At 31.0% G+C, this 54,589-nt stretch carries 87 protein-coding genes and 1 pseudogene (1 of these 88 cut by a window edge); 86 read left to right on the forward strand and 2 right to left on the reverse strand.

Features of this window, described 5'->3' with window-relative positions; translation table 11 throughout:
- Positions 1-10 precede the first annotated feature (10 nt).
- Entirely contained in the window at positions 11-172 is a 162-nt protein-coding gene (locus CWO92_RS26770; RefSeq protein ID WP_496197112.1) for a hypothetical protein, read from the forward strand.
- 321 nt (positions 173-493) lie between these two features.
- Here CWO92_RS26770 and CWO92_RS18210 read toward each other — a convergent pair whose 3' ends face one another.
- Positions 494-703, reverse strand: coding sequence for a helix-turn-helix domain-containing protein (locus tag CWO92_RS18210; RefSeq protein WP_101355641.1), 210 nt, complete (start codon positions 701-703; stop codon positions 494-496).
- A 226-nt stretch (positions 704-929) separates the two neighbouring features.
- Between CWO92_RS18210 and CWO92_RS18215 the strand changes: the two genes are divergently transcribed.
- From CWO92_RS18215 to CWO92_RS18315, 25 genes are all read left to right on the forward strand, one after another.
- The gene (locus CWO92_RS18215; protein WP_101355642.1) at positions 930-1,130 is read left to right on the forward strand and encodes a hypothetical protein; all 201 of its coding nucleotides are present in this window, start codon (positions 930-932) and stop codon (positions 1,128-1,130) included.
- A 268-nt stretch (positions 1,131-1,398) separates the two neighbouring features.
- Entirely contained in the window at positions 1,399-1,701 is a 303-nt protein-coding gene (locus tag CWO92_RS18220) for a hypothetical protein (RefSeq protein ID WP_101355643.1), read from the forward strand.
- A gap of 29 nt (positions 1,702-1,730) precedes the next feature.
- Positions 1,731-1,928, forward strand: coding sequence for a hypothetical protein (locus CWO92_RS18225; protein WP_101355644.1), 198 nt, complete (start codon positions 1,731-1,733; stop codon positions 1,926-1,928).
- Positions 1,929-1,989: 61 nt separating this feature from the next.
- Positions 1,990-2,184: a hypothetical protein gene (locus CWO92_RS18230; protein WP_101355645.1), complete on the forward strand. Its 195-nt coding sequence runs from the start codon at positions 1,990-1,992 to the stop codon at positions 2,182-2,184.
- A 56-nt stretch (positions 2,185-2,240) separates the two neighbouring features.
- Entirely contained in the window at positions 2,241-2,453 is a 213-nt protein-coding gene (locus CWO92_RS18235) for a hypothetical protein (RefSeq protein ID WP_101355646.1), read from the forward strand.
- A 37-nt stretch (positions 2,454-2,490) separates the two neighbouring features.
- On the forward strand, positions 2,491-2,643 hold the full coding sequence (locus tag CWO92_RS25525) for a hypothetical protein (protein ID WP_165786710.1): 153 nt from the start codon (positions 2,491-2,493) through the stop codon (positions 2,641-2,643).
- Positions 2,644-2,701: 58 nt separating this feature from the next.
- Positions 2,702-3,613 (forward strand): hypothetical protein, encoded by a 912-nt coding sequence (locus CWO92_RS18240; protein WP_101355647.1) that lies wholly within the window; start codon positions 2,702-2,704, stop codon positions 3,611-3,613.
- Positions 3,603-3,872 carry a hypothetical protein gene (locus CWO92_RS18245; protein WP_101355648.1) on the forward strand — a complete coding sequence of 90 codons (270 nt, stop codon included), beginning with the start codon at positions 3,603-3,605 and terminating at the stop codon, positions 3,870-3,872. The genes CWO92_RS18240 and CWO92_RS18245 overlap by 11 nt, the downstream gene beginning before the upstream one ends.
- Positions 3,873-4,068: 196 nt before the next feature.
- Positions 4,069-4,311 (forward strand): hypothetical protein, encoded by a 243-nt coding sequence (locus CWO92_RS18250; RefSeq protein WP_101355649.1) that lies wholly within the window; start codon positions 4,069-4,071, stop codon positions 4,309-4,311.
- 40 nt (positions 4,312-4,351) lie between these two features.
- Entirely contained in the window at positions 4,352-4,819 is a 468-nt protein-coding gene (locus CWO92_RS18255; RefSeq protein ID WP_207767812.1) for a hypothetical protein, read from the forward strand.
- Between the two features lie 326 nt (positions 4,820-5,145).
- Positions 5,146-5,295 carry a hypothetical protein gene (locus CWO92_RS25530; RefSeq protein ID WP_165786711.1) on the forward strand — a complete coding sequence of 50 codons (150 nt, stop codon included), beginning with the start codon at positions 5,146-5,148 and terminating at the stop codon, positions 5,293-5,295.
- Between the two features lie 44 nt (positions 5,296-5,339).
- Positions 5,340-5,531, forward strand: coding sequence for a hypothetical protein (locus CWO92_RS18260; RefSeq protein ID WP_101355650.1), 192 nt, complete (start codon positions 5,340-5,342; stop codon positions 5,529-5,531).
- A gap of 33 nt (positions 5,532-5,564) precedes the next feature.
- Positions 5,565-5,828 (forward strand): hypothetical protein, encoded by a 264-nt coding sequence (locus CWO92_RS18265; RefSeq protein ID WP_133120580.1) that lies wholly within the window; start codon positions 5,565-5,567, stop codon positions 5,826-5,828.
- Positions 5,829-5,924: 96 nt separating this feature from the next.
- Complete coding sequence (locus CWO92_RS18270; protein WP_235851636.1) at positions 5,925-6,125, forward strand: hypothetical protein; 201 nt, start codon at positions 5,925-5,927, stop codon at positions 6,123-6,125.
- A 56-nt stretch (positions 6,126-6,181) separates the two neighbouring features.
- Positions 6,182-6,547 carry a hypothetical protein gene (locus tag CWO92_RS18275; RefSeq protein ID WP_235851637.1) on the forward strand — a complete coding sequence of 122 codons (366 nt, stop codon included), beginning with the start codon at positions 6,182-6,184 and terminating at the stop codon, positions 6,545-6,547.
- 32 nt (positions 6,548-6,579) lie between these two features.
- On the forward strand, positions 6,580-6,741 hold the full coding sequence (locus tag CWO92_RS25535) for a hypothetical protein (RefSeq protein WP_165786712.1): 162 nt from the start codon (positions 6,580-6,582) through the stop codon (positions 6,739-6,741).
- A gap of 140 nt (positions 6,742-6,881) precedes the next feature.
- Complete coding sequence (locus tag CWO92_RS18280) at positions 6,882-7,259, forward strand: DUF7448 domain-containing protein (protein WP_101355652.1); 378 nt, start codon at positions 6,882-6,884, stop codon at positions 7,257-7,259.
- Positions 7,260-7,318: 59 nt separating this feature from the next.
- Positions 7,319-7,570, forward strand: coding sequence for a hypothetical protein (locus CWO92_RS18285; RefSeq protein ID WP_101355653.1), 252 nt, complete (start codon positions 7,319-7,321; stop codon positions 7,568-7,570).
- A 44-nt stretch (positions 7,571-7,614) separates the two neighbouring features.
- Positions 7,615-7,827, forward strand: coding sequence for a sporulation protein Cse60 (locus CWO92_RS18290; RefSeq protein WP_101355654.1), 213 nt, complete (start codon positions 7,615-7,617; stop codon positions 7,825-7,827).
- Between the two features lie 28 nt (positions 7,828-7,855).
- Positions 7,856-8,533 carry a hypothetical protein gene (locus CWO92_RS18295; protein ID WP_101355655.1) on the forward strand — a complete coding sequence of 226 codons (678 nt, stop codon included), beginning with the start codon at positions 7,856-7,858 and terminating at the stop codon, positions 8,531-8,533.
- Between the two features lies 1 nt (position 8,534).
- A complete protein-coding gene (locus tag CWO92_RS25540; protein WP_165786713.1) occupies positions 8,535-8,705 on the forward strand; it encodes a hypothetical protein in 171 nt (56 codons plus the stop codon).
- 12 nt (positions 8,706-8,717) lie between these two features.
- Complete coding sequence (locus tag CWO92_RS18300) at positions 8,718-9,041, forward strand: hypothetical protein (RefSeq protein ID WP_101355656.1); 324 nt, start codon at positions 8,718-8,720, stop codon at positions 9,039-9,041.
- A 34-nt stretch (positions 9,042-9,075) separates the two neighbouring features.
- A complete protein-coding gene (locus tag CWO92_RS18305; protein ID WP_101355657.1) occupies positions 9,076-9,405 on the forward strand; it encodes a hypothetical protein in 330 nt (109 codons plus the stop codon).
- A gap of 43 nt (positions 9,406-9,448) precedes the next feature.
- Positions 9,449-9,721: a hypothetical protein gene (locus CWO92_RS18310; protein ID WP_101355658.1), complete on the forward strand. Its 273-nt coding sequence runs from the start codon at positions 9,449-9,451 to the stop codon at positions 9,719-9,721.
- Positions 9,722-9,770: 49 nt separating this feature from the next.
- Positions 9,771-10,970 carry a DNA-methyltransferase gene (locus CWO92_RS18315; RefSeq protein WP_101355659.1) on the forward strand — a complete coding sequence of 400 codons (1,200 nt, stop codon included), beginning with the start codon at positions 9,771-9,773 and terminating at the stop codon, positions 10,968-10,970.
- Positions 10,971-11,039: 69 nt separating this feature from the next.
- Here CWO92_RS18315 and CWO92_RS18320 read toward each other — a convergent pair whose 3' ends face one another.
- Positions 11,040-11,354: a hypothetical protein gene (locus tag CWO92_RS18320; RefSeq protein ID WP_207767813.1), complete on the reverse strand. Its 315-nt coding sequence runs from the start codon at positions 11,352-11,354 to the stop codon at positions 11,040-11,042.
- Between the two features lie 189 nt (positions 11,355-11,543).
- Between CWO92_RS18320 and CWO92_RS18325 the strand changes: the two genes are divergently transcribed.
- The 60 genes and pseudogenes from CWO92_RS18325 to CWO92_RS18605 form a co-directional block, all read left to right on the forward strand.
- Positions 11,544-11,861 (forward strand): YorE family phage-derived protein, encoded by a 318-nt coding sequence (locus tag CWO92_RS18325; RefSeq protein WP_101355660.1) that lies wholly within the window; start codon positions 11,544-11,546, stop codon positions 11,859-11,861.
- A 214-nt stretch (positions 11,862-12,075) separates the two neighbouring features.
- Positions 12,076-13,110: a YorF family protein gene (locus CWO92_RS18330; RefSeq protein WP_101355661.1), complete on the forward strand. Its 1,035-nt coding sequence runs from the start codon at positions 12,076-12,078 to the stop codon at positions 13,108-13,110.
- A gap of 60 nt (positions 13,111-13,170) precedes the next feature.
- Positions 13,171-14,313 carry a hypothetical protein gene (locus CWO92_RS18335; RefSeq protein ID WP_101355662.1) on the forward strand — a complete coding sequence of 381 codons (1,143 nt, stop codon included), beginning with the start codon at positions 13,171-13,173 and terminating at the stop codon, positions 14,311-14,313.
- A 62-nt stretch (positions 14,314-14,375) separates the two neighbouring features.
- Positions 14,376-15,041, forward strand: a complete 666-nt coding sequence (locus CWO92_RS18340; protein WP_101355663.1) for a YorH family phage-derived protein — start codon at positions 14,376-14,378, stop codon at positions 15,039-15,041.
- Positions 15,042-15,053: 12 nt separating this feature from the next.
- Positions 15,054-16,484 (forward strand): replicative DNA helicase, encoded by a 1,431-nt coding sequence (locus CWO92_RS18345; protein ID WP_101355664.1) that lies wholly within the window; start codon positions 15,054-15,056, stop codon positions 16,482-16,484.
- Between the two features lie 15 nt (positions 16,485-16,499).
- Positions 16,500-17,543 carry a toprim domain-containing protein gene (locus CWO92_RS18350; RefSeq protein WP_101355665.1) on the forward strand — a complete coding sequence of 348 codons (1,044 nt, stop codon included), beginning with the start codon at positions 16,500-16,502 and terminating at the stop codon, positions 17,541-17,543.
- A gap of 4 nt (positions 17,544-17,547) precedes the next feature.
- A complete protein-coding gene (locus CWO92_RS18355) occupies positions 17,548-19,230 on the forward strand; it encodes a DHH family phosphoesterase (RefSeq protein WP_101355666.1) in 1,683 nt (560 codons plus the stop codon).
- A gap of 23 nt (positions 19,231-19,253) precedes the next feature.
- Positions 19,254-22,301 (forward strand): PHP domain-containing protein, encoded by a 3,048-nt coding sequence (locus CWO92_RS18360; protein WP_101355667.1) that lies wholly within the window; start codon positions 19,254-19,256, stop codon positions 22,299-22,301.
- A 145-nt stretch (positions 22,302-22,446) separates the two neighbouring features.
- Entirely contained in the window at positions 22,447-23,094 is a 648-nt protein-coding gene (locus CWO92_RS18365; protein WP_101355668.1) for a 3D domain-containing protein, read from the forward strand.
- Positions 23,091-23,792 carry a hypothetical protein gene (locus tag CWO92_RS18370; protein ID WP_101355669.1) on the forward strand — a complete coding sequence of 234 codons (702 nt, stop codon included), beginning with the start codon at positions 23,091-23,093 and terminating at the stop codon, positions 23,790-23,792. The genes CWO92_RS18365 and CWO92_RS18370 overlap by 4 nt, the downstream gene beginning before the upstream one ends.
- 42 nt (positions 23,793-23,834) lie before the next feature.
- Positions 23,835-24,080 (forward strand): hypothetical protein, encoded by a 246-nt coding sequence (locus tag CWO92_RS18375; protein ID WP_101355670.1) that lies wholly within the window; start codon positions 23,835-23,837, stop codon positions 24,078-24,080.
- A gap of 44 nt (positions 24,081-24,124) precedes the next feature.
- Positions 24,125-24,406 (forward strand): hypothetical protein, encoded by a 282-nt coding sequence (locus tag CWO92_RS18380; RefSeq protein WP_101355671.1) that lies wholly within the window; start codon positions 24,125-24,127, stop codon positions 24,404-24,406.
- 32 nt (positions 24,407-24,438) lie between these two features.
- Positions 24,439-25,020 (forward strand): hypothetical protein, encoded by a 582-nt coding sequence (locus tag CWO92_RS26130; protein WP_101355672.1) that lies wholly within the window; start codon positions 24,439-24,441, stop codon positions 25,018-25,020.
- A gap of 59 nt (positions 25,021-25,079) precedes the next feature.
- A complete protein-coding gene (locus CWO92_RS18390; protein WP_101355673.1) occupies positions 25,080-25,316 on the forward strand; it encodes a hypothetical protein in 237 nt (78 codons plus the stop codon).
- A 37-nt stretch (positions 25,317-25,353) separates the two neighbouring features.
- Complete coding sequence (locus CWO92_RS18395; RefSeq protein ID WP_101355674.1) at positions 25,354-25,650, forward strand: hypothetical protein; 297 nt, start codon at positions 25,354-25,356, stop codon at positions 25,648-25,650.
- A gap of 35 nt (positions 25,651-25,685) precedes the next feature.
- Positions 25,686-25,883 (forward strand): hypothetical protein, encoded by a 198-nt coding sequence (locus CWO92_RS18400; RefSeq protein ID WP_101355675.1) that lies wholly within the window; start codon positions 25,686-25,688, stop codon positions 25,881-25,883.
- 47 nt (positions 25,884-25,930) lie between these two features.
- Entirely contained in the window at positions 25,931-26,413 is a 483-nt protein-coding gene (locus CWO92_RS18405; protein WP_101355676.1) for a hypothetical protein, read from the forward strand.
- A gap of 60 nt (positions 26,414-26,473) precedes the next feature.
- Positions 26,474-27,457 (forward strand): DNA (cytosine-5-)-methyltransferase, encoded by a 984-nt coding sequence (dcm, locus tag CWO92_RS18410; protein WP_101355677.1) that lies wholly within the window; start codon positions 26,474-26,476, stop codon positions 27,455-27,457.
- 42 nt (positions 27,458-27,499) lie between these two features.
- Positions 27,500-27,739 (forward strand): hypothetical protein, encoded by a 240-nt coding sequence (locus tag CWO92_RS18415; protein ID WP_101355678.1) that lies wholly within the window; start codon positions 27,500-27,502, stop codon positions 27,737-27,739.
- A gap of 66 nt (positions 27,740-27,805) precedes the next feature.
- On the forward strand, positions 27,806-29,254 hold the full coding sequence (gene dcm, locus CWO92_RS18420) for a DNA (cytosine-5-)-methyltransferase (RefSeq protein WP_165786714.1): 1,449 nt from the start codon (positions 27,806-27,808) through the stop codon (positions 29,252-29,254).
- 132 nt (positions 29,255-29,386) lie between these two features.
- Positions 29,387-29,551, forward strand: a complete 165-nt coding sequence (locus CWO92_RS25545) for a hypothetical protein (protein ID WP_165786715.1) — start codon at positions 29,387-29,389, stop codon at positions 29,549-29,551.
- Between the two features lie 30 nt (positions 29,552-29,581).
- Positions 29,582-30,223: a DNA cytosine methyltransferase gene (locus tag CWO92_RS18425; RefSeq protein ID WP_101355680.1), complete on the forward strand. Its 642-nt coding sequence runs from the start codon at positions 29,582-29,584 to the stop codon at positions 30,221-30,223.
- Positions 30,224-30,226: 3 nt separating this feature from the next.
- Complete coding sequence (locus CWO92_RS18430; RefSeq protein WP_133120581.1) at positions 30,227-30,418, forward strand: hypothetical protein; 192 nt, start codon at positions 30,227-30,229, stop codon at positions 30,416-30,418.
- Positions 30,419-30,473: 55 nt separating this feature from the next.
- Positions 30,474-30,788 (forward strand): hypothetical protein, encoded by a 315-nt coding sequence (locus CWO92_RS18435; protein ID WP_133120582.1) that lies wholly within the window; start codon positions 30,474-30,476, stop codon positions 30,786-30,788.
- 1 nt (position 30,789) lies between these two features.
- Positions 30,790-30,972, forward strand: a complete 183-nt coding sequence (locus CWO92_RS18440; protein ID WP_101355683.1) for a hypothetical protein — start codon at positions 30,790-30,792, stop codon at positions 30,970-30,972.
- 4 nt (positions 30,973-30,976) lie between these two features.
- Positions 30,977-31,171: a hypothetical protein gene (locus CWO92_RS18445; protein WP_207767814.1), complete on the forward strand. Its 195-nt coding sequence runs from the start codon at positions 30,977-30,979 to the stop codon at positions 31,169-31,171.
- 67 nt (positions 31,172-31,238) lie between these two features.
- Entirely contained in the window at positions 31,239-31,433 is a 195-nt protein-coding gene (locus tag CWO92_RS26605; RefSeq protein WP_101355685.1) for a DUF3789 domain-containing protein, read from the forward strand.
- The gene (locus tag CWO92_RS25550; RefSeq protein WP_165786717.1) at positions 31,396-31,542 is read left to right on the forward strand and encodes a hypothetical protein; all 147 of its coding nucleotides are present in this window, start codon (positions 31,396-31,398) and stop codon (positions 31,540-31,542) included. Before CWO92_RS26605 ends, CWO92_RS25550 begins: the two co-directional genes overlap by 38 nt.
- 27 nt (positions 31,543-31,569) lie before the next feature.
- Positions 31,570-31,941 (forward strand): YhjD family protein, encoded by a 372-nt coding sequence (locus CWO92_RS18455; RefSeq protein WP_101355686.1) that lies wholly within the window; start codon positions 31,570-31,572, stop codon positions 31,939-31,941.
- A gap of 81 nt (positions 31,942-32,022) precedes the next feature.
- Positions 32,023-32,757, forward strand: a complete 735-nt coding sequence (locus tag CWO92_RS18460; RefSeq protein ID WP_101355687.1) for a DNA-methyltransferase — start codon at positions 32,023-32,025, stop codon at positions 32,755-32,757.
- A gap of 121 nt (positions 32,758-32,878) precedes the next feature.
- On the forward strand, positions 32,879-33,004 hold the full coding sequence (locus CWO92_RS26355) for a hypothetical protein (RefSeq protein ID WP_268877605.1): 126 nt from the start codon (positions 32,879-32,881) through the stop codon (positions 33,002-33,004).
- A gap of 21 nt (positions 33,005-33,025) precedes the next feature.
- Positions 33,026-33,340, forward strand: coding sequence for a hypothetical protein (locus CWO92_RS18465; protein WP_101355688.1), 315 nt, complete (start codon positions 33,026-33,028; stop codon positions 33,338-33,340).
- Between the two features lie 60 nt (positions 33,341-33,400).
- Positions 33,401-35,710, forward strand: coding sequence for a ribonucleoside-diphosphate reductase subunit alpha (locus tag CWO92_RS18470; protein ID WP_101355689.1), 2,310 nt, complete (start codon positions 33,401-33,403; stop codon positions 35,708-35,710).
- Entirely contained in the window at positions 35,700-36,146 is a 447-nt protein-coding gene (locus CWO92_RS18475; RefSeq protein WP_165786718.1) for a flavodoxin domain-containing protein, read from the forward strand. Before CWO92_RS18470 ends, CWO92_RS18475 begins: the two co-directional genes overlap by 11 nt.
- Positions 36,133-37,176, forward strand: a complete 1,044-nt coding sequence (locus CWO92_RS18480; protein WP_101355691.1) for a ribonucleotide-diphosphate reductase subunit beta — start codon at positions 36,133-36,135, stop codon at positions 37,174-37,176. Before CWO92_RS18475 ends, CWO92_RS18480 begins: the two co-directional genes overlap by 14 nt.
- Positions 37,173-37,907: a hypothetical protein gene (locus CWO92_RS18485; RefSeq protein WP_101355692.1), complete on the forward strand. Its 735-nt coding sequence runs from the start codon at positions 37,173-37,175 to the stop codon at positions 37,905-37,907. The genes CWO92_RS18480 and CWO92_RS18485 overlap by 4 nt, the downstream gene beginning before the upstream one ends.
- Positions 37,894-38,133, forward strand: a complete 240-nt coding sequence (locus CWO92_RS18490) for a thioredoxin family protein (RefSeq protein WP_101355693.1) — start codon at positions 37,894-37,896, stop codon at positions 38,131-38,133. The genes CWO92_RS18485 and CWO92_RS18490 overlap by 14 nt, the downstream gene beginning before the upstream one ends.
- 66 nt (positions 38,134-38,199) lie before the next feature.
- Positions 38,200-38,718: a pyrophosphohydrolase domain-containing protein gene (locus CWO92_RS18495; protein ID WP_207767815.1), complete on the forward strand. Its 519-nt coding sequence runs from the start codon at positions 38,200-38,202 to the stop codon at positions 38,716-38,718.
- 38 nt (positions 38,719-38,756) lie between these two features.
- Positions 38,757-38,984, forward strand: coding sequence for a hypothetical protein (locus tag CWO92_RS18500; protein WP_101355694.1), 228 nt, complete (start codon positions 38,757-38,759; stop codon positions 38,982-38,984).
- Between the two features lie 46 nt (positions 38,985-39,030).
- Positions 39,031-39,393, forward strand: coding sequence for a hypothetical protein (locus CWO92_RS18505; RefSeq protein WP_101355695.1), 363 nt, complete (start codon positions 39,031-39,033; stop codon positions 39,391-39,393).
- Between the two features lie 102 nt (positions 39,394-39,495).
- Positions 39,496-40,086, forward strand: coding sequence for a sigma-70 family RNA polymerase sigma factor (locus CWO92_RS18510; protein WP_165786719.1), 591 nt, complete (start codon positions 39,496-39,498; stop codon positions 40,084-40,086).
- Positions 40,083-40,931, forward strand: a complete 849-nt coding sequence (locus CWO92_RS18515; RefSeq protein ID WP_101355697.1) for a thymidylate synthase — start codon at positions 40,083-40,085, stop codon at positions 40,929-40,931. The genes CWO92_RS18510 and CWO92_RS18515 overlap by 4 nt, the downstream gene beginning before the upstream one ends.
- A gap of 3 nt (positions 40,932-40,934) precedes the next feature.
- A complete protein-coding gene (locus CWO92_RS18520; RefSeq protein WP_101355698.1) occupies positions 40,935-41,438 on the forward strand; it encodes a dihydrofolate reductase in 504 nt (167 codons plus the stop codon).
- 47 nt (positions 41,439-41,485) lie between these two features.
- The gene (locus CWO92_RS18525) at positions 41,486-41,665 is read left to right on the forward strand and encodes a hypothetical protein (protein WP_101355699.1); all 180 of its coding nucleotides are present in this window, start codon (positions 41,486-41,488) and stop codon (positions 41,663-41,665) included.
- Between the two features lie 28 nt (positions 41,666-41,693).
- Entirely contained in the window at positions 41,694-41,939 is a 246-nt protein-coding gene (locus CWO92_RS18530) for a hypothetical protein (protein ID WP_101355700.1), read from the forward strand.
- Positions 41,940-42,436: 497 nt separating this feature from the next.
- Positions 42,437-42,613, forward strand: coding sequence for a hypothetical protein (locus tag CWO92_RS25555; RefSeq protein ID WP_165786720.1), 177 nt, complete (start codon positions 42,437-42,439; stop codon positions 42,611-42,613).
- Positions 42,594-42,941: an HNH endonuclease gene (locus CWO92_RS25560; protein ID WP_207767816.1), complete on the forward strand. Its 348-nt coding sequence runs from the start codon at positions 42,594-42,596 to the stop codon at positions 42,939-42,941. The genes CWO92_RS25555 and CWO92_RS25560 overlap by 20 nt, the downstream gene beginning before the upstream one ends.
- Before the next feature lie 100 nt (positions 42,942-43,041).
- Positions 43,042-44,772: a zinc-ribbon domain-containing protein gene (locus CWO92_RS18545; protein WP_101355703.1), complete on the forward strand. Its 1,731-nt coding sequence runs from the start codon at positions 43,042-43,044 to the stop codon at positions 44,770-44,772.
- Between the two features lie 55 nt (positions 44,773-44,827).
- Positions 44,828-45,046 (forward strand): hypothetical protein, encoded by a 219-nt coding sequence (locus CWO92_RS18550; RefSeq protein ID WP_101355704.1) that lies wholly within the window; start codon positions 44,828-44,830, stop codon positions 45,044-45,046.
- Between the two features lie 27 nt (positions 45,047-45,073).
- Positions 45,074-45,643 (forward strand): hypothetical protein, encoded by a 570-nt coding sequence (locus CWO92_RS18555; RefSeq protein ID WP_101355705.1) that lies wholly within the window; start codon positions 45,074-45,076, stop codon positions 45,641-45,643.
- Positions 45,644-45,671: 28 nt separating this feature from the next.
- The gene (locus CWO92_RS18560) at positions 45,672-46,241 is read left to right on the forward strand and encodes an HNH endonuclease (protein ID WP_101355706.1); all 570 of its coding nucleotides are present in this window, start codon (positions 45,672-45,674) and stop codon (positions 46,239-46,241) included.
- A 50-nt stretch (positions 46,242-46,291) separates the two neighbouring features.
- Positions 46,292-46,474 carry a hypothetical protein gene (locus tag CWO92_RS18565; protein ID WP_101355707.1) on the forward strand — a complete coding sequence of 61 codons (183 nt, stop codon included), beginning with the start codon at positions 46,292-46,294 and terminating at the stop codon, positions 46,472-46,474.
- A gap of 40 nt (positions 46,475-46,514) precedes the next feature.
- A pseudogene (gene spoVFB / locus CWO92_RS18570) lies at positions 46,515-46,796 on the forward strand (dipicolinate synthase subunit B); the annotation flags it as partial.
- Positions 46,797-47,031: 235 nt separating this feature from the next.
- Positions 47,032-48,078, forward strand: coding sequence for an aspartate-semialdehyde dehydrogenase (gene asd, locus CWO92_RS18575; protein ID WP_101355708.1), 1,047 nt, complete (start codon positions 47,032-47,034; stop codon positions 48,076-48,078).
- Positions 48,079-48,159: 81 nt separating this feature from the next.
- Positions 48,160-49,395, forward strand: a complete 1,236-nt coding sequence (gene dapG, locus CWO92_RS18580) for an aspartate kinase (protein WP_101355709.1) — start codon at positions 48,160-48,162, stop codon at positions 49,393-49,395.
- A 69-nt stretch (positions 49,396-49,464) separates the two neighbouring features.
- Positions 49,465-50,343, forward strand: a complete 879-nt coding sequence (dapA, locus tag CWO92_RS18585; RefSeq protein ID WP_101355710.1) for a 4-hydroxy-tetrahydrodipicolinate synthase — start codon at positions 49,465-49,467, stop codon at positions 50,341-50,343.
- 153 nt (positions 50,344-50,496) lie between these two features.
- Complete coding sequence (locus CWO92_RS18590) at positions 50,497-51,033, forward strand: glycerol-3-phosphate acyltransferase (RefSeq protein WP_101355711.1); 537 nt, start codon at positions 50,497-50,499, stop codon at positions 51,031-51,033.
- Between the two features lie 24 nt (positions 51,034-51,057).
- On the forward strand, positions 51,058-52,647 hold the full coding sequence (locus CWO92_RS18595) for an aminotransferase class V-fold PLP-dependent enzyme (RefSeq protein ID WP_158175354.1): 1,590 nt from the start codon (positions 51,058-51,060) through the stop codon (positions 52,645-52,647).
- Between the two features lie 102 nt (positions 52,648-52,749).
- Positions 52,750-54,420: a ribonuclease J gene (locus CWO92_RS18600; protein WP_101355713.1), complete on the forward strand. Its 1,671-nt coding sequence runs from the start codon at positions 52,750-52,752 to the stop codon at positions 54,418-54,420.
- A 131-nt stretch (positions 54,421-54,551) separates the two neighbouring features.
- Positions 54,552-54,589, forward strand: the 5' end (the start) of a protein-coding gene (locus tag CWO92_RS18605; RefSeq protein WP_101355756.1) for a ClpP family protease. It continues 697 nt past the right edge of the window; 38 of the gene's 735 nt are visible here — the first part of the coding sequence; its start codon is at positions 54,552-54,554; its stop codon lies beyond the right edge, outside the window.

The following is a 54,589-nucleotide window of genomic DNA, read 5'->3' on the forward strand; positions in this document are numbered from 1 at the left end:
AAGTGAATTAATTGGTGATAAAGAGGAATTAACACAAGAAGACTTTGAAGTTATAGGTGAAAAATTTAGCTTGAGTAAAGTAATCAATAATGGATATGAATATTATAATACAACCTATTTAAGAGGATATATAAATAAAGATAATATTGATAAATTATATGGAAGTAATTAAACAATAATACAAAATGACTTGAGCCGAAAAAGGCTTGAGCATTACATACAATATAAAAATAAATCAACATGTGAAATAATCCGATTGTATATATAGTAATAATTGGAACGTTGTGGACAATGAATTTCTAAAAATATACATAAATTCCATCATTTTCGACAAGGTTTCAATCAATTCGACAAAAATAGACAATGACAAACGACAATTACATAATTTACAATTATATTACGCTACTTGAAATGATTTCAATATTTCATTAAGACAACGAAAACGTTGTTTGTGGGGTAGTGAATAAGGAGAAATTATCCCTTATCACCGTGTCTACACTTTCCAATCATACAAATCATCAATGTGACATCTAAGCGCATTAGCAATAATTCGAGCATTTTTAAGTGACATTGTTCGCTTATTGTTAATATACTCGCTAAGTTGGTTCCTGTGTATCCCTGTTACAGCTTCAAGATCAACTTGTGTCCATTTACGCTTTTTCAATAACATTGGAAGTAGACACTTTCCGATGGACTGGCTCATCAGAAAGTCCCCCTATGGCATGTCAATTTTACTATTAACTTTGTTTTATTTTAGCAAGTTTTACCAAGGCAAAGCAAGAAATATTTTGTAGTTGCTTGTAAATGTAGGAAATTAGATGTATAATAAAAACACTGATAGGAACAGTTGTTCGTATTTTAAGGAGGTGACTAAGAAAATATCGAACAAGTTAATTCAATATTTAATAATTTTTAGGGGGAGCGATTATATGAAACAATTCTTAGGCACTTTAAAACTAGCAATTTCAAAAGTAATGAATCTGCAATTTAATGACTTTGTGGCAAAGTTTGATAGCATGAATGTTAAGAGTTGTAAGCTTCAAGTAGAATTAATGGATGGTAGTTTACATATGATTGATGTGGATGATCATTTCTTTAAGTGGGAAGAGGAAGAGGATATTGGAAAGTAATAAAGCACCATTCAGATAGGGACTGAATGATGCTCGCTGTCTTTACAGATGTAAAACTTAGAAGTGTCTTACAATTATTAGTTTAACATATGAAACAAATAAAAATCAAATAGAGATAATAGATTATTAGGAAAATTGACTGTCATCATTGTAAAAAATTACAACTCAATGGTGACTTTTTTATTAGAAAAATTCGAAATTTATTCTTGACTTACAAATAAAATTAAATTATCATTATTTATATAGAATCGAATAAAGGGGTTTGGATATGGATGAAATAAAGATTAATAGCATAATAGTTGAAAAGTTGTTGCAGTGGGAACAGGTAAGCTCATATCTTTATAAAACAGAAGAGGGTTATTTTTGTGGAGTATTCAATCCATTTCAGAACGCTGGCGATTTAAAAAAGGTCTTAGTTTTGCTAAAGAATCATAAAATGTTAGTGAACATTCAATTAAACATTTTCAACTTATGGTCATGTGAGATTAATAATGGTGGAAAAGTTGAAGTATATACCGATGAAAAATTAGAAAATGCCATTCTAAATTGCGTTTATAATGTAATTAAATAAATAATTACGTTTGAAAGGTTGTGGTATAGGTGGATTTGATTCAGTCGAAAATTCAAAAGATGATCAACAGTGGTCAAAGAGCCTTAGAGAATCTAAATGAGGGAAATAAGAGGTTAAGTTTAGGGGACTTAGATTACGTTCACGATTATTTAATTGCAGCTAAATGCTTACTTATTGAAGAAATAAAGGAGGATGAGGAAAGTGAAAAGAATCAAGAAAATGATTAAGCGATTATTACATAATGATCTGATGAATTTGGCTTATTAAAAAACAAAAGGAGAGATTTGAATGAGAATAACACAAGAACATTTGGATTTACGCATTTGTGATGTAGAGGTGAATGCTACGAATACAGAGACTTACAGGGAGTTTATACAGGGTAGTGAAGAAGAGTTTGAGTTAATTCCTAAGAATTTGGATGACATGACTGAAAAGCAATTAAATGAGTATATAGGCTTCTTAGATTATTTGTGGGAAAAGTGAGTTACAATATAAGATTCATTTGAATGTAAATTATTTATCTGAAAGGAGGAACGACCATGTGGATTGGAAACCTACATTTAAACATTGTTCGTGGCGATTATAAGTTTTACGAATGGGAGGATGACGGATGGAAAAAGTTTCGTGAAAAAGAGCATGAGTTAAGAATGAATGGTTGGAGAAAGTGTAACCAAGATGATGACTACTTGAATAGATATTTTACATACAAGAGGAAACGAAAAAAAGTGACATTAACTATGTGTTGTTGTTAATAAAAAGATTGATTTATTACAAAAAGGAGGTAAATTAATGTCATTTAATCCACTGAAAGTCTATACAAATAAATGCGATCTTGATTGGACAAAAGGAACATTGCGAATAGTTGAAGATGGAGGACTAACAATATTTCTAATGGAGGAAGAAAATGGGGAGTACTTAGTGCTAAATATCATTAAAGACTAAATCACATTCAAACATACAATTTATTAGAAAAATAAATTAATAAAAAGGAGAGATATAAATGTATAAATCAAATGATTCAACTTTAAAATTGGTAGCGATTAAGACTAAAAGTAAAATATTAATCTCAGATAATATCAACGGTGAAAACTACTTCCATACGAGATTAGATAACTATTTTTATGATGGAGAAAAACCTACTAAAACCTACCATAAAGATTGGTTTGAATTTAAACAAATGCCAACTAAAATTGAAAAACAATTACCAGCAAAAAGAATTAATGAAAGATATGAACTCAAAGAGGGGTTCAGTGAAACTGAATTAACACCTAAAGTTATTAATAAATCATACATAGATGAAGATAGTGATTTTTATGAAGTAAAAGGATTATACGATTTCAAATATGAAACACAGGAAGCTGGTTTTGAAGAAATTCCTTTTGAAATTACAATCGCTGAAGAAATTGATGGCGAGTTTGAAATTGTAAAAATGGAACATGAACCTAAATATAGTTTATTGGACAGAATTACAACTCATCCTGTTTTACTCCAAACAAAGCCTTGTTATCTAACAAAAGAAGAATCATACAGAATTATTCGTAATCATGTAAAGTCAAATATTAATTCTAAATATGCAAGAGTAACGAGTGACTATGACTTTTATTTCACTGTTGAGAAGGTAATAGAACTGTATGAACCACATTCGTATGAAGTTAATGTAAATGCTGCTTACTCTAGACGTAAACCAAAATATGAAAAAAGATACCAAAGAAATAGAACTCAAAAAATCTATGAGGTAGCACCAAAGCCATACAATAGCTATCCAGTTGTCGAACCGTTTACAGGGAAGGATTACACAGATTTGAAAAATAATATCGATACTTTTTTACATAATTTAATGGAAATGATCAATGAACCTGTAGTTGAATGTAAGCATTGTAAAGGAAGAGGGGTTGTTTTAAATGAAAATTAATTTAGATAAAAAATTTATGATAAACGAATTGGATTTACCTTACACAGCAATATTTGATGAAATTACAGATACTTCTCGTTGGAGTATTCATCATAGAATAATTTTTCCATATCAAGGGAAATTTTATGAAGCTTATTACAGAGAAGGTGCTACAGAGATGCAAGATGAAAGTCCGTGGGAGTATGATGAAACCGTTGAATGTACAGAGGTTGAGTTAAAAGAAGTAAAGGTCAAGAAATGGGTAATAAAAGAAGATTAAATTAATAATGAAATGCGAATTTGATATTGATTTTTACTAATAAAGAGGTGAGTAAATGACATTTTGGGACTTTGCGGATAAGAATTCAAACATGTTTTTCTTATTGCTATTCGTGTTTGGTATTTTAGGATTTCTTGCAGTTACTACATTTTTTATATATCGGAAATAAAAGTTCGATTTCATTAGGAGGGATAATATGAAAGTTTATTTGGTTGATGTTGATAATGGGGAGTCATATGAGGATCATAGACATTGGATTGAAAAAGTATTTACTTCATATAGGGGAGCATCCCAATATCTAATAAATGAAGGGTATGAAGTTTATTATCATTATGATTATTCTAATGAAATAGATGTAGATTTTTACTGGCAAGAAAACGATGCATATATGGCAAATTGTAGTTATGCAAGTATAATCGAAAAAGACTTAGAGGAATAATCATTTAAAATTTAGATTTTAACTTAAAAAGGAGAATTAAATGAATACATATTATGCCGGAATTGGTTCTAGAGAAACACCTAAAGATGTATTGGAATATTTCACGAAGATAGCTGCTTACTTCTCTTTAAAAGGATTAACGTTACGATCTGGTGGAGCCGATGGTGCTGACAAATCTTTTGAAAACGGATGTGATCGAGTTAATGGAACTAAAGAAATATACTTACCGTGGAGAGGTTTTGAAAAGTCCAACTCAAAATTAGTTGTATCAAATATTGAAGCTTTTGAGATTGCAGAAAAATTTCATCCAAATTGGAATCGTCTTTCAGATGGTGCGAAAAAACTACAAGCAAGAAACAGTCATCAAGTTTTGGGATATGATCTTGAATCACCTTCTAACTTTATTATCTGTTGGACTAAGAATGGTAAGGGACAGGGAGGAACTGGTCAAGCATTAAGAATTGCAAAAAAGCTACAATATTCCAGTATTCGATGCAGGAAGGTTTAGTTGTATTGAAGATATTAAAGTTAATCTTCGAGAATTCTTATTAGATTACAATATACTATCTGAACAAGATTTAAGTAATAAAAAAAAATTAAAAGTGCAATTTCATGAGAAATGGGGTGAATAAATTGTTTGCAGGTAAAACTATTAAATCTATTAAAAATACAGACTGGAATGAAACAGTAATAGAATTTACGGATGGTATGTTGTTGTCTATAAACACTGATTATTATGGGGGAATTCGAAACAAGTTACTATGTTTACGATGAAAAAGCAGCTCGGTGGAATGAGGTAAATAAGAACAACTTATAATATAAGGAGTAAAAATAATGAGTTTCTCTGAAAAGGAAATAGATACCCTACACAATACGACTATTTTTGAATTAGCAATGCGATTAGAAGATGATCTAGCTCACAGTTGCAGATTAGATGGAAGTATAACTGTCTATGAGTATATAAAGAATTATCTGCATGATTAGTATAAGGATAAAAGCGTGATTTTAAATTAAGGGAGGTAAAAATTATGAGTCAAGTTATTTTATGGGTTGATCAAACCTCGTTTAAAAGGCTAGTGAGAGGAGAAGAGTTTGCAGCACGGCATGACCAAAGTACGATGGAAAATATACAAATTATTGTTCCAACATCTGCAGTCTCAACTTTTGAGGAAAAAGAGGATGGAATCCAATTTAACATTTTTAAGAAAGAATTATGGTGATCAAAGAGTTATTTTAATAGAAAAGGAGATTAATTGATGAATGAATTCTTAATCAGATTGAGGAAAAGTGTATTTACAACACTAACTTTAATAATTACTACGGTATTTATGCTAATTATAGCATTGGTAATTATTGGTGTAATATTATTCTTACCAGTTTGGGTACTCTCATTTTTGATAGGGGATAATGCATACTATTGGATCATTTTAGCATTAATTACATTTCCAATTATTGCTGAATGGAATACAATCATTAAGTGGTTGAAATGGCAATTTATTGAGCCATTTAAAAAGTAATACCATAAAAGCAAGGTTTTAATGGAAAATAATTCTTGACTTAATAATAAAATTAAATTACTATAAAAGTACAATAATTGAAGGAGGGGAAAAGTTATGAATATGAGTAACGAAGAAAAAGAAATATTACGGCAACAAGCAATTGAGTCTAATGAGAGGAGAATATCTCATTTAGAAACATTTTTAGAAGGACTCCCACTTGATACAGATATAAATAAAACTGTGGCACTGGAATTAGGGACAGCTATCATGTTTATAGAACAAGATACAGAAAAACTTAAACAGTATATCTTTTAGTTTAATAAAATGATCATTCAGATAAGAACCATGATGCGAAGTAAAGGAGTGAGAATATGGAGCAATTAAAAATCAAAATCTATCAATGTGGTAAAACAGGTGAATTATTTGCGAGTACAGAGAGTTGGCACAAATGTGATTGCGAAAAGAAACTTATTGCTGAAACTCACGAAGGTCATACTCTAACTTGGTCAAATGGTCAAGAATGGGGAGAAATAGAACATCCCCACTTAGGTAAAGTTATGACTTATTGGCAAAAAGGGACTCCATGTTACGACACATATACCGCACCAATAGTTGACGGAGATGGGTGTTTAATAGTATTTCGATTTGACCATGACGAGGGTTACTGGGTAGATGAATCTGTGATTAATATGGGTTACTACAACGGAATTGATACCGCATCATTCGGTGGTTACTAAAAGCCGTAGTACGAAGAGAAAGGAGATTGAAAATGGCGAAGTATTGGGAATGCAAGTATTGTGATAATTCGTTTCCACCACGAAATTTTGATGGAGATATGGTTTGTAGTAAATGTGGAGCTGAATGGGAAGATGCAAAGGTTTTAGTAGAATATGACGATGACGAATTTGAGGATTTTGAAGACGAGTATTAATGTCGCATTTCAAAGATGATGTTTATTAAAAGTTTGTGAATTTGATAGTGAAGCAAACCTTATTAAATCAACATTTAAAAATTAAATTCACAAACTTAATTAAGATAAAAACAGACTTTTATTATAAGGAGGAATTTTAAATGAATTACGGTGATTTGAAGGATTTGAATAAACATTTACTTTATAAACGCATTGTTGAATGGAACGAAGACAAACTTGTACTAGATGATGGTACAATTGTCACACTTGAGGAAAGTGAACAAGATTGCTGTGCAAGTGCAAGCGGTAAATTCAGTAATGTTAAATTAGATGCTGTAATTACAAATGTAGAAGTTGGTGAGCAGATCAATATTCCAAATGATGATACGACTATAAATGAAGTTAAAGTTACTTTATTCCACAATCAAAATCCGATTGCTTTGGCAGAAATGCCAGCAGTTGCAGGTAACGGAGGCTATTACTATTCAGTAGGTTCATTTGTTGTGAACGGCATACATTTTCCGATTGTAGAAGCTTAATATTTATGAAATATGTAATAAATTTATCTTTATATTGTAATTTGGATGGGAGGGTTCGTATGAACAGAGAACGATGGGTACTAAAAACTAATCATAATAGATATGTCAGTATTCCTTATATACTGAGTGGTGGATTTAGAAGTTATCTCGATGATAAACCAGTTTGGAATAAGACAAGAACTTTCCATTCACAAGAGGAAGCAGAAGAATACTTGGAAAAATATTTGTCACCATCCACTCCATATTATGTGGATAGATATTCCTTTAAGGATGGAGAAAAGTTAGAAACAGTTGAGAAGGTTTTTGTGTAATTAAAATAAATGAATGTTTTTATTAGGAAAGAAGGGATTATTTTATGTTAAAAACCAAATTAATTTATGCTTCAACTGAAAATTATGGTAAACCTAACTCAGTGTATAGAGACATAGATTTCAATATTAATAAGTTTATTGATGAAGAAAATATTGATGAGAGTAATTTAATTGATATTAAATATTCCCTAATTGGTTATTTTCATAACGAAGAAGGACAACTTGAAGGATCGGCTTTGATTGTTTATAGGAAATAAATTGATAATAAAAAAGGAGAATGATATTATGCTATTTAATCGAAATGAACCTGTATTTGGAAAACCAATTGAACAACCTTCACAAGAACTAGTAAAAAATACTTTGGGATTACATAATGCTTCACTTGAAGATGCTTTGAAATATGGTGGTGATTTAACTAGAGCTGCGATTGGATCAATGAATTTAACAATGAAAAAGAAATACATAATTGTAGATACAAAAATTCATATGCTAATACCGGGAATGTGTCCTGCTATTCCGGGATGGCATACAGATGGAGTACCTAGAGGGGCAAACTTAGATCCTACAGCAAAACAAGCGCCGAATATTCATGCACAAGAAGAAATGGATAGTCCAATATTTCATTTATTAGTAACAGGAACATCATGTTTAACTAAATTTATTAAAGATAGAAATATTGATTTAGCAGTACCTGATGAACCTGATACAAAATTATATAAAATGGTTTCTTCACAAGTTAATCAAAAAGTATTAAATGGTGAATTAGAAACATACGAAGCACCTTCTTGTGTTCCTGTAATGTGGGATTGGTGGGAAGTTCACACTGGCATTCCAGCTAAGCATCATGAATGGAGATTCTTAATAAGAGTTACTGAATCTGATATTCAACAACCGAAAACTGATCTGAGAGACATTATTCGAACTCAACAACAAGGTTATATGCCTATGGAATTTGGATGGTAATATGACAAGGATTAAGGATCTTTACAAGAAACACTTAAACGGTCATAAATTTAAAGAATTAAATGAACATGGATTGGATTTAAATATCAAACATCCGTCTGAACTAATCGGAAACAATCCAATTATGCAGCAAATGGCAAGTAAACATTCGAAGTATCTTAATAAGAATTAAGGAGGAAGCCAAATGTTAATTGAACTAAAAGACGGTGGAATTACAGAAATCTACACAGATAGAGAATCATATGGTGGTTGTGATACTTGTGACTGGGGAAGTCAATACATAAATGAATTTAGAGTTGAAATGACTACAGGAAATATTAAAGTAGAGATTGATCAAATGTATGACTATGCTGTTTCCGAGGATTATTTGATGAAATTATTTTTCACGAATATAGATTTAATTAAATCATTTACAGAAACGGAGTTTTTCAATTGGATTGAATCACAATTAACAAAAGACTTTAATGAACAAGTGGAGAAACTAAAAATTGAATTTGTGAGCAAATAAATGTGACATTTTAATAGAATAGGATGAGATAAAAATGAAGACAATTAAGGAATTTGAATATAATGGTTATCAAGTTGTTATCAAGGCAAATTTCTCATGGAACGGATGGCATGCCGTAAACTGTGTAGATTTTACAACTTTTATATTGAAAGATGAGAAGGTATTAAAAGAATACGTGGATTCGGCTTATGAGGACAAACCATATCGAATATTATTCTGGACTGTAAAGCCAAAAAGAAATTTAAGAGAATTAGCTGAAATAGTATTAAATGATTCGATTAACTATGCAAAGAAATGGATTAATAGGCGTTCATATGAAAGTAAGATGACAAATGGATTATTGGAGAGCTTGGATTCACTTTAAAACGACAAGTTAAATTAAATAAATATAAAAGGAGTTATAAAAAATGACTTATTCAAAACCGAGTTTATTAGATTTTGTAAATAATAGTGGAAAATATCTTGCATTAATGAATGATAGAGGAAATGAAGTTACTCGATATCTTACTTTCTTTATTGTGAGTGATAAAAATAAGGCTACTGAAGAAATAGAAAGCATAATCAATGATTTAGGACAATGTTCTAAGACCATCTACAATTATGACAGAGTTGATTATTTTATTGAAGGATTAGGGTGGTTTTATTTAGTTGATTATACAAACGGAGTTATCGAATGTTAATGAAATGTTGTTTTTATATTAAATAAATTAATGGTTTAGGAGGAATCTAATGTTAAAAATTAATAACGTATATCAGGGTGACTCATTAGAACTACTCAAACAATTAGATGATAATTCTATAGATTCAATTGTAACTGATCCACCATATGAATTAGGATTCATGGGTAAGTCGTGGGATAAAACAGGAATTGCTTATAATATTGACTTATGGAAAGAGTGCCTAAGAGCATTAAAACCTGGCGGTCATCTATTAGCATTTGGAGGAACACGTACATATCACAGAATGGCCTGTGCAATTGAAGATGCTGGATTTGAAATTAGGGATCAAATTCAATGGATTTATGGGAGTGGGTTTCCTAAGTCATATAATATAAGCAAAGGTATTGATAAAAAATTTGGTGCTGAAAGAGAGATAGTTGGGAAAAGGGTTCATCCAACATTAAAAAATGAACCGAATGTTAAGTCGAAAGCTTATCATGTTGAAACTTTAAATAGTAATAAAAATATGGAGTCATGGGACATTACGGCACCATCAACAGATTTAGCAAAACATTGGGATGGATGGGGAACTGCTCTAAAGCCTGCTAATGAACCAATTGTTATGGCAAGGAAACCTTTGAGTGAAAAATCTATTGTTGACAATGTTCTTAGATGGAAAACTGGTGGTATCAATATTGATGATTCTAGGATTGAAGGTACATATGATAATTCAGGAAGATCAAACAGAACAGTAGATTATGTTGATGACACACAAGTTGCTAATAAAAAAGCCGGAATGAAGACAAGAGCTGATGCAAATGAACTAGGAAGATTTCCTGCTAATATTATTTTTGATGAGGAAGCTGCTTCTATTCTTGATGAGCAGAGTGGAACTTTAAAAAGTGGCTTCATGAAAGCTGGTCATCCATATGGAAAAGGTGATGGTCAAAATGTTTACGGAAAATTAACAGGGTTTACAAAAAAAGATACGCATGGGGATTCTGGTGGGGCTTCGAGATTCTTTTATTGTGCAAAAGCAGCAAAAAAGGAAAAAGGAAAATTTAATAATCATCCAACAGTTAAACCGATGAAATTAATGGAGTATTTAGTTAGATTAATAACTCCAGAGAATGGAATAGTACTAGACCCTTTTGCTGGAAGTGGTACAACTTTATTAGCTTGTATTAATATGCAAAAGAATTACATAGGATTTGAATTAAGTCAAGAGTACGTTGATATTATAAATCAGAGAATACATAATTTAGCATAATTATTAATTAAATACATAATAAAATGATGATTTCATTAAAAAAGAAAAGAGATGAAATGAATTCATCTCCTATAAATCTAATTTTCTAACAATATATTCTTCAGTAGCTTGATCTATCATGTCTTGCCAAGTATTGAATTCAGTGTTGGATTTAACATAAATGTCCCATTCATCATCGGGAATTGCTTTAAAGTCTTCAGAGGTTTCTACGGTGAATTTTGATTTGTCTAACATTTCGTCAAAAGAAGTGTGTGTTTTCATGAATGAATCTGTAAAAAGTTCAGCGAAGGATACTGATGTTGTTTGTTCAAGTTCTTTAGCATTTCTTTCTAATTGTTTAAGTTGTTTTTGAAGCTTATCAAAGCCTTTAATTTTAATACCCATATTATCACCTCCTTATTGAGGTTAGATAAGGACAATGATCACACAAGTTCTAATGTTCTTGCGAGGTGGAAAGAGTTAGCTGCATATATTGAAAATAAATAATAAAAATAAATTAACAAATACAGTTGACAATATATAATTAAATTGCTAATATTAATAATGTACCCAATAACGAAAGGAAGTGAAAATATGAAACTATTAAGATTAAAACCAGAAGTTTACGAGTATTATAGGACAAAGGTTAAAGGCAACAAAGATATCTCATATGATCAAGCTTGTAAGAAATTAACTAGAAATGTTCAATGTGCAACAGAACTTGAGCCAAGAAATGACTTCGAAAAGGAAATAGGAAATAAAGCTTATCTCTATGGTAACCTGTTTATAGTAGTTAGAAAAGGTAGAGTTGTATATTTGAAGAATCATAGTAAATTAAAAAGTAAGCATGGTTGGTATTTTGATGCTAAGAAGTACATAACATTATCAAACGAGTTAGGAATTGTTAGTTAAATAATAAAATTAAATTATATATTGAAAGGTGGTGAGGTCGAATTGTTAACTACACGACAGACTCTAATTGGGAGAAGTCCACCAAAATAAACACGCTCAATCTCACTCGTACTCTCTCATGCTCACTCGCATGAAGTTGAAATTCACATAAAAGAGATTTTTTATCGTAATACATAAAAAAATTGATAAGGAATAAGAGGAGGAAATTATTAATATGGCTAAAACAAAACATGGCTTACCACAAACAAGAGGATTTTTTCAAATCAAAGGATTAGCTACTGGACTACAAAGAGATGGTGCTTTAAAAACTCATACATATGATAGTGGAAGTACAAAAAAAACTTTAAACTTTGGTTTAAAAACTAATGAGGATTCAACTGTATATGTTCAAGTAGAAGGATATAAAAATAAGGATGTTTATCTATTTAAACAATCAGAAACAAAAGGTCAAGCAGGTGAACAAAAAGTAGTACCTTGGGATAAAAAATATGACTATGAAGATCAAGGTTTTAATGTTATTGGGGTTAAGGTTGGTCTTGAAAAAGATGAGAACGGAAAAAATATTATTAATAATCTGATCGATTTTGATGCTGCGGAAGAAATAAGTAATGCTTTGAAAGATGATACTTCAATATTTGTAAGAGGAGATTTAGATTATTCTTCATTTACCAATGATCAGGGAGAAGTAAAGCGAAGTAAGAAATTTCTAGTGAAGAATCTTTATTTAGCTAAAGATATTGATTTTGAAGCTGAAGACTATAAAGAAATATCAGACTTTAAACAAAAAATTATTTTTACAGGAATTCAAAAATCTGATGATAAAGGTGAAACAAAGTTTGTTGTAGAAGCTAAAATTGTTACAAGGAATTCCATTGAAGATACTGAGTTCATTGTTTATAACACTGCACTTGCAAATCAATTTAGAAAATCACTCAAACCATTTACCGCAATCGATATTTGGGGAAATATTGTTAATAAAGTTGATGCTGATGATGTACAGGAATCAAAGGCTGTTTGGGGAGAAACTGATTCATTTAAACGTGTAAATAATAACTATATTAGAGAGTTAGTTATTACTGGAGCAGATCCAGAATCAATTGATACTGAAACGTTTACTGAGGAAAATATACAAAATGCAATCCAAAAATTAAAATCAGAAGGACAAGTTAATAAGACTAAGAAAGAAGAAGGTTCATGGGGTGATGCAACAGAAAGCGTAGAAATTAGTGATGATGATCTTCCATGGTAATATAAAAATAAATTAATGTAAATTATAAAAAACTTATAATGTAATAGGAGTGATTACATAGTGGCAGTAGCAAAAAGAGGTAGTGCAGTTAAAAAAGGTTTAAAATTCTTTGTATTTGGTGAAGCAGGGACTTGGAAATCTTCATTTTCACTAGATTTCATGAAGATGAAAAATGAGGATGGTCGTCCACTACGAGTATTGTATATTGATTGTGAAACTGGTAGCGTTGATAACTATTTAGAAGATTTAGAGGATCAAGGTATTGATCTTAACAATTTACTTCTGGTTTATACAACAACGTATGCTGAAGTTGAAGAGTGGGCAACAAAGGCAATGAATGAGGAAGAATTGATGATTGAGAATGAAGATGGAGATTTAGAAGTTGTTTTAGATGCAGATGGTAACCCATTTGTTGCTGATGTAATTATTGTTGATGGTATTACTGTAATCAGTGATAATGTGAAATTTGCTGCAATCAATGTCTCTGAGAAACGTGCAAAATTAAAAGCAAAGTCTCAGGAAAAAACAGCTACAGAACAATTTGTTGCAGAAGCTACCGCAGGTCTTGAGTTTAAAGATCACGATAAGATTAAAATGAAGGGTAAAAATCTTTTACGTAGTTTGATTACTGGAACTGATAAATATGTTGTTGTAACTTCTAGAGAAAAAACGAAAAAAGTAATGTCTAATGTTGATGGAAAAATGCAACTAGTTGAGGTTGGTAAAATTCCTGATACATGGGATGGTGCAGAATATGAATTCTATACGGTTCTGAGACATTTTGAAGATGAAGATGGGACAATTAAAGCTCAAATTATGAGAAAAGATCGTACAAAAGTGTTTCAACAAAATGAAATTATTGATGAACCAACACCTTTATATTGGCAAGAGGTCATTACTAAGAATAAAGGGAAAGCATCAAATGTATTGAAAGATCGATATGAAGATTCGATTAGTAAAGATGAAGAGGTAATTGCTAAAGGTATTACAAAAAACCAAGATACAACACCTATAGAGGTAAATACTGAGCCACAAACAGTAGAGGATTATAGAAAAGAAATTCAAAAGGCGATAGATTCATTGTCACCATCTAAAAAGAAGGCATTAAGACCAAAATTATCAAAAGCTGGACTTGATTTAGACTTTAATGCAATTGAAAAAATAGAAGACCTTAAGAAATTTTTATCATTAGCAACTGAATAATTAATTAAATAGGAGAGAGTGATATATTATTCTCTCCTATTGTTTTAATAGGGGTGAAGAATATGTTATTGAAATGTAATTATTGTGATCCAAAAATATCGAAGGAAATGAAAGCAAATGGAATAAAACCAATAAAGACAATTAATACATCTAGTGATCAATATATTAAAGATGAAAAAGGAAAGTATTATCATGTTGAATGTTATGTTCAGCACCTAATAAAAAAGAAATATACAGAAGAAGAGGCGCGTAAAAAATTAGAAGAAAGGATGGAAATAACAAAAAATGAAATTCAAGAAACGTTAGACAGAGATGAGTTTTTTCAATGGATTAAAAACTACTATGATAGTTCCTTGCCATCATATTTCTGTATGAAGGTATCTGAGATTGTTAAAGGTACGCATGATCAAGTAAATGAACCAATTTCGTATGTAACGTTATTAGATATTTATAGAACAATGGCTGTCTATCTACATAAAAATGCAATGAAGAAAAATTTTAAAAAAACAGGACAAAGAATGAATTATGATTTAGCTGTAGTCATTGGAAATTACGGAGACTATAAGAAATATAAAGAAAGAGAAAGACAATCTAATTTATCAAAAATCGATATTGAATCTAAAATACATGAATCAAAAAATTACTCCAATATTATTAAGAAAGTAAATAAAAAAGATAAGAATGATGAATTTGACTTATTAGATGTAATGGATGAATTATTGCTATAAGGTGGGGTTACATTGGCAGAAGATATTAGAGATAACTTTGACTTGGCAACAGAAGCGTTATTAGTTGGGGCTATTTATTCAAAACCAATATTGTACGTTGATTATTCTGAGTTAATTAAATCAAAATATGATTTTTATGATGAAGATGTAAGATTCTTATATGATATGTTTGCTCTTTACTATCAAACATTTTCACAGGAAATAAACGAATCAAAGATTACTATTTTTATGCAACAAGAACAAGAAAGATTTAAGCAATTTAAGTCAATTGGTGGATGGAAAACAATAGAACGAAGTATGGAATTATCAGATCCAAGTGATATAAAAAAGTATTTTGATATCGTTAAGAAATATTCATTGGTAAGAGAATTTGAACGAAAAGGATTCCCAATTCAGAAGGTATTACAACATCCTAAGTTCACTCAAATGAAAGCAGAAGATATTGTAAGATCAATGAGATTTAATGTTGATAATATCAATACAGTTATCGGTGGAGGAAAAAGTTCTGTAATCTTGGGAAAGAAATTTTCTAATAAATTAACACAATGGCGTGAATCTCCTGATATGGGAGCAACTATTCCGTTTGACATGTGGAATAAATATTTTCGTGGGCTAAGAAAGAAAAAAGTATTAGTTGATGGAATGCTTTCTAACGAAGGAAAAAGTAGAAGGATGGCTAAAGTTGTAAACTTTATGGGTGTTCTTAATCAAATTCCAATTTTGGTATTAGTAAATGAACAGGATGAAGATGAATGGTATGCAATGCAAGCAAGTACAATTTGCAATAATTACGAGTTTAATTTCTTAAATAAAGAAAAAAAGTCTGGATTAATTGATATTAGAGAAGCTGATATTTTAATGGGTAATTACCAATCAGAAGAAGACTTCAGGTTTATTTCAGAAACAGTCGGTGATTGGATAGCTGCAAGATCAAAGATATTTTTCTTGGAATTAAATAAATACTCTGATGAAGACTTAGAACGTGAAATAAAGAAGCATGTTCTTGGTTTAGGTGTTCAATACGTTTTTTATGATACTTTAAAAGGTTATAAAACAGACCAGTGGGAAACAGTCAAACAAACAACAACCCATATTAAAAATATCTGTAATGAAATGAATATAGGGGCATATGTCACTATTCAGCTTACAGATGAAACACATTTCATTGATATTTTTGATCTAACATCAAATAATATTGCAAATGCAAAGCAGCTTTATCATGTAGTAGATCATATGGTACTAGAAAAAAGATTAGCTCCAAAAGATTACGGAAAATACATGATTAAGAATGAATGGGGAGAATATCCTTTAGATATTAATAAAACATATTACGGACAAAAGATTGCTAAAAACCGTGGAGAGGGAAAGGGAAGTGTTTTAGTAACGGAAGTAGATTTAGATCGGAATAAATGGATAGAAAAAGGCTTTTTAATTAAATCTTAGGCTAGGTGGTTTTAATTGGATGCATTAGATTTAAAGGAAAGAATTATAAACGATGATAAAATTATTGATGTCTTAGAAGCGCTTGGAATGCACCATATTAATCCTAATAATTCAAAATACATAACTTGTGGAATGCCGGATGGAGATAGAATAAACTCTACTGTAATTTATACAGATAATCTTCATGTAGATGCTTATACGAGAAACATTATCGATCCTTATGGTGGAAGCGACATAATATCGTTAGTGTCTTTTATTAATGGGACTTATATTACTGAAAGTATTAAGTGGTTGTGTGATGTATGTGAATATGATTATTATGGTCAAGAAATAAAGAAATCTAAATTTGCTGAGTGGATTAGAGATATGTGGAAAGTATCTCAGGAAAGTAAAGATGAAGATAGTGAGAAATTAAAACCTCTTGATGAAAGGATATTAAATTACTATGGTAATTATGTAAATGATTTATTTGAAAAGGATGGAATTAGTTATGAAACACAAATCGAATTCGAATTAGGTTATGACCTTTTTTACCATATGGTAACTATACCAATTAGAGATGAGTTAAACTTTTTAGTTGGTGTTAAAGGCAGGTTATTTAAGGAAAAAGTAAATGATGACGAAAATAAATATCTTTATTTACATTCATGTGCTAAATCAAAAGTTCTATTTGGATTAAATAAAACCAAGCAATACATAAAAGAGAGACAAGAAGTAATTGTTGTGGAAAGTGAAAAGGCAGTAATGCAACTTTGGACATTAGGTATAAAAAATGCTGTTGCAATTGGCGGACATATTTTATCGCCTACTCAAGTAAAAAAACTGACTTATTTAAATGTGCCAATTGTAATAGCTTATGATCAAGGTGCTGAAATCGGTAAAGATGGAAAAGTTGATAAAACTTTTTATCCAAATGAGTTTAATAAATTTCTAGAGAATCAAACCGTATATTGTCTTTATGATAAAGCTGGAAAAATTCTTAATGAAAAAGAAAGTCCAAGTGATAATCCTTTAAAATGGGAAGCACTTTATAAAAATAAATTTAAGGTGAGAGGTTGATTTAATGTTCAAATATCGCCTAATTGGAGATAATGACTACATATTTGATGTTAAAGGAACAATTGCAAAAAATCGTGGAATTACTGATATTGATGAATACTTGAATTTAGATCATTCAGTAGAGATTCCTTGGCGAAAACTAATTAATGTTGAGAAAGCAATAAATTGTATTGGAAGACATATTGAAGAGAAATCAAAAATTTACATTGTAATTGATGCTGATACAGATGGTTATACAAGTGGAAGCATAATTTATCAATATATCAAATTGCAAGACAATGAGATTGATATTCAATGGCATGTTCACAAAGAAAAGAAACATGGAATAAAAGATGTTGTTATACCGGAAGATGTGGATTTAGTGATTATACCGGATTCTTCTAGTGATGAACATGATATACATAAAGAATTAAGTGAAAGAGGAATTGAAGTTGTTGTTATAGATCATCACGAAATTGAATTAGGTGAAAGTCCATATGCAATTGTAGTAAATCCTCAACTTGGAGGTGGAAACAATCTCTCCCTAAGTGCTGCAGGTGTAGTTTATAAAGTTTGCAAAGGATTAGATGTGTATTTTTGGACTAATTATGCAGATTATTTTTTAGATTTAGTTGCCCTAGGGAATATAGCCGATTCTATGTCTATGAAAGAAAAAGAAACGAGATATTATGTAAATAGAGGTTTAAATGAAATTAATAATGATTTTTTTAGGGCATTAATCAAACAACAAGAATATTCATTGAATGGAAAAATAAATCCGACTTCTGTTGGATTTTATATTTCACCGTTGATTAATGCAGTAACCAGAATTGGTAGTTTACAAGACAGAATTGATATGTTTAAAGCATTTATTGGCACTAAGGAACGTGTTCCTTATAAACCAAGAGGGTCAGATGAAATATTAGTACCATTAGTTGATGATATGGCAAGACGATGTTACAACGCAAAAAATAAACAAAACAGAATGAGAGATAAAATTGCTGTAGAAATAGTAGAAAAAGTTACAAATGAAGAACTTTATAAAAATAAGGTTATTATTGTTCATGGAATTGAAATGGAAAATGGTTTAACTGGCTTAATAGCTAATCATATTTCATCAAAATTTAAAAGACCATCATTAATTCTTAGTGGCAAGAATGAAAAAGGAAATCTAAAAGGCAGTGCCAGAGGATATGATCAAAGTGGATTTAAGGAATTGAAAGATATTGTGTTACAAACAGGATTATTTGAAATGGCAAAAGGACATTCATCTGCATTTGGACTAGAGATAAAGGAGGAAAATATACAAGCAGCAAATAAAGCTTTAAATGAATTATTGAAAGACGTTTCTTTTGAAGATATCTATGAAATTGACTTTGAAATCCCATATACATCTTTAAACAAAAGCATTTTAAAAGAAATTTGTGAGTTAGAAGGTTTATGGGGAAAAGGATTAGAGGAAACTTTAATATTAGTGAAAAATATTGAGATAGATAAAGTTGAATTACATTTAATAGGGAAAAAAGAGGATACGATTTCAATTAAACATAATGAAATTGAGTTTATTATGTTTAGACAATCTAGTGATATCTTTCAACAAATGCAAAATGCTGAAACAATAGAATTAGTAGGGAAAGCAAAAGTTAATGAATATAAAGGTAATGTGAATTATCAAATATACATAGACGATTTTAATATATTAAATTAAATGGATAATAAGGATGTGAGTAAATGAGATATAATAATTACCACAAACATACACACTACAGTAACATTATTACACCAGACTGTATAGTGAAACCAGTTGATTATGCTAAACGCGCTATTGAATTAGGACATACTTCAATATGTACAACTGAACATGGATATGCTGGAAATGTATTTGAATATTATGATGTAGCTAAAGAATATGGTTTAAAGTTTGTCTTTGGGATCGAATATTATTATGTTGATGATCGTTTTGAAAAGGATAAATCAAATTCTCATTTAATGATCTTAGCAAGAAATCAAAATGGTATGAAACAAATGCAACGTATTATGTCTGAAGCAAATAAAACAGGGTATTATTATAAACCTAGGATAGACAGAGAATTATTATTTCAACTAAATCCCAATGATGTTGTTGTTACCTCGACCTGTGTAATTAGTTACGTTAATAAACATGATGAATATGAAGATAATTTCATTAAGCCACTACATCATTATTTTGGTGATAATTTTTACTTAGAATTACATGATAATACTCACCCAATGCAAGTTGAATACAATAAGAAAATTCTTGCTTTACATCAGAAATATGATATTCCTTTCATTCATGCAACTGATTCACATTACATCTATCCAGAGCAAGATAAAGACAGAACAGAATTTTTAAATGGAAAAAATATTTACTATCCAGAGGAAGAAGGATTTATTTTAGATTATCCTGACTCAGACACGATTTTTCAAAGATATGAAGAACAAGGAGTATTTACAAGGGGTCAAGTTGAATCTGCTCTTAGAAATACATTGATTATTGATGATTTCGAGGATATTAAAATGGATAAAGAAATAAAAATGCCATCTATATATCCAAAGTTAACTCATGAAGAGAAGGTAGAAAAACTAAAAAAAATAATAAAGAACGAATGGGAAAAAGATAAAAAAGAAATCCCTAAAGAAAAGCATCACAAATATTTAGATGCTATAACTTTTGAAACAAACATAATTGAAGAAACAAAAATGGAGGATTATTTCTTATTAAACTATGAAATTATTAAAAAAGCTAAAGAAAAGGGTGGGGTATTAACTCGAACAGGGAGAGGTTCTGCTCCGTCATTTTACATAAACAAATTATTGGGATTTACTGAGATTGACAGATTAGATGCTCCTGTAACACTTTATCCAACTAGATTTATGAGTAAATCTAGGATATTGGAAACAAAGAGTTTACCGGATATCGATTTTAATACTGCCGATCCAGTTCCATTCATCGAGGCTGCTAAAGAAACTATTGGTGAGGATAATATTTACTATATGGTTGCATATGGAAAGATGAAAGAGAGTGCAGCTTTTAGAAATCTATGTAGAGCAAGAGATTTAAAAATGCAGGAATATAATGATGTGGCAAAAGATTTAGATCGATATAAAGATGATGTAAAGTGGAAAGATTTAATTAAGGAATCTGAAAAATTCATTGATGTTATAGATTCTATTTCCCCTCATCCTTGTGCATTTTTGTTATTGGATAAACCTATTTCAGAAGAAATTGGAGTAATAAAAGTTGGAGATGAATTATGTGCATTAATTGATTCTGGAACATCAGATTATTGGAAGTTCCTTAAAAATGACTTCTTAACAGTAACTGTGTGGGGGATTATTTCTGATGTTTACAACATGATTGAACAACCAATCAATAATATACGTGAATTAAATAAACTTACAGTAGATGATCAAAAGATATGGGATTTATATGCAGATGGTATTACTGCAACATTGAATCAAACCGGAACAGATTCAGCTACGCCTCAAGTTATGAGGTATAAACCTAATTCAGTAAGGGAATTATCAGCATTTGTAGCTGGTATACGTCCTTCATTTGAAAGTATGAAACATTTATTGTTAGACAGACAACCATTTTCATATGGAATTCCTGAATTTGATGAGATTCTAAGGGAATCAGACAATTTTGTATTGTACCAAGAAAACATCATGGCTACACTTGTTTACGCAGGTTTTCCAGAGGATGAAACTTATGGACTTTTAAAGGCTATCGCCAAAAAGAAACCGGGAATAATTGAACCGATTTATGAAAGGTTTGTTAATGGATTTATTGAGAAAACAGGTAGCCCAGATAATGCTGAAAAAGTATGGAAAATCATTGAGGATGCTGTAAGATATGGATTTAATTCAAGTCACTCATTATCGGTTGCTTACGATTCATTATATGGAGCATATTTAAAGGCAAATTTCCCACTTGAGTATTACGCAGTCATACTAAATAAATATGAAGGCGATACAGATATGACTGATAAAATTTACAAAGAATTAAGGTATTTTAATATAGGAGTAATACCAGCAGAATTCGGTAAAGCGAGATCAAAATATTCTGTTGATAAGAACAAGAATCAGATTGTAAAAGGGTTATCATCAATAAAATTTTTAAATGATCAAGTATCTGAAATGTTGTATGTAATGTCACAAGAAAATACTTATGATGATTTTCTGTCATTGTTAATTGATATTGAGGAAAATACATCAGTAAATTCAAGACAAATGGAAATTTTAATTAAACTAGATTATTTTAAGGCATTTGGCAAAAGCAAATACTTAAATGAAATCTATATGAAATTTAAAGAAAGATATAAGAAAACACATAAAGATAAAACAAAGAATGAAAGATTAAAAGAAATCAAAGAGTATATTTCAACTTTGGAAAATGAAGATATCCCAATCCAAGAGAAAATACTTTTTGAGAAGGAAGTATTAGGATATGGTCAAACCACCTTTCCGAAAGTAAGTAAAGCATATGCAATGGTAGTAGATTTAGATACAAAATACTCACCAAAAATAACTCTATATATTATGAACAACGGGGTAGAGGTTCAACTAAAAGTAAGTAAAGCGAATTTCTATGATCAAAATGGAGACTATATGATAAATAAAGGAGATATAATTAAGGTCTTAAAAGTCAACAAAAGACCAAAAAGTCAAAAGATTGATGGGAAATGGGTTCCTACAGATATAATGGAAGATTGGTTGTATTCATGGGAGATGTCGAGAAAATATAAAGTAAGTTAAATCTAAGCTTTTATCATGTTATAAATATAAATTAAATTAATGTATTGATAATTTAATAGTTACATATTATAATTAAATTAATATAAAACGAAAGAAGGTGATAACTCCTTGAAAACATGATCTTTGATATTTTAAGGAGGAAAGTATGAAACAAAATACAGCTAGAAACTTGGTGATTGCAGGCACAGTTTTATTTGCTTCAACAGTATCAATTATTTATAGCGACATCAATAGGGAGAGAATCAAGTATAAGAATGAATTGGAATCACAAGTAAAGTTAAATGATGCATTGATGCGAAGTTATAAAAAGCAAAGCAATCTATTGAAAGACAAAGAAAACGACATTAAGGAATTAAATAAACAATTTCAATCAAAAGATAAGACAATTAAATTACAATCCAATGAAATACACAGATTAAAGAAACAGTTAGAGAAAGCGAAAAAACGAAACGAACTTCCCACGAAAAAGTTAAAAATGGAAGTGACCAGCTACATAGCACACTGTAAAGAGGGATGCACCGGAATAACTAGGAGTGGTTACAACGTCTCTAATACTATTTATTACAAAGGTTATCGAGTCGTGGCAGCAGATTTGAATGTTTTACCTTTATATTCAATCATACAAATAAAAACAAAACATGAAACATTCAAAGCTGTTGTCATTGATTCAGGAGGCGCAATTGTGGGTAACAAATTAGATCTGCTATCAAAAGATACGCAAACAGCAATTAACTTTGGAAGACAGATTGCTGAGGTAACAATATTGAGAATGGGAAAGGAGGGAAATAAATGAAAAATAAGTTTAAAGAAGAGGATATTGTACTCATTAATTCAAAAGCAATAGACCTGAAATCTTTAAACGGCATAAAGGCAAAAATAACAGAAGTCTTACCATCTAGTGTAAACAATGATTATGAAATTTGTTATTTGGACAATGGAAAAGAATCTAAATTAAGGGTTCGAGAAAATGAAATCCAAGATATTAAAGATAAAAGATTACTGCAGCTAGAAGTTGGTCAAGAAGTAATATATGAACCACTGGACATTAAGGTAGAGATATCACAAATTGACTTGATACATAGCTTTGTTGCGATTAAGTTCTCTGATGGAGGTGTACAAGTGGTGGAATCTGAAAAGATTAAATTAATAGAAAAGGATAGTGATAGTATGGTAGAAAAATTAGGGTACTTTAGTGAAAAAGGTTTAGAACTAGGGAAGTTAGTTGATTTGAAACAAGAGTCATATGGAGACAGTGTTTCAAAAACAAGTAAGCTAGTTAAGATCTTTTTAGAGGATTATAAGAAAGATGATGGTACATACGTACTCACTGAGGAATTAATTGATCACATACTACTACAAGTAAGAATTATTGATAAGCAAAATCGAATCTTTAGTAATCCAAAAGCAGATAAGATGGGAGAATCTCCATATAAGGATATTTCAGGGTATGGGTTATTGGGTGAAAGAATGCAAGGAACAATACATAATTAAATTGATAAAAAGCTTATTTAATCGTTAAAGGAGAGGAAAATCATGAATAAAAAATTATACAATTTCATTGAATTATTATCATCCAGAGAGTTCAAAGCAGGTGTAGTTGCAGAAACAGTTAACCTTGGGGTATTAAATTATAAACTTTGGTTTAATCCAAAAACATTCGTATTGGAATATAAGGATTACCCACAAGAGTCTGTTCAGATAATTTGTTCCGGACATAAGGATTATGAAAATATACCACAAGAAGACAATGGAGAATTGTTATTTAGAATTTTAAATTAATACATAATAAAACGTGTCTTTCGTTATGAATAGGAGGAAGGAATATGAAAATTATTGATAATAGACATTTAGATTTTTCAAACTGTATTCAAATTGGAGATATAGTTTTTGTAGAAAACGGTTCGAAGTATATTTTCTCTGCGCCCAAGAAAGTATGTGACAAATTGGAATTTCCTGTTGTTCAAATAAATATTGATACTTTTGAAATAGAAGATCAAATAAGTTGTAAATTGTTAAATTCATTAAAGCTTGGTAGTAATCTTCCGGTAGGCGGAGTAATAAAAGAAATAATTAAACATAAAAATGTTTCAATAATGTTATTATAAAACAACTCTTTGGTTGTGAAAGGAAGTGGAATATGCAATTACATGAAGAACGAAACTATTACTTATCCTTAAGTAAAAGTGAATATGATAAGCTGATGCTTTTCTCTAACTTAGGTGAATATTGTTTCAAAGGAGATAGTACAACAAAGATTGAAGATTTTCTTTTTAACTATGAATATGCGACTGGTAGAGAATTAGATGATTTTGTACAATGTTTCAATATTCTATCTAATTTAAGTAGATGTAATAAATTCGATATAGGCGAAAATGTAGTAATTAAATTAAATAGTAATGAAAAATTTGATGTTGAATACATAAGCGGATGCTTTTCGCAAGATAATCAATATAATTTGGAAGATTTAAAAGAGATACTAAATGCTTACGATAAGACTACATATTTAACAGATAAAGCACCAGATTACTCTGTAGCATTTATTCATGATATTTACTACGAACCATCATTAGAATTTGTTGAAACAGAGTCACAGTATGAGAGAGTATTAAATCATTTTTTAGAACTACTTAATGCTGCTACGGTTTTTAAAGATATTTATAAATTATTTGATGATAAGCATGAATTAAAAAATCAGACTGTAGAAGATTTACCTTTCTAAATTATGATCAAATTTGTATTATATTGTAAAATAAATTAATAAAAATGGAGGAATTTATAATGAAGGTAATTATAAATAATCAAACAAATTTAGTGGTTGAAGACGAGAATGGAAATATATTATTTCAATGGTTGCCAATTAATCATGTTGGAGGAATTGTAAGTAATATAAACATTAAAACAACGAAACAAGAAGATATTGCGAAAATTGCAAAAGAAATCAGTAAAAAGGTTGAAGAAGAAATTAGAAAAAGCTCTAGTCGATCTCCAAATGGAATAACTCAAACTTGGATTTAATATGAAATAGGAATTTCATTAAAAGGAGATGTAAAGAATGAAAATTACCATTGAATATGAAGGAGATTGTCAATTAGACAAATCAAGTGAGGAGACTAAAATTAATGATTCATTTGGTAAGAGTATCCTATCATATAAGCATGAACCAACATATGAATTAGTTTTACCAAAGTTAGCAAATGCAAAAGTAACTATTGAAGAAGATGAATTACATAAACATAGAGTAATTGAAAATGTAACAATTAAAGTTGATAGCAAGATCAATCAAGAGGAATTAAAACAGAAGTTATTCGATGTTGTAACAAATGAATTAAAGCATTTAAAACTAAATTAAATAAAAAGAATATCTTAAAAGAATAGAGGATTGAGATGGTAAAAGCATTTAGCGTTGAAGACAAATATGTTATTAAGAAAGATAATAAATTCTATACCAAACACAAATTCTTTGATGAAGACATTTCAAAAGCGCAATTTTACACTGTCTCAGGTGCAAAAACGGCTAGAGGTTTTCATCAAGAAGACTGGGAGATTGTTAAAGTTAGAGTTACTTTTGAAGAATTAGAGTAAAATCGGGTTTTTATTTTAAATTAAATAAATAAAAAGGAGAAGGATAAATGAGAAGAGAAACTGTTGAAGAAAAAGAAGTTGTCAAAATTGAAAAAGTTACAACTTCAAAAACAGTAATTTGTAATAAATGTGGGACTACTCAAGTGAATAACAACTGGAATCCACCAAGTGCTGAAGAATATTACTTTTCAAATGACATACATAACATTCAATTGGGTTTTGGGTACGGCTCAAGATTTGACAATGAAAGTTGGAATTTTGATCTTTGTGATAGTTGTTTGGAGTCATTGGTAAAAACATTTAAATATCCTCCTGATGGGTTCTATGAAGATGGATATTCAGTGATCGATGACGAAGAAGAAAAACAAAAGGTATTTGAACATTATAAAAAAACTGGAGAGTGGAATGAGTTTTTATTCAAGTCATATGAAGAATTAGTTGAATTTGCTAAATTCTACAATGTTGAATACATAAATGAAGTAATTAAAGAAAAATTTCCTGATAAACCTTTGTTGGAAGAAGGAGAGTAAATTAAATACAAAATAAATTCAAGATTCTATTGTAAATTAAATTAATAAAGAGGTGTATAAATGAGTGTACTTAAAGTATTATCCTTATTCAGTGGAATTGGAGCTTTCGAAAAAGCATTAAAAAATTTAAATATAGATTATCAGTTAGTGAACTATTGTGAGTTTGAACCAACTGTAGCAAAAGCCTATTCGATATTACATAATGAGCCAATTAAAAAAAATCTAGGTGACATAACAAAAGTTAATGAAAAGGAATTACCAGATTTTGATTTGATGACATGGGGTTTTCCTTGTCAAGATATAAGTATCGGAAATGTTGAAGGAAAAGGACTAGAAGGAGAAAGATCAGGACTTTACAAAGAAGGGCTGCGCATATTAAAAGAAAAAAGACCAGCTTATTCATTAATCGAAAATGTAGATAATTTAGTTAGTAAAAGATACATAGATTCATTTAATTTGATACTTAAAGATTTAGAGGACTTAGGATATGTGAATTACTGGAGAATATTAAATGCAAATGATTTTGGAATTCCACAAAATAGAAAAAGAGTATTTATTGTTTCAGTAAGAAACGATATCGAACATAATTTTAAAATGCCAGAACCACAACAACTTAAAAATAAATGGTGGGAATACATAGATTTAAATGATGGAAGGAAATTAACCGGAAGGCAACAACGAATGATTAATTCGGTAAAAGGTTTAAATGATGAGATTATCAAAATTGAAGGAGATCCACAATTCGATTGTGCAGTTATTACATTAAGACAATCAGGTTTAAGATTTCAAGCTAACGATGAACATCCTACTATTACTGCTTTTTATGGTAAAGGTGGAGGTAATTTCACAATGTTAGCATATAAGGGTAAGGTTATTGGAATTACTCCTCGAAACTGCTTTAAATTAATGGGTTTTGATTATGAAGACTGTGAGAAGTTACAGGACGAAGGAGTATCACAAAGTGCTTTATACGCAATGGCAGGGAATAGTGTAGTGGTCAAAGTTGTAGAAGAGATATTTAGAAACCTTTTAATTGAAAAATAAATAATTAAAATACAGATTTGATTAGAAGAAAGGGGGAAGAAAATGAATCAAAAAATCATCATTAGTAAAGATGACTATATTACAAACACAGAAGATGAATATACTAATAGTTTGAAAATGACATATGAACATACTCACTTTTCTACTTATGAAAAATGGAAAGATTATTTACATATTCAAGTTGATAATTATAATGGTTTCAACTTATATCTTGAAATGAATCCTTGGGAAGCAGAAAAATTATTTTTAGAATTGGCTGATCAAGCTAGAAAATTACGATGAAAACTGGATTTCATTAAGAAATGAGGTGGTTCTATTAAACTAATTAGATATGATATTAAGCTGCCAGTGAGAGTAAGAAAATATGAAGTTGACACTGAAAAGCTAAAATACGTATTAAAAGAATCGAAGAAAAATAGTAGTAAGACTATAAAGCAAATTAGTGAAGCATTAGAAAGACCAAAGACAGAAGTTGAACATTGGTTTAGAAGTGATAATTGTTTCTCTATTCCATCGTCAGAAATATGGCTTGGGCTAAAAGAAATATTAGAAATCAATACTGATGAATTTGATGTTCCAATAACAACTTTTGAAATTAGAGAAGGAGTATTTGATCAAGCCAATCGTGTTTATGATGTGCAAGGATTAAGTCCGACTCTAACCACGAGTGGTGAAGTGAAAATACTAGTAGATAAAAACTTAAATTATAAAGGAGCGAGATTTTTGAAAAAGAACAATTTAAAATTAAATAAACATATAAAAGTTTTATCTTTGTTCTCCGGAATAGGGGCTTTCGAGAAAGCATTACATAACCTTAATGTTGATGTTGATTTAGTTGGTTTCAGTGAAATTGATCAATTTGCAATTGAGGCATATTCTACAATACATAATGTAAGTAAGGATTTAAACTTAGGAGATGTAAGCAAAGTTGATATCAACAACATACCTGATTTTGATTTAATGACATATGGTTTTCCATGTCAAGATGTATCCATAGGAGGTAAGAAAAACGGACTTTCTGAGGGCAGTGGTACAAGGTCGAGTTTATTATGGGAAGCTATGAAAATAGCAGAAGTGAAAAAGCCCAAGTACATGGTAGCAGAAAATGTAAAAGGACTGATTGGAAGTAAGTTTCAGGAAGACTTTAATAAATGGATAACAAGGCTTGATAACCTTGGATATAATACATATTATAAAATATTAAACTCCAATAGATTCTTCATTCCACAAAATAGGGAACGGATATTTGTTGTTAGCATAAGAAAAGATATCGATTCTGGAAAATTTGTATTTCCTGATGGACATGATTGTAATTATAAGCTAGAAGATATTTTAGAACCAGTTGTAGACGATAAATATTTTATTGGTAATCTAAAAGATTTTGAGTCTTACAATCAAGACGAAGTTGAGAAAGTACAAATATTATATAAAGATAGAATTTTAGATGCTGAAAAGAAAAAGAACTATCTGCAATGGGATGTAAGTGGCAAAGGATATAATTCACAACAAGATAGGGCGTTTTATAAAGATGGATTGTGTGGAACTGTTCCAGCTGCAAACACAGGAAATAAACTCAATGTTTATTTAGGTGGATTAGCTGTAAGAAGGCTAACTTCAAAGGAAACATGGAGATTAATGGGATTTACAGACGAGGATCACGATAAAGTAAAATCAAGGTTAAATGAAGTTTTTTATAAGGGGAAGGATAAATCTATTCCTCAGCTATATAAACAGGCAGGTAACAGTATTGTTGTGAATGTACTTGAAGAATTATTATATAACTTATTAAAAAATTAAATTAATATTAATAAAATATATACATATTGTATTACTTTAATTGTTATACATACTACATATTGATTTAGATTAAGATAAAACTTCAATTTTATAAGAAAAAAAGATTAATAGACTGACATTAGGAGAACAACAATGAGAATCAGTGTTTCGTTCCAAATGGAAATAGACCAACTCAAAGACGTAGATAGGAATGAAGAAGAAATATGCCAAGTAATAGAACAAATTTTAGATATTGGATCAAAACAATGTGATGTGTATATTGATGAAATCATATCAGTAAAAGTATTAGAAAGGTAATTAAATTAATATAAAAGAGGAGAATGTTAAATGGCGAAACTAAAGGTACTCGAATTATTTGCAGGAACGAGAAGTATTGGTAAGGCATTCGAAAAGGAAGGTCATGAAGTGTTTAGTGTGGAGTGGGATAAACAACATGAAAATATCGATTGGTATGAAGATATCTCCAAGATAACTGCACAGGACATAATTGAACGGTTCGGAAAACCAGATGTCATTTGGGCATCACCTGATTGTACGTCTTACTCTGTAGCTGGAATATCACATCATAGGAGAAAAGATGAGGATGGTAATCTAAGACCTATTAGTGAATATGCAAAGTTCTGTGATGATACAAATCAAAAAGTAATTAAATTAATACAAGAATTAAATCCTAAATATTACTTTATTGAGAATCCTCGTGGTGGAATGAGGAAAATGAACTTCATGCAAGACTTACCTAGATACACAGTTACATATTGCCAATACGGTGATACTAGAATGAAGCCAACAGATTTGTGGACTAATCATCCTAATCCTAAATTCAAACCGATGTGTAAAAATGGTAATCCTTGTCACGTAGCTGCACCAAGAGGGAGTGCTACAGGAACACAGGGAATTAAGGGAAGTGTAGATCGTTCAAGAATACCGGATGAATTGTGTGAGCATATAGTAAAAATATCTGAGGAATAAATGATGAATACATATAAAATTATAGATTTACAAACTGACAAAGTAATAGCGGTAAATCAAACTGAAGAAGATTTAAAGGTCTTTGCGAATGACTTATATTGGCAAGATGAAACTAGTTTTGAGAATAGTACATATGAAGAAGTGTATAAGGCTATTTTAGGTTGTGATTATGATGTTGAAACAGAATCACGATAAAATTTTCATTTTAACTTGTTTTATAATTAAATATATACGAAAGAAGGGAATGAATGTGAAATTCGGATTAGATGAAAGGGTGGCGATTAAAAAGACTAACAAGATTGGCACAATTGTACAATGTAAACGTGAGGAAATTATTAATCACAGAGGAAAACAAGAAAAGAATACTTACATGGTTAAGGTGGGCGAAAGCCATTTTCACCAAACATATAATGAAGATGATTTAGAACGTGTCTATGATTACGATAAAGATTTTGAATTAATCTTCATTGATATTCAAATGAATACCAATTTAACGTTGAAGAATTACAAAATGTGCGAATATCTACATAAACAAAAGCAGAAATTAATGGAAGAAGGTAATTGAGATGGAAACTGAAACGCAGCAAGAAAAACTTCTAAGTGAGCTGAATAATATTTACTTCAAGATGGATGAATTATTTAAATACATAGATGATCATAAATTAACGGATTATCAATCATTATTAGCATATATAGACTTAAAGCAAATTAGATTTTCATTAGATAAAATACATAATAAATTGAGGTGATACTATGCGAATGGCAGAAAACACCAGAGAAGAACTATCCGATTTAACCGAAAAGCTGTACGAGGAAATAAGGTTGGTTGAAGTATACATAGAGAACCACGAAGGTATAAAAGATTCAACATGGAAAGATATTGAAGGGCTTTTATCGAAGGTTTATAATAGATTAGATAAATTAGAAGATGCAGTAAAATATTCATAAAATACGATTGACAATATAAAAATAAATTGATAATATAAATATATCAAATAAATAAGAAGTGGCTTAAATGGTCACTTCTTTTAATAGGAAGAAGGTGGTGGACATACTATATGCAATAACTATTATAATATCGTTCATAATTGGATCGTTTGTAGGAGTAGGAATTATGTGCCTTATGTCTATTGCAAAAGAATCTGATAATCAATTATATGGAGGTGGATGGAATGGGAACAAAGAAACTGTCACTGAAGATGGAAATTGAAGCAGTTAAAAAAATGATTGCAAAATATGAAGACAAGCTTGAAGCATTGTACATAAAGTTAGCTCAGGAAAATGAGAATGAAACATTTACAGAACATTCGTTCGCATGATATAATTCACCTAAGAGGTGATTAAAAGTGTCTTGGATATCTGAGGAAATACTTAGCTCCATAGATGAAAAGATCATGTTAGATGTTGAAATAAGTGTTATTCAAAATAAGATACTGAAGGCTGAAAATGAAAATAAAGAAGGATTCAAACAGTATCTTGAAAAAATACTTAAATCATTATTAAATCAACGTATTGAACTGGTACAGTTTCATAAGAAAAATGGTGTGAAAATATCTGAGCCAAAGCGAGTGAGTGATATGTTTATCGAATATTACTACTCAGTTAAATATAGTGGTGGTTATAGAGATGGTTATAAAAGATATTGGGACAAAGGTATTCAGTTTAGATTAAAGCAGAAAATGAAGGGATATTTTATGGGTATGCAACTTTCAGTGTGACAGCTAAATAAATTAACAAATTAGTAGACGTATAGTTTCTTGAAACATCAGTGTGAAAAATATATAAAACGGAGTGGTTAAATGGGGAAAGAATTATTAGGGGGTATTGAATTAAATCGTATATATCAGCGTGATGTATTAGAAGGACTAAAAATGATACCAAGTGATAGCATAGATTTGATAGTTGCTGACCCACCATATTTTAAAGTTAAAAAAGAAGATTGGGATAATCAATGGGAAACTGTTGAGGACTTTAAAGTATGGATTAATTCAATCTTTGATGAGTTTTACAGAGTTTTAAAAAATAATGGTAGTTTATATGTTTGGGGTCAACCATCAATTACATCACATTTCAAAATTCTTTTAGAAGAAAAATTCAATTTCAATAATTGGATTATATGGGAAAAAGAATTTGGTAGGAGAGGTCACAGTAAATTTGCCCAATTACACGAAGATTTACTGTGGGTATCAAAGGGCAAAAAACCAACTTTTAATTGGCAAGAAGTGAGCGAACCAGCGACAAGAGCAGGGGCGAAAGAGGGAGATACAAGAGTTTTATCTGACATATGGAAAGCACACAAATGGAATAACGTTTGCAAAGAAAGAGTTGGGCATCCAACACAAAAGCCATTACAATTTTGCGAAAGAATCATAAAGGCTTCTTCTAATGTTAATGATGTCGTACTCATACCTTTTGTTGGTAGTGGTTCGGAGTGTGTTTCAGCTAAACAATTAAATAGAAAGTTTATAGGTTTTGAATTAGAGACTGATTACATAGAAATAGCAAATAAAAGATTAGATAGCATAGAAGATTAAAATAATTTCACCCTGATAGTTCATTCAACACCTCGAAATGTTATAATAAAAACATATTATTGAACTTTCGAGGTGAATTAAACAATTAAATTCATAATCTATTTTAAGGAGGCGAGTTAAGTTGAAAGTATATGATGTCATGGATGAACTTATTTTTAATGCCGATTTAAGACATTTGGATAAGCGATTAAGTGAAATGATCACTGTGGAATTGGCTACACGTATTCAGGAGGAACAACAATATTAACTAAATAAAGGGAGTGAAGGAATGAAGGTAGCAGCAATTAACGCTATTTATGATGTACAAATTGCTCAAGAAGATGGTGTATTACCTTATGACACCTTTGATATTCCTTATAAATGTGGAGATATAATACTCACGCATGATAATGGATTCAAAAGGGCGATCAAAAAGGAATTATACGATGCAATGTATGTTCCGGTAAAGGTGATTAAGCCCAAACCGAAGATTGATTATGAAAGTATGGCTTCAGGATATGAACAAATGGGAGAGTTAATGAAGGATCAAAATGAATTTGGAAATAATAACTATACTGATGAATTACATAAAATTGAAAACTAGTTTACTAATAATAAAGCATTTTAATTAAATGCCTATAATAATATAAATAAATTAACATAAATGAAAGGGTGTAATTTATTGACGTTAATTACTAAAAACAAAGGCAGAAGAAAATTACCATATGATCAAAATAGATTAGAAAAATACATTGATAATATCATGCAAGAGTTTCCTAACTTAGATACACAAAAATACAAACAACGTATTTTCAACACAATTACATCGAGCGAAGAATTTCGTGCTGCAGAAATTACAAATAAACTGATTCTTAATGCTTTAGACAACATCACAATTGAAGAGCCTCAATGGACATATGTGGCATCCAGATTATTCTTAAAGAGAATTTATAAAGAGGCAGCATATAATCGTTCATATGATGATTCTAAAAAGTACGGTAATTTCTATGGATTATTAAAAACTCTTGGAGAAAAGGGAATTTACTCAGAATTAATTTTAAAGGAATACACAAGAGAAGAAATTGAATTAGCTGAAGGTTTCATTGATCCAGATAAAGATAACTTATTTACTTACATCGGATTAAAAACACTTGTTGATCGATATTTAGCAAAAGATCATGATGGAAAAATATTTGAACTTCCACAAGAACGTGCTTTAGTAGTTTCAATGGTTCTTATGTCTAAAGAAGATAAATCAAAAAGAATGGATTTAGTGAAAGAATCATATTGGGCTTTATCTAACCAGTACATGACTGTTGCTACGCCAACTTGGAGCAATGCAGGTAAAAGTTATGGTCAATTATCAAGTTGTTTTATTGACACTGTTGAAGATAGCCTTCAAGGAATTTTTGATTCTAATACTGACGTTGCCAATCTATCAAAAAATGCTGGTGGAATCGGTGTATATCTTGGGAAAATTCGTGCTAAAAACTCAGATATTAAAGGTTTTAAAGGTGCTAGTTCCGGAGTAATACCTTGGATGAGACAATTAAACAATACTGCAGTTTCAGTTGATCAACTTGGAACTAGACAAGGTAGTATAGCTGTTTATTTAGATGTTTGGCATAAGGATATATTCCCATTCCTAGAAGCAAAATTAAATAATGGTGATGAACGATTTAAAACCCATGACTTATTTACGGGAGTTTGCTTACCTGATTTATTTATGGAACAGGTAGAAAAAAGAGGAGATTGGTATTTATTTGACCCTCATGAAATTGAGCAAGTAATGGGATATTCTTTGGAAGATTTCTATGATGAGAAAGAAGGAGAAGGATCATTTAGAGATAAATATGAAGAATGTGTTCAATGTAATGAATTACATAAGGAAAAAGTACCAGCTATAGAAATAATGAAAGCAATCATGAAATCACAACTAGAAACAGGTACTCCATTTATGTTTTATCGTGATGAAGTAAACAGGAAAAACCCAAATAAACATGCCGGAATGATTTATAGTAGTAATCTTTGCACAGAAATCATGGAGAATATGAGTCCTACTTCTGTAACTAAGCAGTATACAGATGATGGAAAAATAATTATTGAGAAACAAGCAGGTGACTTTGTTGTATGTAACCTATCGAGTGTTCACTTAGGAAATACAGTGAAAGATGATGTACTGGAAAGACTAATTCCTATACAAATTCGAATGCTAGATAATGTTATTGATCTAAATAATATTCCAGTGTTACAAGCACAACTAACTAATCAGAAATATAGGGGTATAGGATTAGGAACATTTAGCTGGCATCAACTTTTAGCTTTAAAAGGTATACGTTGGGAAAGCGAAGAAGCTGTGGATTATGCTGATAAGTTGTACGAAAAAATTGCATATCTAGCAATAAAAGCATCTAGTGAAATCGCAAAAGAAAAAGGGACATATAAGGTATTTGAAGGTTCTGAATGGCAAACAGGTAAATACTTTGAAAGACGTAATTATGGTGAATTAGATGATGGTTCACGACTAGTCACAAATGAACAATGGGATGTATTAAAACAATCTGTACAATCAGATGGAATGAGAAATGCTTGGTTATTTGCGGTTGCTCCAAATGGTTCAACTAGTATATTAGGAAACGGAACTGCTTCCATTGATCCTGTCTTTAATCGTTTGTATTTTGAAGAGAAGAAGAATTATAAAATTCCGGTTACTGTACCAGACTTAAATCCTAAAACAACATGGTTTTATAATTCAGCTTATGAAATTGATCAACTATGGAGCATCAAACAAAATGCAGCTAGACAAAAACATATAGACCAGTCACAAAGTTTCAACTTATATGTAAAAAACAATATCAAAGCAAAGGATTTACTTGAACTACATATGACAGCATGGAAGCTAAAATTAAAAACATCATATTATGTTCGTTCAACTGCAGTTGATATTACTGAGTGTGAGACTTGTGCCTCTTAATATATTAATTAAGTATTATTCAATAAGTGGAAATACTAAGGCTGTAGCTAATATAATCTCTGAAAATATTAGAAATAAAGGGCATAATGTCCTTGTTTCTAATATTAATGAGAAAGAAAGTCCTGAAGCGTTTGATTTAATTTTCATAGGATCTTTCACAATAAATAATGGAAAGCTTCCTGTAAAGACAAAAAACTATCTCAAATGGTTAATTAAAGATAATAATTTCAACATACCGAAGTTTTCAGTTTTTGGTACGGGTGATACCCAATGGGCTTACTTTTGTCGAGCAGTAGATGAAATGGAATATCATCTAAACAAAGTCACAGATGTCATTGGAAAACTAAAAATTGAGCAACACCCTGTTAACCAACAACAAAAGATAATTAAATATATAAATGAAGTAATGGAGGCTATACAATTTGAAAAAAATTAAAAAGACAAACTTACTTACACCTGAACTACCTAATAAACCAAAAGGTCTTATTGAAGGGGAAACAAGTGGAATTTTAAATTGGAATGATCTTCAGTATCCGCAATTTTATGAGATTTATAGGACATTACTTAGTAATTTTTGGACACCATTTGAAATCAATATGTCTGATGATATTAAAATGTGGCATAAATTGAACGAACATGAAACTAGGGCATTTTTAAATATCATTGGATTACTTTCAATCTTAGATTCTGTTCAACCTAAATTTTTAAGTAGTGTCAAAGAATATCTATCTGATCCTTCAGCACAAGCAATATTATCTATCATTGAGCAGCAAGAAGTGGTACATAATCAAAGTTATTCATATGTTCTTTCGTCTATAGAAAAACGAGAAGTACAAAATAGAGCATTTGAAATGGCAAGAACAGAGAAGTTAATTTATGAGAGAAATAAGCTAGTGATTGATTTATATGAGGAATTTAGAGTAAATCCCACTATTGAGACCTTATGTAATGCTTTAGCTGGTTCAGTGGTACTAGAAGGTATTAATTTTTACTCAGGTTTTGCTTTCTTCTATAACCTAGCAAGAAATCAAAAAATGGTAAAAACTTCAACGATGCTCAGCTATATTAATAAAGATGAGCTTACGCACGCATTTTTTGTGACTATGTTACTGAAATTATTGATGCAAGAACGACCAGAAATTAATAAAGATGGAAAGTTTAATATCTTTGTGAACGATTTATTTTCAAAAGCAACTGAGTTGGAAATTACTTGGGCTGAATTTGCTTTAAGTGAAATTGAAGATATTGATATGAATGAGATGAAAGATTATATAAAATATCGTGCAAATAAATGCTTGAATATGCTTGGTTTTGAGGCTATTTATTATGGTGTAAGTGAGAATTCAATGCCTTGGATTAGAATATTTAGTGATGAGAATATTAATCTAGGAAAAACTGATTTCTTTGAGAATAAATCAAGGCAATATTCAAAAGTTACAGATGACAATGGATTTGATGATCTGTGATAAATACTGATGAATTAATCGAAAAATTATTTAAAAATAATGCAAACCAAGAATATATTGTACTTAATGTAGAAGGAAGAAATCAATCGGGTAATAAAAAATATAAAATAAGGTTTTTGGAAACAGGTTATGAACGGGTAGTTGAGAAAGTTGAAATCGAAAGAGGTAAAATTAAAGACAAGTTGGCTAAATCAGTTTTCGGAATAGGGATTCTCGGTAACATTAAGATGGTTGATTATAAAAGGGAGTATAGTGTTTGGAGTGGAATGTTAGAACGCTGCTATAATCCTCCGTCAGATTCATATAAATCATATGGAGCAAAAGGTGTTAAGGTATGTAAAAGATGGCACTATTTCACTAACTTCATCGAAGATATTAAACTCATTGATGGCTATGATGAACAATTGTTTCAAAAAGGTAAAATATTTTTGGATAAAGATATTAAGCAATTAAATAAACAAGTTGGGGATAGAGTTTATTCACCTGAAACATGTACTTTTGTATCATATGATGTCAATTTTAAATATGCTAATTTTAATCATAGAAAAAATAAATTCTTTGCCTTGAGTCCAAATGGAGAAGTAACTGAAGAATTTGGAATTAGAGAATTTGCTAAAACTAATGGACTAATCAAGCAAGGTATCATATCTTGTCTAAAAGGTAGAGCTAGTATACATAAAGGTTGGAAATTCAGTTACAGAAAGGAAGATTTATTAAATGAAATTGCTTAAATTATATCAGCCATCTTGTACACCATGTCAATTTGTAGAAAACTTTTTACAGGATCAAGGAGTAGAATATGAATCAATAAATGTACAAGAAGAACCAGATATAGCTTTTCAATTTGGAGTAATGTCAACACCAGTTACTATTTTAGTAGATGATGAAGGTAAAGAAGTTCAACGTGTAGTTGGCTTTAAACCGGATGAAATAGAAGAGGTTATAAATAAATTATAATTAAATTAATAATAAAAGAAGGGTTTTATGTTATGGTGAAGCCCATCTAATAAAAGGAGAATGCTAATGTTAGATGTACAAAACAATAAAATGTATTACATGGTACAAGAATTTCACAAAGCCTTTAATCACCCTTTCAATGAAAAACCTACTCCAATGAACAAGGAAACAGCCTTAAATCGTGCAGTATGGACTGCAGAAGAATTAGTTGAACTGCTATACGCTACAGTTGGAGGTGATCATGAGGAATTTGTTACATTGGTTGACTCATTTGTGACTGGAATAATGAACAATGTAGACAAAATGATTAAAGAGAACAAACCAGTTGATGATATTCTTGTTGCTCAAGCTGATGCATTGACTGATGTTGAATATTTCAATCAAGGATCATTTACAATTCTAGGTGTGAAACCTTTTAATCTATTTAATATTGTACATAGTGCTAATATGGGAAAACTTCATTCCGATGGTAAGCCTCGATTTAGAGACGGGGATGGAAAGATAATTAAACCGGATAATTGGGAGAGAGACTTCGCTCCAGAGTCACGGTTAAAAGAAGAAATTGAACGTCAAAAAGCACAATAATATAAGTATTTTATAAGAATTGAAGGGAGGTGAGAATCATGGAATCAAAAAATCTTAACATTCGTCAAGAAGATAATGGAGAAATTCGAGTAAGTAGAGATGCAGACAATATTCGCTATACTTCAGTAAGAGCGTCTTCTTTCTTCAACTCTAATTTCAAAGAAGAAGTCAAGGCAATTGTAAGAGAAGTATTGGAAGAAGAAAATAAAAAGATTACACAAAGAATCATCGCAGGAATAAAAGATGCAGAAGTAAGAAAATATTAGTATATAAATAAGAGGGTGACGACCAATCGTCAAGGAGGATATTAAAATGGAAAATAAAAATCAAGATAATTTAACTCTAGTGTTATTCAAAGTTGAAGAAGAAGTTCGAAAGAATTATAGTGCAGCAAAAACATTGATGAATACATATCAAACTTTATTGAGGAAATATGAACACAATATACATTTGGACGATGTAAATTTTAATGATCACTTGTCTGCATTTGAAAGAATTAAGAAGGTAGTTCAAGATGAAATTAAAACACTATTAGAGTATGAAGATTATAAACTAGTTGATACATTAGCAATGATTGAAGATAGAATTCTTGCATCTGAATATGTCTTAAATAGAATAATCGAAAAACAAAGAACATATTCAAATTTATTAATTAACCGACTATCTAAACAGTAATGAAAATAAATTTATAAAACTAATTTACAAAATGAAATTAAATTGATATAATTCTAAGTAAGAGCTTAATAGTTCTTACTTATTTTTATAGGAGGTGAAATTGTGACTCTAACACCAGAGGAACTTTACAATAAATATCAACACTATGCAGAACGTACATTATGTGAGGTCTTTCCTGATCCACATAACTTAGCAAAGAAAAAGGGGATTGAGTATGAAGATTTAGTACAGTATGCGAAACTTGGGCTTTGGATTGGATGCTTAACTTATAATCCTAAGAAATCAAAATTTAATACCCATGCAATCAACAGTATTAAGTGGAATTTGTTTAAAAGTCTTAATAAGGAAAATGGATTAATTAAATTAGAAGAAAAAAGGAAATACAGTGAATCTGAATTATATGATGTAGTTTCGATGGATCAACAAATATTTGATGACAATGAAGAAAAGACACTGCATGAGCTAATTGCAAGTAAAGATGATACATATAAAACTGGATTAGGAAATGTTTTAATTAATGAATGCTTAAACAGACTAACTGGTTTTCAAAAAGAAATATTGAAATTACGTTTAGAGGAATATACTTTCGAACAAATTGGAAGTATGTACAATATGACAAAGGAAGCAATAAGACAACATATGAAGAAAATGAAAGTCAAGTTTATTAATTTAAGAGAGGTTGAGTTGGTTTGAATAAAGCAGATAAATACTTTATAAATAACCTAAAGAAAGTAAAAGAAGAAGGTTGTACAGATTTATCCGGTAAAGTAAGACCAAAATATAAAGATGGCTCTCCAGCACATACAAAATATATTACATTTGTACATGAAGAATATGATTTATCAAAAGGTGAATTCCCTATTTCAACACTTAGACCATTAGCTTTTAAATCTGCTATAGGGGAGACTCTAACTTTTTATCAGGATCAAACAAATGACATTGGAATTATGGAAGAGAAGTATAAGTTAAATTGGTGGAGAGACTGGGAAGTAGCTGATACTAATACAATTGGGTTGAGATATGGTGCTACTGTAAAGAGATATGATTTACTAAATAGATTATTAGATACTCTCAACAATGATATGTTTAGCAGGCGTAAGATTATGAATCTATGGCAGGAACAAGATTTCATTGATGAGCCCGATGGACTCAAACCATGCTTTTACGAAACACTTTGGGAAGTACGAGTTTTAGAAGATGGAATATACTTAGACTTACATTTAAATTCCAGATCCTCAGATTTTGGAGTAGCATCAGTCATTAATCGTACACAATATGTTGCTCTACAAATGATGATTGCTAATCATTTTGGATTCAAATTAGGTAAGTTTAGTGTATTTACTTCTAATCTTCATTACTACTTAAGACATGAAGAACAAATAAACGAATTGTTAAAACGCACACCATCAGAAAAACAACCATACATAAAACTTAATGTTCCGGAAAAAACAAACTTCTATGATATTAAACTATCTGATTTTGAGTTAGTTGATTTTGAATGTAAATATCCACAATTAAAATTTGAGTTGGGGGTTTAGTATTTGTCAATAAACATTATTGCTGCATGTGATCTCAATCGTGGAATTGGTTTTAAAAATCAACTCCTATGCAAGCTAAAAAGTGATATGCAATACTTTAAGAAATTAACTACCGGACAGATTGTTCTAATGGGAAGGAAAACCCTAGATTCAATAGGCAAGCCTCTCCCTAATAGAACAAACTTAGTACTTACTCGTAATCAAAAACATCAGTTTCATCCAGAGATAAGTTACTATAACTCTGTTGAGGATGTGATTGAAGAGTACAACAGATATGCTGATGATAGTACAGAGTTATTTATAATAGGCGGAGGTAAGACTTATAAGCAATTTCTTCCTTATGCCAGTAAGATATATTTAACAGTAATCCAATACAAATTCAACCATGTGGATGCATTCTTTCCAGAGATAAATATAAGTGACTGGAATCACCGAATTATTGATTTCAAATCAAAGGATGAGAATAACGAATATGATCATTTTTATGTTGAATATATAAGAAAATAAATTAATAGTATAAAAGTTTACTTTTAATGTGAATTGAGGAAAGGTAAATGATTAAAAATTCAAGTGTTATAGATATACAGCTCATAAGGAATATAAAAATACTTAAACAAGCATTAGAAGATATTAAACAAATAAGTGAGTATCCCAAAGATAGAGATTTTGAATTTAGACTTATGACTACAAATGATATTGCAAAAGATGCTCTATGGAAAATTAGCGAACAATAAAACTTGGCTTTTATAAGGTGGTGATTAAATGAGTCAATGGGCAGAATTAAAAAGGAGAATTGTAGATTTACAAAATAATATGGACTATTCAAATGACATTCCATCTGCAATTCTCGATGATGTTTTAACATTAATGAATGAAATCGAATTGGAGTATAAAAATCCATTTAATAATATTAGAAGAATTTTTAATGAGCAATTAAAGAATAAGACAAACGAAGAACGCAGTCAGCTCGCAAATAAAGTTATGGATGATTACAAAGTAGGTAAATAATGATTTGAAATATGTCTTTTATAAGGAGGAGTGATTATTATATCTTTAAAAGAAAGAATAGAGAGTGCAATATCGAATATAAGTCGAGTTGAATTTGAAAAAATGATTAACTACATAAAATTCCATTACACTGAGAAAGGATACATAGTAAATAAAGAATTCTTAATTGACTTTTATCTTACCAGCTATTCAACATCAATATGGTATGAAGCATTAAACAATTCATTATTAGAATCAAATTTTAATAAAATTATGGACTTGGAAGAGGAAAATTGGGAAAAATGCAGATTTAATCGGTAGTGAGATAGGAGATTATGTTGTTGATTTATTTTTAAGAAACAATTAAAACGTTGATTTGATTGTGAAATAAATATAAAAATAAATTAACATAAACTATTTACAATATATAATTAAATTAATATAATAGAGTTATCAAGTTGATAGATTAGTAAGATAACTCTATTGCAATGATTTAATTAGAAAGGGGAATATATGCTATGAAGTTAATTTTAGAAAGGGAATATACTAAAAATGGTTGGAAATTAAATATGGGAGTGACGGATGAATGGACAGGATCACCAATTCCTATTGACTGTATATTATTAGATGATGTTGATGGTTATATAAAAATTACTTATGGGTGTACAGAAGGGATTGAACAAATGTTGTTTTGAACAAATACATAACGAAGCTCGTAAAAAAGTTGAAAAAGATTATTATGAATTTACTAAACCTAAAAATGAAAAAAATAAACGAGGACATATTCCCGCAAAAATGAGAATTAATTTATTAAATAAATCTGCTAGATTTGTAGAAAAGGAAAACAAGTACATCCCAAGTTGTTCATTTTGTGGGAAAACTGCAAAGGAATCAACATTACATATTGATCACATTATTCCTGTTAGTAAAGGAGGGGCAACTACAGAAGATAACTTACAAGTACTTTGTTCTGAATGCAATCTCCAGAAAAATAATAAATATGATTTGATAATTAACAATTAAACATAATTATAATATGAAAATAAATTAATAAATACATAGGAAATACCGGTAAATAAGTGCTACGTAGCCTCCTAACTGATCATGGGAGGGAAAATTGAAAATGGCAATATTGGAGAAGGAAGTTTGGGTCAAATGTGGATTACCAACAGATAAATATTACAAAGAAAAGGGATACAAAATTCCGTGCTACATTAATGAAAAAGGTAAATTAAAGGCTGACAAAAGTAAAAGAATTTTAGTTAAAATTGAGGATATTCCCGATGGGAGTAGTTCTATTAAAGTAACAAAAATATGCGATATATGTGGACATCACTCAAAAAATATTGCTTACAGTATGGTATTGAGAGGAAGATGCAATACTGATGGCAAAGATAGATGTTTTAAATGTGGTGTACACTATCGTGCATTTATAAAAAAAGAATATGTGAAATACGATAAATCATTGGAATTTTACTCAATTAAAAATAACATAGAATATTTATTAGACGAATTCAGTACGAAAAATAAAAAGCATCCAAAAGAAATAGCATACTCCACAAAAGATGAATATTTGTGGGTATGTCCGAGTTGTAATAGTGAATACCCAATGCCAATTGATAGAAGAACTATAGGAGGGAGTAATTGTCCCTTTTGTGTTGGGGCAAGAGTCAATCATACGAATTGTCTCTGGACTACACATCCTGAAGTTGCTAAGTTATTAAAAAATCAAAATAGAGGATATGAGATTACTCATGGTATTGGTACAAAAGAAATTTTCGTTTGTCAACAGTGCGAATATGAAAAAATAAGCGTTCCAAATAATATTATTAAACAAGGTTTTTCTTGTCCAAGATGTTCAGATGGATTAAGTTATCCTGAAAAGATTATGTTTAATGCCTTAGAACAAACTGAAATTCCATTTAAATTTCAAGAAAGCTTCAAATGGTCAAAAAGAAAACGATATGATTTCTACATACCATCATTAAATTGCATAATTGAAACACATGGAGAACAGCATGTTAAGGAAACAGGATTTACAAAAATGGGAGGAAGAACATTATACGAAGAACAAGAGAATGATAAATTGAAAGAGAAGTTAGCATTAGAAAATGGTATTAAACATTACATAGTTATAGACTGTCAGATATCTGATTTGTATTTTATAAAAGAAAACATAATGAACTCCGAATTATCCGAACTCATTAATTTAAAAAGTATCGATTGGGAAAAATGCCAAAAATTTACCTTGAGTACTATGATTAAAGATGCTTGTAATTTATGGAATGAAGGCATTGAAAATACTAAAGTAATAGGAGATAATCTGAATTTAAGTTCAAAAACAATTAGGATATATTTAAAAAAGGGGGCTGAAATAGGATGGTGCGATTATAATGCAAAGAAAGCACTCATAAATTCAGCTAAGCAAAATGGAGAGTTATCGAGGAAAAGAACAATTCAATTAAGTATGAACGGTGATTTTATAAGAGAATGGGATAGTGCGACAGAAGCTGCCGAACAAATTGGAGTTGCATTACATAGTGTATCTAGAGTATGTAGAAAAGGTTTGAAATATTCTGTAGGTGGATACAAGTGGTTATATGAAGAGGATTATAATAAACTGAAAGAAAATATAAAAAATAGTGATTTACCTAATGCAAGGTGTAGAAGGATAGTCCAACTTAAGTTAGATAATTGCTTTTATAAAGAATGGAATAGTATAAAAGAAGCATCGAATAAATTATCTATCGTTGCGTCTAGTATTTTTAGATCTTGTAATACGAATTATACAGCAGGTGGATTCAAATGGATGTACAAAGAAGATTACGAGAAATACATATCGAAAGCTAATTAATAATATAATTAAATTAACAATACATAACCAATACAACTGAAAGGAGGTGAGAAATATGAGATACGATCAAAAAATTAAAGACTCAATCACATTAGTGAATTTAAAATTACAGAGAGAGTACAATCTTCAGGATAGAGTGCCATTTTATGAACAGGAATATAAAGATTCATTACAAAGAGAAACAGAATTATTACATGAGAAAAAGAGACTTTTAGAAGAGTACCAAGGAGTATTGGAAGATAAGGAAGCAATAAAAAGAGTAATGAAAAGATAATTAAATATATAAATAGGAGTTGATTCGTTGAGAGTTGAATTAACATTACCTTTACCTACATCTATAAATAAATTATACATTAATCAATTCGGTTGGAATCCAAAGACAAAAACTCGTATGCCAACTGGGAAAAGGATTATGAGTAAAGATGGGGTAAAGGTTAAAAATGAAATTCAAAATGAAGCAATTAAACAATTGGCTGCACAAGACTGGGATTATGAATGGACAAAAACTAATTACATATATCAAGACTGTTACATATACATGAATAGATTAGGTAGAGATGATAATAATTTGTTCAAGCTACTTAATGATAGCTTAGAGAAGATTATTTATGACAATGACTCAAGAGTACTAACTAGAACTCAACGTATCTTAATAGATAGTGAGAATCCTAGAATACATTTGATTATAAGTCAAACACCACATAGAGGAATATTTGAATCTGAAATACATATGAACGAATTTGAAAATAAGTGTAGATCATGTAAGCGATATAAACGAAACTGCTCCGTTTTGAAGAAGGCGAAAGAAGGACGTATTCAAGAGGAGATTGATGGGGATTTTGCTTGTAGTAAATATAGTGAGATTAATTGATACATAGAGTAATAGAAAGGAGTTTTAAATGAGAACATCAATGCCTTCCAATTTTCAAATATTTGATTATTGGAAAGATAAAGAACTAGAGAAACATTTTCCTGTTATTTTAGATTGGGGAGAACCTTGCTGTTGGGCATGTAATAAACCAATAAAAGTAGAAACTCAACAGTTATTGGATAAATGTGATTTTAAAGAGATATGGAACAGGACTTCAGGATACTTAGAAAGATGCCACATAATAGCTAAAGCCTTAGGTGGTACATATGAGCCTGAAAATTTATTCTTAATGTGTCCTGATTGTCACATTGAATCACCCGACATATCTGATAAACAAGTATTTTTCAATTGGATAAAAAAACAAAGAAGAGATTGTATTATGGGTTATAACGTTAGAAAGCTGAAAGAAGAATTATATAAATGTTGTGAAATACATAATGTTGATGTAGAAGAGTTTTCAAAATTTGTATGTAACTCGGATCAAAACTTAATTATAAATAAAATAAATACACATGGATTTAAATATAGCGATTCCACCATATTATATGCATGGATGAGTGAGTATTTAAATAGTAGGAATGAAGTTTGTAATACATAAAAGTAATAGGACGAGTTGGGAAGAACATACATAATATTGAGGTGGAAAGGATGAAGACAACAAAGATTATTCAAGGTAAAGAATATAAAGTACTAGAAGTGGTTGATTATGGAGAATACACGATTACGTTTGTAGATCATTCAGATGTTAAAAATGATGTTGACCAAGTACATAGATTTTTGGCAGAATTACTTTATGAACAGGAATTGAGGAAATCTCCTTCCTCTTCATAAAGTTTTATTTTTTGAATATATTTTAGGGGTAACATTAAAAACAGACTCCCCTGTATTAATGGCCGCTAAAGCAACACTTAGAAATCGTAATCCAGTAGTATTGGGGATTTCTACAAATGATGCACTCGGCCTAAATGGTGTAAATTTGATGAGGTTAATGGCTACAAAAAATATTTATTTTATTCCATATGGTCAAGATGATCCGATTAACAAACCGAATTCAATGGTAGCCAAAATGACCCTACTGAAAGAAACAGTGGAAGAGGCTATAAACGGAAATCAATTGCAGCCGGTCATAATTGAAAGGTTCCGAAACGAATAAACAGTTTGGTTTTGAAGCTCGCCTATTGGCGAGTTTTCTGTGAGGATAAAATAGAATTAGTGTAAAAGTTTATGGAACCGGTTCATTCACCTACACTTAAAATTCCCTTTGCCAGTAAGATGAATTAGAGAAAATGATATATTATCATGCGTTAATATGGTAAAATAAAATCGTTATTTCATTATGGTAAATATATAAACTATCTGTATATAGATTTGGAAGGGGAATGCTTAAAATGTCAATATCCAAAGGATATCATGTGGCTGTTCTTGGTGCCACAGGTGCGGTTGGACAACAAATGATGAAAACGCTGGAAAATAGGGAATTTCCAATCAGTAAAATATCGCTATTATCTTCTGCACGTTCAGCTGGAACAGTATTAAAATTTCGAGGAGAAGAAATAGTAGTGGAAGAAGCAACACCTGATAGTTTTAATGGAGTTGACATTGCTTTATTTAGTGCAGGTGGAAGTGTTTCGAAAATCTTTGCTCCAGAAGCAGTAAAGCGTGGGGCAATTGTGATAGATAATACTAGTGCTTACCGAATGGATGAAGAAGTGCCTCTTGTTGTACCTGAAGTGAATGAAGAGGATTTAAAACTTCATAAGGGGATTATTGCAAATCCAAACTGTTCGACAATTCAAATGGTTGTTGCGTTAGAACCAATCAGAAAGGCTTTTGGATTAAATAAAGTAATTGTTTCTACTTATCAAGCTGTTTCCGGATCAGGTACTGCGGCAATTCAAGAATTACATGAGCAAACGAAGGCTATTATTCATGGGGAGTCATTTGAACCTCAAATATTGCCAGTAAAAGGCGATAAAAAACACTATCAAATTGCTTTCAATGCGGTTCCTCAAATCGATAAATTCATGGACAACGGCTTTACCTTTGAGGAAGTAAAAATGATGAATGAAACGAAAAAAATTATGCATATGCCGGATTTAAAGGTGGCAGCTACTTGTGTACGCCTTCCTGTTGAAACTGGTCATTCGGAATCCGTTTATTTTGAAGTAGAAAAGGAAGGATTAACTGCAAAGGATATTCAGGAGGCAGTAATTTCTGGTGCGGGAATCGTTTTAGAAGATAATCCTAGTGAGCAATTATACCCAATGCCAGCGAATGCCGTTGGAAAGAATGATGTCTTTGTAGGCCGAATCAGAAAAGATTTAGATGAAGACAAAGGATTTCACATGTGGGTTGTTTCGGATAATCTGTTAAAAGGTGCTGCATGGAATTCTGTTCAAATCGCAGAAAGCCTCATTAAATTGGGTCTAGTTTAATTCTTATTCTTTTTTTATATATAGAAGAGAATAATTGCCTCATCATCAAACGAAATATATTTAACTTATAGAGGTGTTAAAATGAAGTTAATTGTGCAGAAATTTGGAGGTACATCTGTACGTGATGAACAAGGTCGAAAACATGCGTTAAAACACATACAAAATGCATTGCTGGACGGATATAAGGTAGTTGTAGTCGTTTCTGCAATGGGAAGAAATGGTGACCCATATGCAACTGATACCTTACTTTCCCTTGTTCAGGACCCAAAAATGTTCATAAATAAAAGGGAACAGGATTTACTCCTCTCTTGTGGAGAAGTTATTTCAAGCTTAGTTTTTACAAATATGCTCCTTGGAGAGGAAATTAATGCTACTGCCCTAACCGGTTCTCAAGCTGGTTTTAGAACAAATGCAGAGTATACTAATGCAAAAATCATCGATATGAAATGTGAAAGACTATTAAAGGAACTTGATACTCATGATGTAGTTGTTGTTGCAGGGTTTCAGGGATCTGCTAAAAATGGTGATGTAACAACTCTAGGCAGGGGAGGCAGTGATACTTCTGCAGCTGCTTTAGGAGCCGCTTTAAAAGCAGAATGGATTGACATTTTCACAGATGTTGATGGTATTATGACGGCAGATCCAAGGATTGCGGATCATGCAAGAAAATTACCTGTTGTAACCTATACAGAAATTTGTAATATGGCATATCAAGGTGCGAAAGTGATTCATCCCCGCGCAGTAGAAATTGCGATGCAGGCAAAAGTACCAATTCGTATTCGCTCTACTTATTCCGATAATCTCGGTACCCTGGTTACTTCTTTAAACAAACAGTCAAAAGGCACAGATATTCGTGAACGACTAGTAACTGGTATTGCCTATGTGTCTAATGTAGCCCAAATTAAAGTTTATGCAAAAGATGGGCAGTATGACCTGCAATCAGAGGTATTTAAGGCGATGGCGAATGAAAATATAAGTGTAGATTTCATCAACATTTCTCCAACCGGTGTAGTCTACACGGTAGCAGAGGATGCTATTGAAAAAGCGGCTAATGTATTGCAGCAAAAGGGATATCGACCTGAAATAGAAAGAGGATGTGCAAAGGTCTCCGTTGTTGGTGCAGGTATTAACGGTGTTCCTGGCGTTACTTTTAAAATTGTCTCCGCATTATCTGAAAAGGGCATTAGAATACTACAATCCGCGGATAGTCATACAACTATTTGGGTACTTGTAAAAGAAGAAGATTTAGTAGGTGCTGTTAATGCTTTACATGATGCGTTCAACCTGCAAGAGGAAACATACGAAATAACCATATAATAGCAACATATAGTAATAATAAAATTCACTGTTTTATCCTGAGGTAGAATAAGGGAAGGAGTGGTAAAGATGAGTCGGTTCGGAAGAGTCTCTACTGCTATGGTTACTCCATTTGATGCAAAAGGGAATATAGATTTTCATAAAACAACCCAGCTAGTCGAATATTTGATTGAAAATGGAACAGACTCTCTAGTTGTTGCAGGGACTACTGGCGAATCTCCAACACTTTCGTCAGAAGAAAAGTTAGCTTTATTTAGTCATGTCGTGAAAATTGCAGATGGTCGGGTTCAGGTTATAGCTGGAACCGGAAGTAATAACACATATGCTTCAGTAGAATTAACGAAAAAAGCGGAAGAAGTCGGTGTAGATGCTATTTTGCTGGTTACACCGTATTATAATAAGCCGAATCAAGAGGGTCTTTTTCAACATTTTAAAACGATAGCAGAGGCTACTAATCTCCCAGTAATGCTATATAATGTTCCAGGACGTACAGCAGCAAATATTCAGCCAAAAACAGTTATTAAGCTTTCGGAAATTCCTAATATCGTAGCAATTAAGGATGCAAGTGGAAATTTGGATTCAATGGCAGAAATCATTGCAAATACCAGTGAGGATTTTGAACTATACAGCGGAGATGATGGGTTGACTCTCCCTGTGCTATCAATCGGAGGAAAAGGTGTAATTTCCGTAGCATCCCATATTATCGGTAATGAGATACAAGAAATGATAGAATCTTTCTTTAGTGGTTCTTACGAAGCAGCAGCTAAACAGCATCAGAAACTTTTGCCTTTGATGAGAGGTTTATTTGACGCTCCAAGCCCTGTACCTGTGAAAACAGCATTGCAGTTAAAAGGCTTTAATGTAGGTTCTGTTCGACTGCCGCTTGTTCCTTTAACAGAACAAGAGAGATCTAACTTAATAGATTTGTTAAATAATTGGAAAAGATAAAAGGAAGGGATGCCCTTCCTTTTTTTATTGTTTACTTTTGAATCAAAAAATTTTATCTCTTACGAAAGTTTTCTTTTTTTTATATATTTACCTCAAATTCAGAAAAAAATGGTAATATAATAACATATACCTTACTTATGGAAAGGCGAATATATGGAGATATTTATTTATTTTCTTGCATACATATTTGGACATATATTAACAGCGCCTATTGTTGGCCGTGTTTTTTACGGTAAAAATATCTTTGCCGAAGGAAGCGGGAATCCAGGTGCTAGAAATGCTGGCAGATCCTTTGGGAAAAAAGGTTTTTTGCTTGTATTAATTGGAGATATGCTAAAAGCTATCCTCATTTGCTGGATTGCAGACTATTTAAAAATGGATTTAATACAGCAATCGATTGTCCTGTTATTGGTTATTTTAGGTCATATGTATCCAATTTTATATAGATTTAAAGGCGGAAAAGGAGTAGCTTCATTTTTGGGAGGTATGCTGTATATTGTCCCGTTGACAACACTTAGTCTTGTCGTAACCTTTCTAATATGTTACCCAATTACAAAGTCTTTTACGAAAGCCGGCCTCATCGGTATTTCATTAACACCTATTTTCACCTTTTTTATTTATCATAATTTTTATGCAAGTATCATCATCTTCTTTATTATTATTTTAATAGTTTTGAAACATAAAGAATAGAGAGTAATAATGGGGGACGAAAACATGAACTACACAATAAAAATCGCAAGAGAGACCCAAGAATTTGAGGGGATTTTTCGATTGAATTACGATACTTTTGTAGAAGAAATACCGCAGCACAGTGAAAATACGGAAAGAAAACTGATAGACCAGTTTCATGATGAAAACGAATATGTAATATGTAAAGAAGATGATGAAATTATTGGCATGATGGCTATTAGAGATATAAGACCGTTTTCATTAGATAAAAAACTTGGGAGAATTGAAAATCATTTGCAGCTCTCTTTTTCAAAACCCTGTGAAATTCGGTTATTATCTGTAAAGCCAAAATTCCGAAATGGTCGTGTTTTTGCTAGTATTACAGGAGCATTGATTCGCTACTGTCTATATAAGGGATATGATATTGCATTTATCTCGGGCACAACCAGGCAAACCAAACTTTATAAACATTTAGGATTTGAACCTTTTGCACAACTAGTTGGAAAAGATGATGCATTATTTCAACCAATGTATTTAACAAAAGAAATGTTTTATCAAAAAGAACATTTAAGAACCCTTTCCATGGTAAATTCCTTCCTACCAGGACCCGTTAGGGTGGAAGACCAAATTCAATCTATTTTTTTATCTCAGCCCGATTGGCATCGGTCACAAGAACATAAGCAAACTGCTGAAAGTGTATTCTCTAAATTGAAACAACTGACAAATGCGAAGAATGTATCAGTTTTTACTGGGACCGGTACAGTTGCCAATGATGCTATCGCTGCACATCTCGCTTCATTAGGATCGAATGGATTGATTTTAATTAATGGAGAATTTGGAGAGAGGCTTGCAGATCATGCTGATCGCTTTGGACTTCAATATGATAAGCTTGCTGTATCTTGGGGAAGTCCTTTTAACATAGAAGAAATAAAAAAGTTATGCAGGCTTAATCACTACCATTGGATATGGTTTGTTCATTGTGAAACCTCAACAGGGATGATAAATAATTTTGATGCCATTCAAAAAGTTTGCGAGGAATTTTCCATAAAAATGTGTATTGATGCTATTAGTTCGATAGGAGCAGTACCTATAAATTTTGAAAAGGCTTATATGGCATCGGGAGTATCAGGAAAAGCAATTGGCTCCATAACAGGTCTTTCCTTCGTACTCTTCAATGAGTTGGAAAAAAGTGTGAATAATGTACCTCGTTATCTTGATGTTAAGTATTATCAAGAATGTGATGGAATACCATTTACACAAAATTCCTATCTATTTAAAGCATTGGATTTAGCATTGGATAAATTATTTGAACCTAATTTTTTTGATAAAAAGGTTTCGGTATTTTCTTATGTTTATGATACTTTGAAAGCTCAAGGTTTTTCTTTCGTTGTCGAAAAGGAACTAACCTCTCCATGTGTAATGACCATTGCCTTCCCTAAAGATATCAATTCGATGGATATAGGGTTGGACCTTTATTTAAATGGGTTTCAAGTCCATTTTCGCAATCGCTATTTAATCAAGAAAAATTGGATCCAAATTGCCTTTATGAGTGCTAATGAAAGCATGGTTATTATCGATGGTCTTTTACATACTTTACAAAATCTATTTAAAGAAAAGACAAAAGTGGCTCCTTAAATAATGCTAGATTTTACTAAAATCATATTGAACAGTATTTTCTTCTTCAAGTATAATGGGTTTAACTGATTTAGGTCGGAAAAACAGCATTGGAGGAACAGGATTTTGAAAAAGAAAAATGAATCAATTAAAATTATTCCCCTTGGAGGAGTAGGAGAGATCGGCAAAAACATGTATGTCTTCGAGGTAGATGAAGACATATTTGTTATAGATGCGGGCCTTATGTATCCAGAGGATGAAATGCTTGGAATCGATATTGTAATTCCAGACATTACTTATTTAGAAGATAATAAAGAGCGTATAAAAGGTATATTTTTAACGCATGGGCATGAAGATGCCATCGGGGCTTTGCCGTATTTATTATTGAAACTAAATGTTCCTGTTTATGGAACAATGTTAACGGTTGCTTTTGCAAAGGAAAAACTAAAAGAAGTTCGTGTAAAAAAGGAAGTTCAATTCCAGATAATCAAAGCGAATACTGTTTTGCACTATGATACAGTTGATATCAGTTTTTTTAGAACAACCCATAGCATACCTGGTTCTATCGGTATATGCATTCATACATCTGAGGGAAATATTGTTCATACAGGGGATTTTAAATTTGACCAAAGCGTATCTGATTTCTATCAATCCGATATTGCTGAAATGGCTAGAGTGGGAAGTGAAGGTGTACTTTGCTTGCTTTCTGATAGTACGGAAGCGGAACATCCAGGTTTAACAACATCTGAGAGGGTTATTGCTGGGGAAATGTCTAATGCATTTTATTCGGCAAAAGGACGAATTATTGTTGCCTGCTTTGCTTCTAACCTAATCCGTATTCAACAAGTTTTTGATGCAGCATATGAAACGGGAAGGAAAATTGCCGTTGTTGGTAAAAGTTTAGAGAGTGTTTATGAAATTGCTGTATCTTTAGGTTTTTTAGATATAAAATCAGAAAATTTAGTTATTCCTGTTTCCGAAATAAATCAATATTCTAAGGAAGAGCTAGTAATCTTGACCACCGGTAATCAAGGGGAGCCATTTTTAGTGTTGCAAAAAATGGCAAAACGCACCCATAAATTTATTAATATTCAAAAAGGGGATTCAGTCTTTATTACGGCCTCACCGTCCCCAGGGATGGAGTTAATCATGTCAAAAACGGTGGACATGCTTTATCGCGCTGGGGCAACAGTTTTATCGGACCGCCGAAAAGTTCATGTTACGGGACATGGGTGTCAGGAGGATCTAAAGTTAATGCTCCATTTAATGAAACCTAAGTATTTCATTCCTGTACAAGGGGAGTATAGAATGTTGATTGCCCATTCAAGACTTGCCGAGCAAGTTGGAGTAGAAAGGGATCATATTTTTATACCCGATAAGGGGGAAGTGCTTGAATATAAGAATGGAAAAATGAGTGTTAGCGGAAAAGTGGCATCAGGGAATGTTTTGATTGATGGAATTGGTGTCGGCGATGTTGGAAATATTGTTTTGCGTGACCGCAGATTACTATCACAAGACGGAATCTTAATTGTTGTAGTGACACTAAGTAAGTATAAAAAAAGTATTGCTGCAGGACCGGAAATTATTTCGCGCGGTTTTGTATATGTCAGGGAATCTGAACAACTTATGAGTGATTCCACATCATTAGTTCGAAATATAGTGGAAAAAAATATGGAGAAAGATGCATTTGATTGGTCGAGTATCAAACAAGATATTCGAGATCAATTAAATTATTTTCTATTTGAAAAAACAAAAAGAAGACCAATGATTCTTCCGATTATCATGGAAGTATAAATAGGGAATCTACAAACACCGAACCATTAATGGTCGGTGTTTTTTGAATGAAAACGGTAGTTGGAGCCGATAATAGATTTTATAGAAGAAAACACAGTTAAAGGAGTATACAAATGACAAATGATTTTCGCATGGAACAGCCAGAGCCGGAAAAAGAACAAGGGGATAA

This window comes from Heyndrickxia camelliae (assembly GCF_002844575.1).
GTDB lineage: Bacteria > Bacillota > Bacilli > Bacillales > Bacillaceae_C > Margalitia > Margalitia camelliae.

What these genes read in the sequence shown, in the direction of transcription:
- CWO92_RS18355 (WP_101355666.1), top strand. Translation starts at nt 17,548, where the DNA reads ATGTTCAAATATCGCCTAATTGGAGATAATGACTACATATTTGATGTT.
- CWO92_RS18295 (WP_101355655.1), top strand. Translation starts at nt 7,856, where the DNA reads ATGCTATTTAATCGAAATGAACCTGTATTTGGAAAACCAATTGAACAA.
- CWO92_RS18400 (WP_101355675.1), top strand. Translation starts at nt 25,686, where the DNA reads ATGGTAAAAGCATTTAGCGTTGAAGACAAATATGTTATTAAGAAAGAT.
- CWO92_RS18380 (WP_101355671.1), top strand. Translation starts at nt 24,125, where the DNA reads ATGAAAATTATTGATAATAGACATTTAGATTTTTCAAACTGTATTCAA.
- CWO92_RS25530 (WP_165786711.1), top strand. Translation starts at nt 5,146, where the DNA reads ATGAGTTTCTCTGAAAAGGAAATAGATACCCTACACAATACGACTATT.
- CWO92_RS18315 (WP_101355659.1), top strand. Translation starts at nt 9,771, where the DNA reads ATGTTAAAAATTAATAACGTATATCAGGGTGACTCATTAGAACTACTC.
- CWO92_RS18440 (WP_101355683.1), top strand. Translation starts at nt 30,790, where the DNA reads ATGGAAACTGAAACGCAGCAAGAAAAACTTCTAAGTGAGCTGAATAAT.
- CWO92_RS26605 (WP_101355685.1), top strand. Translation starts at nt 31,239, where the DNA reads ATGGTCACTTCTTTTAATAGGAAGAAGGTGGTGGACATACTATATGCA.
- CWO92_RS18360 (WP_101355667.1), top strand. Translation starts at nt 19,254, where the DNA reads ATGAGATATAATAATTACCACAAACATACACACTACAGTAACATTATT.
- CWO92_RS18595 (WP_158175354.1), top strand. Translation starts at nt 51,058, where the DNA reads ATGAACTACACAATAAAAATCGCAAGAGAGACCCAAGAATTTGAGGGG.
- CWO92_RS18465 (WP_101355688.1), top strand. Translation starts at nt 33,026, where the DNA reads ATGAAGGTAGCAGCAATTAACGCTATTTATGATGTACAAATTGCTCAA.
- CWO92_RS25550 (WP_165786717.1), top strand. Translation starts at nt 31,396, where the DNA reads ATGGGAACAAAGAAACTGTCACTGAAGATGGAAATTGAAGCAGTTAAA.
- CWO92_RS18430 (WP_133120581.1), top strand. Translation starts at nt 30,227, where the DNA reads ATGAATACATATAAAATTATAGATTTACAAACTGACAAAGTAATAGCG.
- CWO92_RS18425 (WP_101355680.1), top strand. Translation starts at nt 29,582, where the DNA reads ATGGCGAAACTAAAGGTACTCGAATTATTTGCAGGAACGAGAAGTATT.
- CWO92_RS18395 (WP_101355674.1), top strand. Translation starts at nt 25,354, where the DNA reads ATGAAAATTACCATTGAATATGAAGGAGATTGTCAATTAGACAAATCA.
- CWO92_RS18260 (WP_101355650.1), top strand. Translation starts at nt 5,340, where the DNA reads ATGAGTCAAGTTATTTTATGGGTTGATCAAACCTCGTTTAAAAGGCTA.
- CWO92_RS18505 (WP_101355695.1), top strand. Translation starts at nt 39,031, where the DNA reads ATGGAAAATAAAAATCAAGATAATTTAACTCTAGTGTTATTCAAAGTT.
- CWO92_RS18230 (WP_101355645.1), top strand. Translation starts at nt 1,990, where the DNA reads ATGAGAATAACACAAGAACATTTGGATTTACGCATTTGTGATGTAGAG.
- CWO92_RS26130 (WP_101355672.1), top strand. Translation starts at nt 24,439, where the DNA reads ATGCAATTACATGAAGAACGAAACTATTACTTATCCTTAAGTAAAAGT.
- CWO92_RS25540 (WP_165786713.1), top strand. Translation starts at nt 8,535, where the DNA reads ATGACAAGGATTAAGGATCTTTACAAGAAACACTTAAACGGTCATAAA.
- CWO92_RS18560 (WP_101355706.1), top strand. Translation starts at nt 45,672, where the DNA reads ATGAGAACATCAATGCCTTCCAATTTTCAAATATTTGATTATTGGAAA.
- CWO92_RS25535 (WP_165786712.1), top strand. Translation starts at nt 6,580, where the DNA reads ATGGCGAAGTATTGGGAATGCAAGTATTGTGATAATTCGTTTCCACCA.
- CWO92_RS18325 (WP_101355660.1), top strand. Translation starts at nt 11,544, where the DNA reads ATGAAACTATTAAGATTAAAACCAGAAGTTTACGAGTATTATAGGACA.
- dapG (WP_101355709.1), top strand. Translation starts at nt 48,160, where the DNA reads ATGAAGTTAATTGTGCAGAAATTTGGAGGTACATCTGTACGTGATGAA.
- dapA (WP_101355710.1), top strand. Translation starts at nt 49,465, where the DNA reads ATGAGTCGGTTCGGAAGAGTCTCTACTGCTATGGTTACTCCATTTGAT.
- CWO92_RS18290 (WP_101355654.1), top strand. Translation starts at nt 7,615, where the DNA reads ATGTTAAAAACCAAATTAATTTATGCTTCAACTGAAAATTATGGTAAA.
- CWO92_RS18320 (WP_207767813.1), bottom strand. Translation starts at nt 11,354, where the DNA reads ATGGGTATTAAAATTAAAGGCTTTGATAAGCTTCAAAAACAACTTAAA.
- CWO92_RS18445 (WP_207767814.1), top strand. Translation starts at nt 30,977, where the DNA reads ATGCGAATGGCAGAAAACACCAGAGAAGAACTATCCGATTTAACCGAA.
- CWO92_RS18245 (WP_101355648.1), top strand. Translation starts at nt 3,603, where the DNA reads ATGAAAATTAATTTAGATAAAAAATTTATGATAAACGAATTGGATTTA.
- CWO92_RS25525 (WP_165786710.1), top strand. Translation starts at nt 2,491, where the DNA reads ATGTCATTTAATCCACTGAAAGTCTATACAAATAAATGCGATCTTGAT.
- CWO92_RS18300 (WP_101355656.1), top strand. Translation starts at nt 8,718, where the DNA reads ATGTTAATTGAACTAAAAGACGGTGGAATTACAGAAATCTACACAGAT.
- CWO92_RS18495 (WP_207767815.1), top strand. Translation starts at nt 38,200, where the DNA reads ATGTTAGATGTACAAAACAATAAAATGTATTACATGGTACAAGAATTT.
- CWO92_RS18500 (WP_101355694.1), top strand. Translation starts at nt 38,757, where the DNA reads ATGGAATCAAAAAATCTTAACATTCGTCAAGAAGATAATGGAGAAATT.
- CWO92_RS18375 (WP_101355670.1), top strand. Translation starts at nt 23,835, where the DNA reads ATGAATAAAAAATTATACAATTTCATTGAATTATTATCATCCAGAGAG.
- CWO92_RS18490 (WP_101355693.1), top strand. Translation starts at nt 37,894, where the DNA reads ATGAAATTGCTTAAATTATATCAGCCATCTTGTACACCATGTCAATTT.
- CWO92_RS18405 (WP_101355676.1), top strand. Translation starts at nt 25,931, where the DNA reads ATGAGAAGAGAAACTGTTGAAGAAAAAGAAGTTGTCAAAATTGAAAAA.
- asd (WP_101355708.1), top strand. Translation starts at nt 47,032, where the DNA reads ATGTCAATATCCAAAGGATATCATGTGGCTGTTCTTGGTGCCACAGGT.
- CWO92_RS18415 (WP_101355678.1), top strand. Translation starts at nt 27,500, where the DNA reads ATGAATCAAAAAATCATCATTAGTAAAGATGACTATATTACAAACACA.
- CWO92_RS18590 (WP_101355711.1), top strand. Translation starts at nt 50,497, where the DNA reads ATGGAGATATTTATTTATTTTCTTGCATACATATTTGGACATATATTA.
- CWO92_RS18460 (WP_101355687.1), top strand. Translation starts at nt 32,023, where the DNA reads ATGGGGAAAGAATTATTAGGGGGTATTGAATTAAATCGTATATATCAG.
- CWO92_RS18255 (WP_207767812.1), top strand. Translation starts at nt 4,352, where the DNA reads ATGAATACATATTATGCCGGAATTGGTTCTAGAGAAACACCTAAAGAT.
- CWO92_RS18530 (WP_101355700.1), top strand. Translation starts at nt 41,694, where the DNA reads ATGAGTCAATGGGCAGAATTAAAAAGGAGAATTGTAGATTTACAAAAT.
- CWO92_RS18270 (WP_235851636.1), top strand. Translation starts at nt 5,925, where the DNA reads ATGAATATGAGTAACGAAGAAAAAGAAATATTACGGCAACAAGCAATT.
- CWO92_RS18525 (WP_101355699.1), top strand. Translation starts at nt 41,486, where the DNA reads ATGATTAAAAATTCAAGTGTTATAGATATACAGCTCATAAGGAATATA.
- CWO92_RS18275 (WP_235851637.1), top strand. Translation starts at nt 6,182, where the DNA reads ATGGAGCAATTAAAAATCAAAATCTATCAATGTGGTAAAACAGGTGAA.
- CWO92_RS18545 (WP_101355703.1), top strand. Translation starts at nt 43,042, where the DNA reads ATGGCAATATTGGAGAAGGAAGTTTGGGTCAAATGTGGATTACCAACA.
- CWO92_RS18565 (WP_101355707.1), top strand. Translation starts at nt 46,292, where the DNA reads ATGAAGACAACAAAGATTATTCAAGGTAAAGAATATAAAGTACTAGAA.
- CWO92_RS18340 (WP_101355663.1), top strand. Translation starts at nt 14,376, where the DNA reads ATGTTATTGAAATGTAATTATTGTGATCCAAAAATATCGAAGGAAATG.
- CWO92_RS18550 (WP_101355704.1), top strand. Translation starts at nt 44,828, where the DNA reads ATGAGATACGATCAAAAAATTAAAGACTCAATCACATTAGTGAATTTA.
- CWO92_RS18330 (WP_101355661.1), top strand. Translation starts at nt 12,076, where the DNA reads ATGGCTAAAACAAAACATGGCTTACCACAAACAAGAGGATTTTTTCAA.
- CWO92_RS18250 (WP_101355649.1), top strand. Translation starts at nt 4,069, where the DNA reads ATGAAAGTTTATTTGGTTGATGTTGATAATGGGGAGTCATATGAGGAT.
- CWO92_RS18220 (WP_101355643.1), top strand. Translation starts at nt 1,399, where the DNA reads ATGGATGAAATAAAGATTAATAGCATAATAGTTGAAAAGTTGTTGCAG.
- CWO92_RS18285 (WP_101355653.1), top strand. Translation starts at nt 7,319, where the DNA reads ATGAACAGAGAACGATGGGTACTAAAAACTAATCATAATAGATATGTC.
- CWO92_RS18210 (WP_101355641.1), bottom strand. Translation starts at nt 703, where the DNA reads ATGAGCCAGTCCATCGGAAAGTGTCTACTTCCAATGTTATTGAAAAAG.
- CWO92_RS25555 (WP_165786720.1), top strand. Translation starts at nt 42,437, where the DNA reads ATGAAGTTAATTTTAGAAAGGGAATATACTAAAAATGGTTGGAAATTA.
- CWO92_RS18305 (WP_101355657.1), top strand. Translation starts at nt 9,076, where the DNA reads ATGAAGACAATTAAGGAATTTGAATATAATGGTTATCAAGTTGTTATC.
- CWO92_RS18280 (WP_101355652.1), top strand. Translation starts at nt 6,882, where the DNA reads ATGAATTACGGTGATTTGAAGGATTTGAATAAACATTTACTTTATAAA.
- CWO92_RS18310 (WP_101355658.1), top strand. Translation starts at nt 9,449, where the DNA reads ATGACTTATTCAAAACCGAGTTTATTAGATTTTGTAAATAATAGTGGA.
- CWO92_RS18390 (WP_101355673.1), top strand. Translation starts at nt 25,080, where the DNA reads ATGAAGGTAATTATAAATAATCAAACAAATTTAGTGGTTGAAGACGAG.
- dcm (WP_101355677.1), top strand. Translation starts at nt 26,474, where the DNA reads ATGAGTGTACTTAAAGTATTATCCTTATTCAGTGGAATTGGAGCTTTC.
- CWO92_RS18365 (WP_101355668.1), top strand. Translation starts at nt 22,447, where the DNA reads ATGAAACAAAATACAGCTAGAAACTTGGTGATTGCAGGCACAGTTTTA.
- CWO92_RS18235 (WP_101355646.1), top strand. Translation starts at nt 2,241, where the DNA reads ATGTGGATTGGAAACCTACATTTAAACATTGTTCGTGGCGATTATAAG.
- CWO92_RS18470 (WP_101355689.1), top strand. Translation starts at nt 33,401, where the DNA reads ATGAAAGGGTGTAATTTATTGACGTTAATTACTAAAAACAAAGGCAGA.
- CWO92_RS25545 (WP_165786715.1), top strand. Translation starts at nt 29,387, where the DNA reads ATGAGAATCAGTGTTTCGTTCCAAATGGAAATAGACCAACTCAAAGAC.
- CWO92_RS18215 (WP_101355642.1), top strand. Translation starts at nt 930, where the DNA reads ATGAAACAATTCTTAGGCACTTTAAAACTAGCAATTTCAAAAGTAATG.
- CWO92_RS18370 (WP_101355669.1), top strand. Translation starts at nt 23,091, where the DNA reads ATGAAAAATAAGTTTAAAGAAGAGGATATTGTACTCATTAATTCAAAA.
- CWO92_RS18240 (WP_101355647.1), top strand. Translation starts at nt 2,702, where the DNA reads ATGTATAAATCAAATGATTCAACTTTAAAATTGGTAGCGATTAAGACT.